The sequence below is a fragment of the Cupriavidus sp. 05L411 genome, from assembly GCF_056398045.1.
Genome location: NZ_JBFTOQ010000045.1, coordinates 1 through 56,177, shown reverse-complemented (window position 1 = coordinate 56,177; position 56,177 = coordinate 1). Strand labels below are relative to the sequence as shown.

The 56,177-nt window shown below is 61.6% G+C and carries 44 protein-coding genes and 4 pseudogenes; 24 read left to right on the top strand and 24 right to left on the bottom strand.

Translation table 11 applies throughout. From position 1 onward, the window contains the following. Window positions 1–670: 670 nt before the first annotated feature. On the bottom strand, window positions 671–874 hold the full coding sequence (locus AC1DQR_RS33075) for a CopG family transcriptional regulator (protein ID WP_477134536.1): 204 nt from the start codon (window positions 872–874) through the stop codon (window positions 671–673). A gap of 116 nt (window positions 875–990) precedes the next feature. On the opposite strand from AC1DQR_RS33075, the gene AC1DQR_RS33070 reads away from it, so the two are divergent. From AC1DQR_RS33070 to AC1DQR_RS33045, 6 genes and pseudogenes are all read left to right on the top strand, one after another. After that, window positions 991–1,362, top strand: a complete 372-nt coding sequence (locus AC1DQR_RS33070) for an HPr family phosphocarrier protein (protein ID WP_477134535.1) — start codon at window positions 991–993, stop codon at window positions 1,360–1,362. A gap of 34 nt (window positions 1,363–1,396) precedes the next feature. Beyond that, on the top strand, window positions 1,397–2,212 hold the full coding sequence (locus AC1DQR_RS33065; protein WP_477134538.1) for a fused MFS/spermidine synthase: 816 nt from the start codon (window positions 1,397–1,399) through the stop codon (window positions 2,210–2,212). Window positions 2,213–2,277: 65 nt separating this feature from the next. Next, window positions 2,278–3,423, top strand: coding sequence for a DUF1275 domain-containing transporter (locus AC1DQR_RS33060; RefSeq protein ID WP_477134534.1), 1,146 nt, complete (start codon window positions 2,278–2,280; stop codon window positions 3,421–3,423). Between the two features lie 149 nt (window positions 3,424–3,572). Further along, window positions 3,573–5,429, top strand: a complete 1,857-nt coding sequence (rpoD, locus tag AC1DQR_RS33055) for an RNA polymerase sigma factor RpoD (protein WP_477134533.1) — start codon at window positions 3,573–3,575, stop codon at window positions 5,427–5,429. Between the two features lie 379 nt (window positions 5,430–5,808). Then, window positions 5,809–6,231 (top strand): annotated as a pseudogene (locus AC1DQR_RS33050) (IS66 family transposase); the annotation flags it as partial. A gap of 260 nt (window positions 6,232–6,491) precedes the next feature. Beyond that, the gene (locus tag AC1DQR_RS33045) at window positions 6,492–7,166 is read left to right on the top strand and encodes a hypothetical protein (RefSeq protein WP_477134532.1); all 675 of its coding nucleotides are present in this window, start codon (window positions 6,492–6,494) and stop codon (window positions 7,164–7,166) included. A 5-nt stretch (window positions 7,167–7,171) separates the two neighbouring features. Here the strand turns inward: AC1DQR_RS33045 and AC1DQR_RS33040 are convergent, their stop codons facing one another. Both AC1DQR_RS33040 and AC1DQR_RS33035 read right to left on the bottom strand, forming a co-directional pair. Next, a complete protein-coding gene (locus tag AC1DQR_RS33040; RefSeq protein ID WP_477134531.1) occupies window positions 7,172–7,447 on the bottom strand; it encodes a hypothetical protein in 276 nt (91 codons plus the stop codon). Window positions 7,448–7,855: 408 nt separating this feature from the next. Then, window positions 7,856–7,942, bottom strand: a pseudogene (locus AC1DQR_RS33035) (ABC transporter ATP-binding protein); the annotation flags it as partial. Window positions 7,943–9,106: 1,164 nt separating this feature from the next. Here AC1DQR_RS33035 and AC1DQR_RS33030 point away from each other — a divergent pair. Continuing rightward, window positions 9,107–9,730, top strand: coding sequence for a hypothetical protein (locus tag AC1DQR_RS33030; protein WP_477134530.1), 624 nt, complete (start codon window positions 9,107–9,109; stop codon window positions 9,728–9,730). A gap of 48 nt (window positions 9,731–9,778) precedes the next feature. Here AC1DQR_RS33030 and AC1DQR_RS33025 read toward each other — a convergent pair whose 3' ends face one another. The 8 genes from AC1DQR_RS33025 to AC1DQR_RS32990 all read right to left on the bottom strand — a co-directional run bounded on the left by AC1DQR_RS33025 (window position 9,779) and on the right by AC1DQR_RS32990 (window position 16,423). Next, a complete protein-coding gene (locus AC1DQR_RS33025) occupies window positions 9,779–9,943 on the bottom strand; it encodes a hypothetical protein (protein ID WP_477134529.1) in 165 nt (54 codons plus the stop codon). A 290-nt stretch (window positions 9,944–10,233) separates the two neighbouring features. Next, complete coding sequence (locus tag AC1DQR_RS33020; protein ID WP_477134528.1) at window positions 10,234–10,983, bottom strand: hypothetical protein; 750 nt, start codon at window positions 10,981–10,983, stop codon at window positions 10,234–10,236. A gap of 56 nt (window positions 10,984–11,039) precedes the next feature. Next, window positions 11,040–11,168, bottom strand: a complete 129-nt coding sequence (locus AC1DQR_RS33015; protein ID WP_477134527.1) for a hypothetical protein — start codon at window positions 11,166–11,168, stop codon at window positions 11,040–11,042. Between the two features lie 307 nt (window positions 11,169–11,475). Beyond that, window positions 11,476–12,579, bottom strand: a complete 1,104-nt coding sequence (locus tag AC1DQR_RS33010; protein ID WP_477134526.1) for a glycosyltransferase family 2 protein — start codon at window positions 12,577–12,579, stop codon at window positions 11,476–11,478. Next, window positions 12,576–14,246, bottom strand: a complete 1,671-nt coding sequence (locus tag AC1DQR_RS33005) for a DUF6311 domain-containing protein (RefSeq protein ID WP_477134525.1) — start codon at window positions 14,244–14,246, stop codon at window positions 12,576–12,578. Before AC1DQR_RS33005 ends, AC1DQR_RS33010 begins: the two co-directional genes overlap by 4 nt. Continuing rightward, window positions 14,243–14,680, bottom strand: a complete 438-nt coding sequence (locus AC1DQR_RS33000) for a GtrA family protein (RefSeq protein WP_477134524.1) — start codon at window positions 14,678–14,680, stop codon at window positions 14,243–14,245. The genes AC1DQR_RS33005 and AC1DQR_RS33000 overlap by 4 nt, the downstream gene beginning before the upstream one ends. A gap of 72 nt (window positions 14,681–14,752) precedes the next feature. Beyond that, window positions 14,753–14,995, bottom strand: coding sequence for a hypothetical protein (locus AC1DQR_RS32995; protein WP_477134523.1), 243 nt, complete (start codon window positions 14,993–14,995; stop codon window positions 14,753–14,755). A 105-nt stretch (window positions 14,996–15,100) separates the two neighbouring features. Next, a complete protein-coding gene (locus AC1DQR_RS32990) occupies window positions 15,101–16,423 on the bottom strand; it encodes a glycosyltransferase family 4 protein (protein ID WP_477134522.1) in 1,323 nt (440 codons plus the stop codon). Between AC1DQR_RS32990 and AC1DQR_RS32985 the strand changes: the two genes are divergently transcribed. The 10 genes from AC1DQR_RS32985 to AC1DQR_RS32940 all read left to right on the top strand — a co-directional run bounded on the left by AC1DQR_RS32985 (window position 16,409) and on the right by AC1DQR_RS32940 (window position 31,171). Continuing rightward, window positions 16,409–17,566: a glycosyltransferase gene (locus AC1DQR_RS32985; protein WP_477134521.1), complete on the top strand. Its 1,158-nt coding sequence runs from the start codon at window positions 16,409–16,411 to the stop codon at window positions 17,564–17,566. The genes AC1DQR_RS32990 and AC1DQR_RS32985 overlap by 15 nt on opposite strands. 226 nt (window positions 17,567–17,792) lie before the next feature. After that, window positions 17,793–19,664, top strand: coding sequence for a type I secretion system permease/ATPase (locus AC1DQR_RS32980; RefSeq protein ID WP_477134520.1), 1,872 nt, complete (start codon window positions 17,793–17,795; stop codon window positions 19,662–19,664). Then, the gene (locus AC1DQR_RS32975) at window positions 19,661–21,028 is read left to right on the top strand and encodes an HlyD family type I secretion periplasmic adaptor subunit (RefSeq protein WP_477134519.1); all 1,368 of its coding nucleotides are present in this window, start codon (window positions 19,661–19,663) and stop codon (window positions 21,026–21,028) included. Before AC1DQR_RS32980 ends, AC1DQR_RS32975 begins: the two co-directional genes overlap by 4 nt. Continuing rightward, window positions 21,028–22,419, top strand: coding sequence for a TolC family outer membrane protein (locus AC1DQR_RS32970; RefSeq protein ID WP_477134518.1), 1,392 nt, complete (start codon window positions 21,028–21,030; stop codon window positions 22,417–22,419). Before AC1DQR_RS32975 ends, AC1DQR_RS32970 begins: the two co-directional genes overlap by 1 nt. Window positions 22,420–22,444: 25 nt before the next feature. Beyond that, on the top strand, window positions 22,445–23,941 hold the full coding sequence (locus AC1DQR_RS32965; RefSeq protein ID WP_477134517.1) for a mannose-1-phosphate guanylyltransferase/mannose-6-phosphate isomerase: 1,497 nt from the start codon (window positions 22,445–22,447) through the stop codon (window positions 23,939–23,941). 26 nt (window positions 23,942–23,967) lie between these two features. Further along, window positions 23,968–24,750, top strand: coding sequence for an ABC transporter permease (locus AC1DQR_RS32960; RefSeq protein WP_477134516.1), 783 nt, complete (start codon window positions 23,968–23,970; stop codon window positions 24,748–24,750). A 10-nt stretch (window positions 24,751–24,760) separates the two neighbouring features. After that, window positions 24,761–26,026 (top strand): ABC transporter ATP-binding protein, encoded by a 1,266-nt coding sequence (locus tag AC1DQR_RS32955; RefSeq protein ID WP_477134515.1) that lies wholly within the window; start codon window positions 24,761–24,763, stop codon window positions 26,024–26,026. Further along, window positions 26,016–27,626 carry a class I SAM-dependent methyltransferase gene (locus AC1DQR_RS32950; protein WP_477134514.1) on the top strand — a complete coding sequence of 537 codons (1,611 nt, stop codon included), beginning with the start codon at window positions 26,016–26,018 and terminating at the stop codon, window positions 27,624–27,626. Before AC1DQR_RS32955 ends, AC1DQR_RS32950 begins: the two co-directional genes overlap by 11 nt. After that, window positions 27,623–28,648 (top strand): glycosyltransferase family 4 protein, encoded by a 1,026-nt coding sequence (locus AC1DQR_RS32945; protein WP_477134513.1) that lies wholly within the window; start codon window positions 27,623–27,625, stop codon window positions 28,646–28,648. The genes AC1DQR_RS32950 and AC1DQR_RS32945 overlap by 4 nt, the downstream gene beginning before the upstream one ends. A gap of 60 nt (window positions 28,649–28,708) precedes the next feature. After that, window positions 28,709–31,171, top strand: coding sequence for a glycosyltransferase (locus AC1DQR_RS32940; RefSeq protein WP_477134512.1), 2,463 nt, complete (start codon window positions 28,709–28,711; stop codon window positions 31,169–31,171). Here the strand turns inward: AC1DQR_RS32940 and AC1DQR_RS32935 are convergent. Then, entirely contained in the window at window positions 31,135–31,854 is a 720-nt protein-coding gene (locus tag AC1DQR_RS32935) for a Crp/Fnr family transcriptional regulator (protein ID WP_477134511.1), read from the bottom strand. The two genes, AC1DQR_RS32940 and AC1DQR_RS32935, sit on opposite strands and share 37 nt — an antisense overlap. Before the next feature lie 191 nt (window positions 31,855–32,045). Here AC1DQR_RS32935 and AC1DQR_RS32930 point away from each other — a divergent pair, with 191 nt between their 5' ends. The 3 genes from AC1DQR_RS32930 to AC1DQR_RS32920 are packed head-to-tail and all read left to right on the top strand — an operon-like array spanning window position 32,046 to window position 36,893. After that, the gene (locus AC1DQR_RS32930) at window positions 32,046–33,578 is read left to right on the top strand and encodes a FecR family protein (protein ID WP_477134510.1); all 1,533 of its coding nucleotides are present in this window, start codon (window positions 32,046–32,048) and stop codon (window positions 33,576–33,578) included. Beyond that, entirely contained in the window at window positions 33,566–35,503 is a 1,938-nt protein-coding gene (locus AC1DQR_RS32925; protein WP_477134509.1) for a CHASE2 domain-containing protein, read from the top strand. The genes AC1DQR_RS32930 and AC1DQR_RS32925 overlap by 13 nt, the downstream gene beginning before the upstream one ends. Next, window positions 35,490–36,893, top strand: coding sequence for a hypothetical protein (locus AC1DQR_RS32920; protein ID WP_477134508.1), 1,404 nt, complete (start codon window positions 35,490–35,492; stop codon window positions 36,891–36,893). Before AC1DQR_RS32925 ends, AC1DQR_RS32920 begins: the two co-directional genes overlap by 14 nt. A gap of 1,772 nt (window positions 36,894–38,665) precedes the next feature. Here AC1DQR_RS32920 and AC1DQR_RS32915 read toward each other — a convergent pair. From AC1DQR_RS32915 to AC1DQR_RS32875, 9 genes and pseudogenes are all read right to left on the bottom strand, one after another. Then, window positions 38,666–38,986, bottom strand: coding sequence for an IS66 family transposase (locus AC1DQR_RS32915; protein ID WP_477134507.1), 321 nt, complete (start codon window positions 38,984–38,986; stop codon window positions 38,666–38,668). A 1,013-nt stretch (window positions 38,987–39,999) separates the two neighbouring features. Beyond that, window positions 40,000–41,239, bottom strand: a pseudogene (locus AC1DQR_RS32910) (IS1182 family transposase). Window positions 41,240–41,792: 553 nt separating this feature from the next. Continuing rightward, window positions 41,793–42,776, bottom strand: coding sequence for an acyltransferase family protein (locus AC1DQR_RS32905; RefSeq protein WP_477134506.1), 984 nt, complete (start codon window positions 42,774–42,776; stop codon window positions 41,793–41,795). Next, window positions 42,776–43,000, bottom strand: a complete 225-nt coding sequence (locus tag AC1DQR_RS32900) for a hypothetical protein (RefSeq protein ID WP_477134505.1) — start codon at window positions 42,998–43,000, stop codon at window positions 42,776–42,778. The genes AC1DQR_RS32905 and AC1DQR_RS32900 overlap by 1 nt, the downstream gene beginning before the upstream one ends. A 132-nt stretch (window positions 43,001–43,132) precedes the next feature. Further along, entirely contained in the window at window positions 43,133–43,456 is a 324-nt protein-coding gene (locus AC1DQR_RS32895) for a hypothetical protein (protein ID WP_477134504.1), read from the bottom strand. 170 nt (window positions 43,457–43,626) lie between these two features. Then, window positions 43,627–43,902, bottom strand: a complete 276-nt coding sequence (locus AC1DQR_RS32890) for a hypothetical protein (protein ID WP_477134503.1) — start codon at window positions 43,900–43,902, stop codon at window positions 43,627–43,629. A 399-nt stretch (window positions 43,903–44,301) separates the two neighbouring features. After that, a complete protein-coding gene (locus AC1DQR_RS32885) occupies window positions 44,302–44,607 on the bottom strand; it encodes a hypothetical protein (protein ID WP_477134502.1) in 306 nt (101 codons plus the stop codon). 805 nt (window positions 44,608–45,412) lie between these two features. Next, window positions 45,413–48,616, bottom strand: coding sequence for a DUF4214 domain-containing protein (locus AC1DQR_RS32880; RefSeq protein WP_477134501.1), 3,204 nt, complete (start codon window positions 48,614–48,616; stop codon window positions 45,413–45,415). 359 nt (window positions 48,617–48,975) lie between these two features. Then, window positions 48,976–49,611, bottom strand: coding sequence for a helix-turn-helix domain-containing protein (locus AC1DQR_RS32875; protein ID WP_477134500.1), 636 nt, complete (start codon window positions 49,609–49,611; stop codon window positions 48,976–48,978). Window positions 49,612–50,662: 1,051 nt separating this feature from the next. Here AC1DQR_RS32875 and AC1DQR_RS32870 point away from each other — a divergent pair. Further along, on the top strand, window positions 50,663–50,980 hold the full coding sequence (locus AC1DQR_RS32870; RefSeq protein ID WP_477134499.1) for a hypothetical protein: 318 nt from the start codon (window positions 50,663–50,665) through the stop codon (window positions 50,978–50,980). A 159-nt stretch (window positions 50,981–51,139) separates the two neighbouring features. Here AC1DQR_RS32870 and AC1DQR_RS32865 read toward each other — a convergent pair whose 3' ends face one another. After that, the gene (locus tag AC1DQR_RS32865) at window positions 51,140–51,523 is read right to left on the bottom strand and encodes a hypothetical protein (protein WP_477134498.1); all 384 of its coding nucleotides are present in this window, start codon (window positions 51,521–51,523) and stop codon (window positions 51,140–51,142) included. A gap of 398 nt (window positions 51,524–51,921) precedes the next feature. Here AC1DQR_RS32865 and AC1DQR_RS32860 point away from each other — a divergent pair, with 398 nt between their 5' ends. Continuing rightward, window positions 51,922–52,395, top strand: a complete 474-nt coding sequence (locus tag AC1DQR_RS32860) for an NfeD family protein (RefSeq protein ID WP_416046729.1) — start codon at window positions 51,922–51,924, stop codon at window positions 52,393–52,395. Between the two features lie 88 nt (window positions 52,396–52,483). On the opposite strand, the pseudogene AC1DQR_RS32855 reads toward AC1DQR_RS32860, so the two are convergent. Continuing rightward, a pseudogene (locus tag AC1DQR_RS32855) lies at window positions 52,484–52,905 on the bottom strand (IS6 family transposase); the annotation flags it as partial. Window positions 52,906–53,095: 190 nt separating this feature from the next. On the opposite strand from AC1DQR_RS32855, the gene AC1DQR_RS32850 reads away from it, so the two are divergent. Next, window positions 53,096–54,067, top strand: coding sequence for an AraC family transcriptional regulator (locus AC1DQR_RS32850; RefSeq protein WP_477134537.1), 972 nt, complete (start codon window positions 53,096–53,098; stop codon window positions 54,065–54,067). Window positions 54,068–54,076: 9 nt separating this feature from the next. On the opposite strand, the gene AC1DQR_RS32845 is transcribed toward AC1DQR_RS32850, so the two are convergent. Then, window positions 54,077–55,705, bottom strand: coding sequence for a 3-(methylthio)propionyl-CoA ligase (locus AC1DQR_RS32845; protein ID WP_416046728.1), 1,629 nt, complete (start codon window positions 55,703–55,705; stop codon window positions 54,077–54,079). Between the two features lie 323 nt (window positions 55,706–56,028). Here AC1DQR_RS32845 and AC1DQR_RS32840 point away from each other — a divergent pair. Then, window positions 56,029–56,177 (top strand): acyl-CoA dehydrogenase N-terminal domain-containing protein (locus AC1DQR_RS32840; RefSeq protein ID WP_477109571.1); only part of this gene is annotated, 149 nt, incomplete at its 3' end.

Here is a 56,177-nt window from a genome sequence, read left to right as displayed (position 1 = left end):
GGCATCGGCTCGCAAGCAACAGAAGTGGCGATCCGCGTAGGCGTGCTTAACCGCATGGCGGCTCTTGCACGCCCGAAGTCCGTCCGCATCGTCTGAATTTCGGATCACAGGAGCCTCTGTGTTTTTAAGTCCGATTTATGCAACAACGCTCGATGGAGGCCTAGCAGGCTGTTGAAAAGCACTCCGTCACGAAGGGCGCAGCGCAGCTAAACACGACTCGACATGCAAATGGCCACTGAATTCCTACCATGCCATGCAATTGGGTGCCCCAATTCCGGTGAAGGCCAGCGCTTTGGCAAGCCTTGCCGCAGTCGCGCGCAGCGGACAAGGGTCGCCTCTCGCATAAAGGGCGACATCTCTGAGCAGAGCGTCACACCGATAGATAGCCACCACACCTTCGGTTGGTAGCTACCGTCATCGAGCGCTTTTGCGCGCGGCGTGACTCGATAAGTGACAGCCGGCTTGTACGTGGATACCCCCCGATAGCTGCCAGACCCTGACTCCGGTCTCGGCATGCCGTAAAGCCAAGTATGAGCTTGAGGCCAGCACCACGCAGGAAGGCCCCGATTGGGGCGGTAGGCATCTCGGGATACCTCGCAGTGATCATTGTCAGCGGGATGCCGAGGCCGACCTGCGGAGTGAGGCTGGTAGTCCGCTATGCGGACATCGGTCACTCGCGGCCCTTCTTAGCCAGAACCGTAGCGCCAACCTGGGGCCGAGTGGCATAGGCCACCCCATGCTGCTCCAAATAGTCGCGGATCAACTGGCGCACCACCTGCGACGGCGTCTGATCCTGCGCCGCGCACAGGGTTTCAAAGGCCTTCTTCTTCACGGGGTCGATCAACACGGTGAAACGGGCGGTCTTGGATTCCATGCGGTTTAGAATAGTGTTGTATGATAATAGCGTTATCATTATATACAACTGCGCGGCCCGGTGCAGTCTGTGGTTGCAAGGCCCTAGAAGGCAAGCCAAGCCTAGCAATGTGCGCTATGCCAAACTTGTTGGCACTGTTCGGGCATACCCAGGCGAGCGTGGCCGGCTGCTGGCGGCAAGCCATACGGGTCGACGTCTGGACGTTGATTAGGGGTCACTTCTTATTTGAGGGCGATGTGCTAGACGCAAAAATTGAAATGACCAACCGCATGGGCTTGCAAGGTCGCGGCTCAGCGCGGCTAACCTTTACCGCTGCCCAGTTCGAGTCCGAGATTCTGCTTGTTAGCAATGACTGCACAGCGAACGCCAAGAATGTGATGGACGTGATGCGACTCTCGGCGCGGGCGGGAACGCAGGTGCGTATTCAGGCCACCGGCCCGGATGAACTTGCTGCCGTGAAAGTCATTGCCGCACTGCTGAGTGAGTGACGAATTGAATACCAAGCCCGATCGCCTCCCCAAGATGGACCCCACCCGCACGTCCTTTAAGGCCTACTTAAAGTTTCTCTCCGAAGCCCCCAACGATGGCACGCCGACCGTACTGGAAACCCCGCTTGCGCTTTCCCTGCATTTCGACGCGCTGGCGACTCAGAGCATCATGTCGCGACGGGAACCCGACAAGCTTGTTCTTGGCTACACACGGACAATGATGGCGTTTCTACTGTTGCAACCTGCACCCTCCAGGATTTCAATGATCGGCCTAGGCGGGGGATCATTGCTCAAGTATTGCTATCGACATCTTCCGAATGCGAAGGTGGTTGCCATCGAAATCGATCCGGCGGTGATTGCACTGCGCGATACGTTTTACATCCCGCCCGATGATGAACGGCTCGAGGTGGTTTGCGCGGATGGCGCCGAATATGTCAAGAGTCAGGAGGCGCGGCCGGAAGTCATATTGGTGGATGGTTTTCTCGCTCATGGCATGCCGACACAATTGGGTAGCGCTGACTTCTACGCAGCGTGCCACGCGCGGCTCGCCGACGACGGGGTGTTGGTTGCCAACTACCTCGATAGCGATGCCGATATCCCGTTCTATATGGAAGAAGTTCGTTCAGTGTTCGGTGACTCGTTTTCCATTTCCCTGTCTGAGGACAGTTGCAACTACACGCTTATCGCCTGGAAGAACGCGCGAGGACTTCCCTCGCTGGACGAATTGCTGATGCGCGCGCGCATTCTGGAGACTACGCATCCCCTGAATCTGCGATCCGCCGCACGTCGTCTGAAACATGGCAAACTGCTCGCGTCAGATCACATATTCTGGCAAAAGCTCGCGGGCTGACGAACTCACCGGCCGATGTCGGATAGACACGGTCCGAACCGAAGGTAACGTCCACCGATGCGACCATGCCGATCCCATACTTGCGCAGACTGACTGGAAGGGAGCGCAGTCCAGAAGCCAACCGGCAACTGGCGCATTATCTTGCCTTTGTGGCGGGCGCCACCAATGCCGGCGGATTCTTGGCGGTGCAGCAGTACACCTCCCATATGTCGGGCATCGTGTCCGCCATGGCCGACAATCTGGCGCTCGGCAGTGTCGGGCTCATTCTGGACGGCCTCGGTGCCTTGTTATCGTTTCTGGCCGGCGCGGCCTGCTCTGCGATTTTGATCAACTGGGGGCGGCGCGAGCATCTGCACGGCGAATATGCGATGCCGTTGATGCTGGAGGCGGTGTTGCTGGTGTGTTTCGGCTTGCTGGGCAGCAATCTCGAGCATCACGAATGGCTATTCGTGCCGGCGACGGTCATGGTGCTTTGCTTCATCATGGGGTTGCAGAACGCCATGATCACCAAGCTCTCGAAGGCCGAGATCCGGACCACGCACATCACCGGAATGGTCACCGACATCGGCATTGAACTGGGTAAGCTGTTCTACTGGAACCTGGCCAAGGCCGGGGCCGCCAAGCCCATTGTGCTGGCCGACCGAAGAAAACTGCGAGTGCTGGTTTCGCTGGTCGCGTTGTTCTTTACCGGCGGTGTAGTTGGGGCTGTGGGGTTCAGGTATATCGGGTTCAGCGTCACCCTCCCATTGGCCACATTGCTGCTTGCCCTTGGTGCGATACCCGTCATGGATGATGTACGAATCCATATGCTGCGCTCGGATTTCCTCCCGCAGCTGGCCGCTCGTGCGCACGCATGGGCAGGGGAGGTCAAGCGCGACGTCCACGCGGTGTGGTTGGCAGCGCGCGATCCTCGCACGCCCTGGTACGCGAAAGCGCTGGCCATGATGGTCGCCGCCTATGCCTTATCTCCGATTGACCTGATTCCGGATTTCATCCCAATCCTGGGCCATCTGGATGATGTGGTGCTGGTGCCCCTTGGCGTGTTGCTGGTGGTCCGGTTGATCCCGGTTGAGGTGATGGAACAGCATCGCGCCGCCGCCGCGCTCACTGTGGAGCGCCCCGTCGGCCGCGTTGCGGTCGTCGTGATAGTTGCCCTCTGGCTTGGCGCGGCCACAATGACGGTGGCCTGGCTGGCTCGCCTGCGTGTTTGACTTGAACGCTCGAAGTAGAAGTACCGTACCCACGGTTCGGCCAACTTAGTGCCAAATTGGGAACGGCGTGATGGCCTGGAGCCATCGACAACGTGCTCGGCGAGTGCCGCGAATGGATGCGCCTCCCGTGTCCGACTATTGTGTGTCAGATGAACGATAACCAACAAACGAACCTGCTTACGCTGATCGCGCTCGGCAAGGAACGCGGATTCCTGACCCACGGTGAAATCAGCGACCATCTTCCTGACGGCAAGGACCAGGTCGGCATTACCGACAGGATCCTAGCGATGTTGGCGGAGCTTGGCATTGAGGTCGTGGATAGAGCGCCTGCCGACACGATGCTGTTAAACGAGGACGCGCCGGTCTCAAGCTCCGATGAGGTCACAGTGGAGGAAGCTACCGCAGCCATCACGCAGAGCGATAGCCGATTCGGGCGTACCACCGATCCCGTGCAGATGTATCTGCGGGAAATTGGCGCCGTCCAGTTGCTGACGCGCGACAACGAGGTAGAGATCGCGACCCGCCATGAAGAGGCAATCATGGAAATGGTTGATGCAATGGCGAGATGCCCATCCGTCGTCTCCGAGCTCTTGGCTATGGCCGAGCAAGTCGAGCGCGACGAGTTGACCGTAGGCGATCTAGTTGATCATGTCGTCGATGCCCAAACCGTGCTGGCAGACGACCCGGGCACGGATACCGGGTTACAGCGCGACGCCAGCGTAGGCGAGGAGGATGCAGAGCCCGAGGATTGCGCCCAGAGTCCGAACACCGCCTCGGAGGCGACGTCAGCCGCCGCCTCGAAACGTGATGTACTTGAGCGACTCGCCATCGTGCGAGCACGATATTTCGAATTGACAGCATCCCATGGGCCTCATGAAGGTGGCACGCTCTGCGGTATGCAGGCGCTGGCAGCAATTCGATGTGTGCTCGCCAAGCTGCGTTTCAGCCCAATCGCGATTGAGCGGCTCATTCGAGTCCTCACCGCGCACCTTGAGGACGTTCGTCAAACGGAACGGCGACTTGCCGGGATCTTGATAGATCAATGCGGCATAACACGCGACGAGTTCGTGCGGCGCTTCAAGAGTCGCGAAACCCAGTTCGACTGGCCGGAAGCGCTTGGGGCGGATTGCCCGACCACCAACGGATTGCTGCCGCGGCAGATCCTGGAAATCCAAGCGCTGCAGCAGCAGCTGCTTGCCATAGAATCTCGCGCGGCAATTTCCCTTGAGGCTCTGAGGGAAGTCGGCCGGCTGGTGACGAGAGCGCAGGTCAAGGCTCGCCAAGCAAGAGCCGAGATGATCGAGGCTAACCTTCGCCTGGTTGTCTCTATCGCCAAGAAATACATCAATCGTGGCTTGCCACTGTTGGATCTCATTCAAGAGGGCAACATCGGGCTGATGCGGGCGGCGGATAAATTCGACCACCGCCGTGGCTATCGATTTTCGACCTACGCGACCTGGTGGATCCGCCAGGCGGTGACTCGCTCTATTGCTGACAAGGCACCCACCATCCGCATTCCGATGCACCTCGTGGAGGTCGTTGGAAAAATCAATAGAGCCTCGCGCGAGTGCTTCAATGAAACCGGATCAATGCCGACGCCGGATGTCTTGGCGGCCAAGATGGGAATGAGCGAGAAGAAGATCAAATCCATCTTGAATGTTGTCAAGCAGCCGGTTTCGCTTGATATGCCGGTTGGGGAGAGCGGGGATGCGTCGCTGGGAGATACATTGGCGGATGAGATCACCGCCTCACCTCTTGATGCAGCAGTGCAAGCGGGTCTGAAGCGGGATCTGGAAGCGGTGTTGGCATCGCTGAGCGCGCGGGAAGCGAAAGTTCTGCGAATGCGCTTCGGTATTGGCACGGCGACCGAGTACACGCTGGACGAGATTGGCCGGCAATTTGGCGTAACCCGTGAACGTATTCGCCAGTTGGAAGCTCAGGCGATGCGAAAACTACGAAAGGCAGAGCCTACTGTACGCCTGCGTGCCTATCGCGAAGTGTCGTGAATCCTTCGTCTCCGATAAGTTGGCGGGCGACGATGAGCAGACCGATCAGAGGTGCCGCTGCGGCGCAGTGGCGTGCGTGGGTAAGGTGAGAGCGAGGGTGATTGCGCTGGTTGCACCAAGCTGGGGGAGGCGTGGCTTTCCTACAAAGAGTTGCTCTCCGGCAGCGATCCGAATCTCGAGAATGCGAAGAAGGTCGCCCTAGCGAGCGAGGATGTTCTGATACTCGCGAACCAGGGAGCGGTGCAACTCGAGAAGCATTCCGGTACCACGGCCGGGTAAGCTTGTCGGCGTTTGCCGGGCGCAAGCGGATGCTCTCGCAGCGAATAGCTAGGTTCACTTTTTCCGCTCTCTTGGGGTATCACGTCCCCGCAAATGAAACTGGGCTGAGTGCGAGACGCTGGTCCAGGCGCTGGTGCCGGCCCACGTGCTCGACAAAGGTATCCCGACGGCCGGGCTGCTCGCGCAGGAGCTGGTGGCCAAGTACGCCGATCACTTGCCGCTGTACCGTCAAGAAAAGACCTTTGCACGCGCAGGCTTGGCCTTGCCGCGCTCGCCCTTGGGGCAATGGGTCGGCGTGTGCGGCGTACCGCTGCAGCGCTTGGTCGACGCATTGCGTGAAGCGTTGCTCAAGCACGGCGTGCTGCACGCTGACGAGGCCCCGGTGCAGATGCTCGATCCGGGCGAGAAGAGAACGCATCGTGCCTATCTGTGTGCGTACAGTCCCACAAGTTATGAGTCCGTGCGCGGTGTTGTCTACGACATCGTACCGAGCCGTGCGGGTGAACATGCGAGCTCCATCCTAATAGTTAATCTCGGAAAAATGCGGCTAGGCCCCTTACCGCCAGTAGGACGCGGGTCTGAATTGCCCCGCCTAGTGTCAGCCAGCGGAATGCGGGGGCATAATAGAAAAATGGATAAATAGGCACTTAATGCACGTACAATGCGGGGGCGCGCCGATCCGGCCAACGTCCAGTCGCTCTTCCGTTCGGGATGGAGCGATGTAAATGCAAAGTCGGCCGATTTATTCGAAGTTAAATTTATCGTAACCAGAGAAGAATAAAGTTGAAAAAGAAGCTGAATGGTTTGTTCACTACCGCATTGGTCCTGGTTGCATCCACCGTCTCGGTAGCGCGCCCGGTCTTCGCGGAAGAGATGACGCCTGTTAATGTGGCTAATATGTACATAAAGACCATCATCAATCATGACGAAAGCGGCGTAAACTCGCTCAATAATTATCTGAGGCCCGCCCGGAAGATCGCGGGACAGACGGGTGATTTCGCGTCGTTTTCTGATCTGGTAAAGGCTGACAAGGAATATCCAGATGACATGACCAAGGATATTCTGGAACTCTTCCCCGCCCAGTTACAGCCGACGCTGAAGTCTTCCGTGATGGAGTTGATGAAGAGCGTACTGAATGCTAAGAATCGGACCGAATGCAAGTCGTTGACCTCCAGGCAGGTCAAGGCCAGCGGTGGAACGCAGACGAGCCTCGTGAAGTTCGAATGTCAGGTGGTCAAGGTGCCGGAGCGCTGGCCCGCCGCGGTACAGCGGCTTGCGGGGAGCAAGTGCAGTGCACAGGAGTGCCAGAAGGAGATCCAGAACATCAGGAAATCTTATGAGTCGTCAGCGACTCAGACATGGCGTGGTGAATTCCCGCTCGCTCGCGAGAAAAACGGTGGCGCCTGGCGCAATGATTTCCCGCGCGAAGCACTCGATGAGATCTGGGACCTTATTTAACCCAATCACAGCGCCTCAGCGGCCAGCGCGCTTCGGATCTGTGCCGCGAGCTGCATCAGGTGCGGCTCGAGAAGACGCGCGGCGCTGCCGAAGCCAGCGATAATCACGTGATGCTTGGGACGCGCGACTGGGGCGATGTGATCGTGCTCGACAGCGGTGCCGGGAGCTGGACGCTGTTGGCGCTGGATCTGCGGCCCGGTACGCGGCTGAGCCTTGCTTCCTCGATTGCAGGCGCGGCGCCGATGGCGGCGCTGCCTGAAGTAGAGCGCTGCTACCTGCAATGGGTGCTCGAGCGCAAGGCCAGAAGCGAGTGGCCCTCACAGCGACGGGGGATCGCTGAGAAAATCTCCCAAATACATGAACTGGGCTTCTGCATGTCGCTTGGCGAATGGGTGCCGGAGATCGGGTCCATCGCCGTGCTGGCTTGCATCCAGGAACATCCGCCGTGGGTACTTGCCTGCATTGTCCGCACTTCGCGCATGACGCATGTCCGGGTGGAGCGGGAGTTGGTGGCGAACTCGCTCGGTGCACTGGCCTGTCAAGGCCGACTGTGTCGCGCCGACGATCACATAAGCTATGGCGGTTATTCCAAGCACAACTTTGTGAAGGATGATTTCGTGTTTGCGCGTGCCAGACGACCTGGACCTGAGCCGAAACAGCGACCGTGGGCACGGCGGGCGCAGTTGTCCATCCTTGATGTCATCCTTCTGCCGCAGGCGTTCGCAGGTGTCTTCCATGACGATACGACCGCTCTCCATCACGTAGCCATAGTCGGCATCGCGTGAGGCCTTGGCCGGTGGCGCCGCGGCCATCTGAAGATGATGGTCTTTGGTGGTTGGCTGGGGCGTCTCGCAGCCTTGACCCATGTCGGCGTCGACAGAAAGGTGGCGATCCAAACGCCAGCAGCGTGGTCGTCTGACCGATGCCGCCTTCCGTACTGCTTCGAGTGCCTTGTCCCGAATCCCGTTGATATCTTCCCGCCCCGCTGGAAACAGAATGGCTAAATCCGACGGCGACCTGTTGTGAGGTTCACGATTGTAGTCCCGAGACCATCCCTTTTTCCACTTTTCGTGTGCTCGATAACCTCAACGTCGTGATCAGCCGGACTGGGACACGGCACGGCCAGGGTCGCAATCGGTATCGAGACCTCATCGTCACGCCCCGTTCGCCGAATTGGTGGTCGCCATTCGCAGAATCAACGATCCTCAACACCTGCAGCATAAATAGGCTGTGTGCGTCGCAGACAGGACACTTCATTGATCGTGTCGCTGTCCCCGTCGCCTAACCTTGCCTCAATGATCAACCGCATGGTTTGCTCCCATCGTTGCGATACCGATCAGCGAACCCCACACGAAGCCGGCGCTGCGGCCAGATGCTCGAGCGGCCCAAGCAGGCCTACTATCGGTGGACACACATCCCGTGCGACAACTCCTATGGAAGAGCGACACTAGGCGAAACGCAGACTTCTACGCGTTGTCCATCTTCGCGGCAGCGCCAAATCCGGAGCGCAAAACTTCGCAATATCCCTTCCTCCGTGGGGAGGGCTCATTTGGATGAGGTAGCTCGGAGAAGCACATAAACACGCTCAGCGCGCAAAAAAACGCCAGATCTATCGGGGAGGATAGGTCTGGCGATCGGGAAGGTCAGCGGGGTCATTTGCTGACTAGATCGATTATATGGATGGGTGTTCCCGTCGCAGTGATGAACATCACAATTCAGCAAAGCCCGCCATGCCGAACCGAGAACGCGGGCGCTTGTCGACGCCAGGTGGTAGACCAGTACCATGTAGTAAACATACATGCCCCGTCTTTGTAGGGTTTTATGAATGATGTCTACCGAGATCCAGACTGACGCGTTGATGCTGTTGAGCGACGGTTTTGGATATCGGGGCCAACGGAGCGGGGCGCCTGTTTTCTCACTTGGAAGAAGGAATGGAATAGATGGAATTTGTGAAGATCGAAAGCGGCCAGCCGGTGGGCCGCCTGTATGATCGCCTGACGCTTGGACAACTGCTGCCAGCCGGCATCTCGTTTCCTTGGGTTATGCCGGCCGACTTGCTGGCGGAGTACGGCTTTGCCCCCGCGCAGGCTACGCCGCATCCCTTGGTGGGCGTCCTGGAGGCCGTTGAGCCGGACGGCTACGCGCTCGTAGACGGCGTTTATCGGCAGACCTGGGATGTAACGATGGGAAACGCACTAGGGGAGGCGAAGGCAGTCGCTGTTGCTGCCATCGAGGGGATCGCCAATCACAGGCGCGATATAGCAATGTTGGAATACAGCCCGGCGCAGAGGGAGGGCCGGAGCGTGAAGCGCGGCGAGGCGCTGGCCTATCAGATATCCAGTCGGGCAGACGATGCGCCCCACTTGCAACGGGAAGCGCAGGCGCGAGGTATGATGCTCAACGAACTCGTTGACAGGGTGCTGGGGAACGTCGCGGCGCAGTTGGCGCTTGAATCCGGTATCGCAGCCACGTGCGGTAAAAAGAGAGACGCGATCCTGGCCTGCACCACAGTACTGCAGGTCAAGGTCCTTTGCGACGAAATCGACGAGGGGTGGCCCGAGTAGCGTCGGCTTCGGCGCGGGCAGGCGCCGCATTGGCCTTGGCGCTCGGATTCACAAGCTGCGAATGTCGACCCGGGAGCATTCGCCCAGCGGCATCACGGCCTGCATCGGCGTCGGAGATTGTTTAAAAACTACCACAGCGGAGCCGCCCCGATGCCGCTCGATTCTCCAGCCTTCATCGTCTTTTTCAATGATCGTGCTCCACTCCGGCTTCATGCGTTGTTTCCGAAGCTAGAGGTCATCCTCTAAAGCGCGGAGGTTGCTACGGGTATCCCTAGCTTGTATCTCACAGATTTGGCTAACTGAACATGCCCCTCCCTGGGTTATGGGCACGGCGTTCGAGTGCGGCGACCGCGCGTCTCGTTTGCCGAGAGCGGAAAACGAGCCAGAACCCGGGGGATTCTGGCTGGAGCAGGGATGTCGATGGACGGACTCCATCAACAGCTCAGAGGTTACGCGCAGGATCCCGCGGGTTCCGTGACGACCGGCACGTTTCCCCTTTTTCCCTACGCGTGCACTGCCGCCAGCGTCTCAGCAAACAGTGCCGCCATCGAAGCCAGTGCCGCATAGCGGAAACGTTGGCTCAAGGCTTCCATGGCCTCGTTCGGAATATCTTGCACGACTTCCAGGGCTGCGATGAGTTTAATGACCACGGCTGCGGCCGCCATGTCAGGCGCCTCAGGGTTGGCGCAGGCCCGATCCAGTGCCTTGACCAGTTCGACCAGGTAATGCTGCTCATGTGTCAGAGTCATATTCAGATAATTTCGTCCGGTCGCGCCTTCGTTGTCCGGCTTGTAAAGGGTGCGCGGGGAACTCTGCGTGGCGCGGCCGCGGAACGCTGGCGCCGCAGGCAGCTCCACATCATGGCTTGCTGGCTGGGCAGGATGAGGGCCTACGCCTGTACGTAGCCAGTCGCTGTCGCATCGCAGCGTGCTTGCGATGTTTTCGATGTACTTGCTGGCGCGCGCTTTGCTGCGGGGGTTGAGCAGGTACTGGATGTTCTGCGGCTTGCAGTTGTTGCCGACGCGGCGGGCCAATTCACTCTGATGGCAGCGGGGATCCAGGCCCTGGCACTTCATAGCCCAGGCAAGGCGCCCGGCCAAGGTGCGCCACAATGGGGTGTCGCGCGATGACCCGGTGATCTCGTGATGAGGGTTCGCCTGCAGTACTCGGACCATATGCATGTGCTGCTGGAAGGCAGCACATGCGGCATCGATCGACTGGTCTCTGCGGGTGTACGCGAAATCGATTGGCATGGTTTTGTGTGCAGTATTGTGTCGCGGAACGACGAAGGGCAGGGCTCGGACAGCACTCAATCCGCCTGGCGCGTGATATCGAGGGAAATGCGCAGGCCCGGGAAGGAATCCTCGGCAGCGGAGATGGCATCCTGCTTGGTAGCAAACTTCTCTACCAGTGCAATGGCATAGCTCGCGGTTAGCATCTTTACCATCCATCCGTCGGGGTGGCGGAGCACCAGTACGACGGGTAGTTGCTGCGGTGTCGGATTTGTTGCGGTGAAAGGCAAGGCAGCACGCGGTTGGGTTGGAGTGAACGGAGTCAATCGGTGTCGAGTCTCCGGGACGAGCAGGCTTACGCTTGCGCCTGGCGTGCTGGCGCGACGCCGCACGGGGTTGGCAGATCCGTGTGGCCGTCCCGCTGGCGCAATGCGTCGGACGTACTCTAGCCTGGCGCCGAAGGCTGGGTAGTGACTGCGATCACAATCGCCCCCCCCCCCCCGCGCGTGGGAGCTAGCGCGCGTTCGCTGCCGCTTCGATGCTGCCTTGGGGCGGGTCTTCAATTATGGGCCAGGTTGTGGCGCAACCGGGGGTGTGCGTGTCGGCTTCCGCGGCTATTCCAGGGGTGTCCAGCGGTGCTTGTATCATGCTGTCGTCTCGCTCGATCCTGTCGCCGCGGTCCGTCTCGTTGCGCACGATATAGGAGGGACGTAGTTTCTGCGCATCGTAGAGCTTGGCCAGGTAGATGGCCAGTACGCCTACCGCCAGCAACACTAGGCTGCTGAACGCCGCCTGCGCGATGATTACCGTGGTGAAGCCGTCGAGCGATTTTCCAAGCAGGAAGCGCACTGCCGTCTGCATGATCAGCAGCAGGCTAAGCGCCACGCCGACAAGGCCGACCGCGGCAACCGCCTGCAGCGGGAAGGAGGAGAAGGCGATCAGGTTGCTGAACGAATAGCGGAACAGGCCAAGCACCGACCAGGATGAAGTGCCGGCGGCGCGCGGCGCGACATCGAAGGGAATGTCGACCTGATGGAAGCCGACCCAGGCGACTAGGCCCCGGAAGAAGCGGTCCCGCTCTGGGCAACGCAGCAGCGCATCCGCTACCTGGCGGTCCAGGAGCTTGTAATCGCTCGCGCCACGGAAGCCCAGGCCGGTGGCGTACTCGAACAACCGGTAGAAGACCCGCGAAGCGGCGGTGTAGGCCGGGTGTTCGTCGCCGCGATTTCGCTTGCGGGCGTTTACTACATCGGCGCCTTGACGCCATGCGGTGATCATCGCGGGTATCAGCGAGGGCGGATGTTGCAGGTCGGCGTCGATGAACAGCACGGCCTGCCCGCACGCATGCGCCAGCCCAGCTTCAAGGCCCGCTTCCTTGCCGAAATTGCGGGAAAACTGGATGCAACGGACAAACGGGTGACGGCGCGCCAGCTGGTGCGCCACGGCGGCAGTCCCGTCCGTGGAGCCATCATCCACAATCACGATCTCGAAGGCCGGAGTGGCGCCGGCCACTTGCTGCGCAATGCGCTCGACCGCGAGCTCCAGACTGTCGGCCTCGTTATACGCGGGAATGATGATGGAGAGATCGATCGGAGACAAAGGCTTCTTGTTGCTCATTCGCTATGCAGACTGCAGAAATGGAGTTGATGACGCGCCAGGCAACGATCGAGCCAGCGCCGCTTGTCGACATATGCGGCATCGTACGGCGGCCCGAGTACGACCAACGTTCCGCTACCCGGCTTGAGGCGACGCAGTGCCAGCGCTTGCCCATCGCAATCGATATACTGCCGGGCTCCGCTCAGGCTGTTGATCGCCTTGCCATTGCGTGCCGCGAGTAACTGGACTGCGAACCCACCGCCAAGGCTGGCAGGGTCGTCGGTGCAGCCAATGGGCGGCTGGATGGAGACGGCAGTGTGGGCCGCCACCAGCCGGCCGATGTCGGGATCCGAGGAGACAGGGTCGGCGGACTTTTCGGCGAGTGCGACATGACGGAGCTGACTTGTGTCCAGCCATTGCAACAGTGCCACGGCGAGTACGAGGGCTGCGGCAGTGCCGGCGCGGTACTGGCGCGAGATGCCATAGAGTACGAAAGCGCCGATGGCGTAGCCCACGGGCCAGAAGAAACGCCCGGAGGCGCGGAAGGTGCCGGTCACGCCGTCGAGGACTGCGGGCCAGCGATAGCTCAACACCTGATGTGCGCCGATGTAGACCTTGCCGGACAAGGCGTAGATGCTCAGGCCGCCCAATAGCACCAACAATGGCCACTGCCTGCGCACCGCCGCGCGCAGCAGGTTGCCTCCGTCCCGGAGGGACGCAGCGAACACCATCGCCAGGCCGGTGAGCAGGCCCAGGCCGAGATAGTTGAATCCCTCCATCTGCCCCTCGGTGCCGCGGGCGAAATGGCCGCCACCTCGCAGCAGGCCGCTTTTGCCCATGGCACCAAATGGCGCGAGCAGGTTCATCGAATAGGTATCGAACCCCCCGCTGGCGCGCAGCAGACCGCCGCCCAGGTAGCCACCGATGCCCATCGCCGCACCGGCCGCGGTCAGCGCGATGGCGGCCGCCAGCAGCGTTCTTCCGAGGGCACCGGGAAGCCGTACGTTTGCGGAGCGAGCCGCACCCAGAAGGAAGAATGGCAGCGTCATGGCGAGGAAATAGGGGTGGATCCACAGGGCGGCCACTAGCAGCGCGGGCCATTTCCAGTCCAGAGGTGACCGTGCCAGGGCTTCTGCCGGCCGCAGCGACAATGCCAGCGCGAGGATCAGGAGAAACTGCCCGCACAGTGCAAGGTGCCACATCCAGTAGCGGAATAGCCACGCGGGCATGACAAGGGCGACGACGACGCCCGAGATGATTTGTGCCAGCCGGCGCAAGCCGATCTGGTCCATGAGCAAGACCGTGGCGAAGGCCTGGCCAAGCAGGCAGATCCATAGCCAGGGAGTGGTGAGGCCGGCAGCGGTGCCGGTGAGTTTGAACCAGATTTTGCCAAACAGTGCCAGCAACGGGATGCTGTCCGTGAAAATTACGCTGCGCAGGCCATCGACGCCAGGTACAGCCATGGCGAAGAGCGGCAGGCGCCAACTGTCGCGATAGTAGTAATAGGCGCCGGCCTGCGCCTGGGCTTGATCTCCCTGCGGATAGGGCAATGCCGGATCGGTGCCCGCAAGCGTGCCTAGTGAAAGGATGGCGGGCGCGAGTACCACGGCCAGTATCAGCGCCAGTGCGAAATGCTGCCAGCGTGGCAGATCCTGCGTCAGGAAGGCCGTGACGATGGCGGRCCTCATTGCAGCGCGGCCCTCTTTTCTCGCTGTCGGAATATACGGCGCATGACGACGAAGTTGAAACCGATCATGACGGCCTCCGCGATGATTTTGGTCGGCACCATGCGGTAGCCGGTTAGCGCCGCTACCTGGCCGAGCACCAGCGGCGAGAGCACGATGCCTGCGATCGTCAGCGCGCCATATGCCCAGGCCTGCCCGCGCGGGCGACGAGGCCAGGCATGCTTGTCGGCGAACGAGAAACGCTTGTGAACCGCGAAGCCTACCGCTGCACCCGTCGCGCGGCTGATCCACTGCGCCATGGAAATGCTGCTCGAACCAAACCTGGTCAAGGCGAGAAAGACAGCCAGGTCAAGCAGGAAGAGCGCTGCACCAGCAAGCAGATAGCGGCGAAACATGACGATACCGCGGACCACCGCTGGCACGCGAGGGGCCGTCATGTGGTGGCTCTCGCCTGAAGGCATTGCAAGCGGCAGAACGAGTTCGGGCAACGCGCGGGCCAGGTCCGCGGATCAGCGGGACGCAACTGACAGGTGTGCGTGTAGCACAAGCACCGGCGGCGTGGCGCCGCGCAGGAATTGCTGAACGGCCTCGCGCTTGAGCCGCTGCAGGCTGGGGTCCATGTTGTTCTCTTCGCTGGCCCGCTCGGACCCGGCGCGCCCCACACGCTGCGCATAGGCGACGGCTTCGGCCGAAGCCGTACAGGGCACGCGGATGCCATCGACCACGATATCAAATTGAACGGCTCGGCGCATGACGGCTCCTCCTGCTTCTTCGAATGATCAGGGGGCAAGGATAGACAGGGAAGCGGCGCGTCTCTGTGATGGACGTCACATTTGCCGGCGCAACTCCAGGCGACACTATGCCGAAGGCTCGGGTACCAGTTCGCGGTAGACGGCCAGCGTTTCCCGCGCACAGCGCTTCCAGCTGAATTGCGCCGCGCGTTGTAGACCCTGCTCGGCTAGTTGCGCACGCCAGGTGTCATCCCCCGCGGCTCGCGCCATGGCCGTGGAAAAGCCGTCGATGTCGTCGGGCTCCAGCAGGACGCCGCCGTCTTCCACGACCTCGGATATGGCCGAGCGGTCGGAACAAATCGCCGGTACGCCGCATGCCATCGATTCGAGCGGCGGCAAGCCGAAGCCTTCGTAGATCGAAGGGTAGACCGTTGCCATCGCACCGCCCACAAGGAACGGGAGATCCTGATCGACCACGTAACCAAGCAGTCGTACTTCTCCTCTGGCGACGCCAGGGGCAAGCGCCCGCTCCAGCGGGCCGGTCAGCCAGCCCTTGCTGCCGACCAAAACCAGCGGGAAATGCTGCCGCAGTGCCGCGGGCAGTCGGGCATGCGCCAGCAATGCGGTACTCAGGCATTTTCTGGGTTCGAGCGTGCCCAGTGCCATGAAGTAGCGCCGGGGCAGCAGGCCATATCGGGGTAGCACCGTGTGCAGGGCATCATCGGCATAAGGGCGGAAGCGATCTGCTACGCCATTGTGGACCACGCGGATTTTCTCCGGGTTCACTTCGCACAGTGCCAACAGTTCGGCACGTACAAAGTGGGATACCACGAGGATGCGGTCCGCACGCCGCAGCGCTTCAGGGAAGTGCTTTTGCATCAGGGAAACGCGGCCGGCGGGGTGCGTATCGGGATAGCGAATCCAGGAGACGTCATGGACCGTAATGACAGTCGGCCGCTCACCATAGGCATAGGGCAGGAAGTTGGGCTCATGGTACAGCTCCGCGTCGGAGGGAAAGTCGCGGCGGAAGCGCCACGATTGCAGGGCGCGGCTCGCGCGCCGGGCCAGTGGGGCGCTTGCCAGCAGTCTGCGCGCGGCTCGCTTCCAGACGCCCTGAACGCCTGCCTGCTCCTGTCCGGCGTGGTGCGGCTTGGCGTCGGCATTCCAGTGTGTGTTGAGGAAGAAATGTGGGGTGACCTGCAGCGCCAGCAACTCGCGCGACAACTGCCAAGTGTACTGACCGATTCCGGTCAACGGCGTCATCAGAGAGCTGCCACCGAAAGCGACGTTGAGCGGTGATGACGCGTGACGTTCAGTTAGAGGCATAAGTGCATCAAACGTTTTGACAGAAGTGAAATAGCTGCGCGCAGAACGCAACCCGGAGGCCGGGATGCTGACGGAGCGCTCGATGAAAATCAACCTCGCTGCAAATTTATGAACATTCTCCATGTCTTCAAGGTGTATTACCCGGACTCCTACGGTGGAATCGAGCAGGTGATCCGGCAGTTGGCCCAGAGCCGGCGCGACGGCGTGAAGCATGGAGTGTTTGCGCTAAGTAAGCAAGGACTTGACGATCAACGCTGCATCGAAGTCGACGGCGTGCCGGTCACGCGGGCCCGTGTGCATTTTTCGCTAGCGTCGACGTCAGTCTCCCTCAACGCGCTTGGCGCCTTCCGTAGTGCCGCCGCGCAGGCAGACCTGGTCCACTATCACTTTCCGTGGCCGTTCGCTGACGTATTGCACTTTGCCTCTGGCATGAGCACGCCAGCGATTCTCACGTATCACTCCGACATCGTGCGGCAAAGGTTGTTGCTGCCCTTGTATGCGCCGCTGATGCACCGGTTCCTTGCGCGCATGCGTGTGATCGTGGCCACTTCCCCAAACTACCTGGAGACGAGCAATGTCCTGAAGCGGCACCGCGAGCGTGTGCAGACCATTCCGATTGGGCTGGATCCTACTCCATCCATGCCCGATGGTGAGCGCGTGGCCTTCTGGCGTGAGCAGTTGGGCAGCGGTTTCTTTCTCTTCATCGGCACCCTCCGCTACTACAAGGGCTTGCACATCCTGATGGAGGCCTCGCGCAACGCTGCGTTCCGCGTGGTCCTCGTCGGCGCGGGCCCGCTGGAGCGGACGCTCAGGAAGCAGGCGGGCGAGCTTGGCCTTGGCAATGTCACTTTTCTCGGAGCGCTGCCCGATGCCGACAAATTTGCCTTGTTGGAACTGTGCCGCGGCGTGGTGTTTCCCTCCCACCTTCGCTCCGAGGCGTTTGGCGTGACGCTGCTGGAAGGGGCCATGTTTGGCCGCCCGCTGGTGTCCTCGGAAATTGGCACCGGCAGCAGCTATGTGAACGTTGACGGGCTGACCGGCTATGTGGTCCCGCCGAGCGATCCGGATGCGCTGCGCGCTGCTCTGCATCGCCTGCACACCGATCCCGCACTTGCCGCCGCGCTGGGGCGCAATGCGCGTGCCCGCTTTGTGGATCGCTTCCAGGCCAGCATGATGCGCAGCCGTTACCAGCAGGTCTATGAGTCGGTGCTGGAAGGCGGGCCGGCGCTGGATGGTGCCCGTCACCTCGCGTTGCCTCGCGCCTGAGATCCGGATGCACCCGGCATGCTCGGCACTTCGCCCATTCGTTCATGCGGCATGGCGCACGGATAAGGAACTTTGACGCGTCTCACACTTGTTTGTGACAACGATCACATTTTGGTGTCGTCAACTCGGACAAAATCCGCACCTGCGGCGCGCTTGGTAACTTCAATGGCATGCCTGAGTGGCGGTGATCCGCTTTTTCCTCTTTATCTACCGGCCTCGGCATTCCATGAGAAAAAAGGCTTTACCTCGCAACGAGGTCGTACATGCATTGCTTGCCTATAAAGATGCGCTACGGAACATTGGCGTGTTCAGCGCGGTGATCAACCTGTTGATGCTGGTGCCGTCACTATATATGCTGCAAATCTACGACCGTGTGCTGCAAAGCCGCAGCGAGACCACGCTGTGGATGCTCAGTGGTATCACGCTGGGCCTCTACGCCTTCCTTTCCGTACTTGAGTACGTGCGCAGCCAGATTGCGATCCGTATCGGCAGCCAGGTTGACATGAAGCTGAACCGGCGCGTCTATACCGCCGCCTTCGAGACCAACCTGAGGCGCGGCGACTACATGGCGGGGCAGGCGCTGAGCGATCTCACCACGCTGCGCCAGTTCTTCGGCGGTTCGACGCTGTTTGCATTCTTCGACGCGCCGTGGTTCCCGATTTACCTGGCCGTGATCTTCATGTTTGATTTTCACCTGGGCTTGTTTGCGCTGGGGGGATCGCTGGTGCTGGTCGCGCTGGCGGTGATCAATGAGCGCACCTCGCGCGCGCCGCTGGGCGAAGCCAATGCCCTGTCGCTGCGCTCCGCGAATTCTGCCACGACTACATTGCGCAACGCGGAGGTGATCGAGGCCATGGGGATGCTCAAGCCGCTTCAGGCGCGCTGGTTTCGCATCCACGAGGCTTTCCTGCACAAGCAGAGCGAAGCTAGCGAGAAGGCGTCCGTGGTGGGTGCGTGGACCAAGTTCGCCCGTATCTCGCTGCAGTCTCTGGTGCTTGGCGTGGGCGCGCTGCTGGTGCTGGATAACCTTATTACGCCGGGCATGATGATCGCGGCCTCGATCCTGATGGGCAAGACGTTGAGCCCCGTCGAGGGCGTCATCGGAGGCTGGAAGCAATGGAATGCAGTGAAGGCTGCGTATGGCCGCTTGGTCGCGCTGCTCGACGCGAACCCGCCGCGCGAATCCACGCTCTCTCTGCCGAAGCCGGTGGGCCATTTGAGCGTGGCGCGACTGGTGGTGGGAGCGCCAGGCGCCAATGTGCCGGTGCTCAAGAACCTGTCCTTCGCGATGTCGGCCGGCGAGGTGCTCGGCATCGTCGGGCCCAGCGCGTCGGGCAAGTCGACGCTGGCGCGCGTGCTGGTGGGCGTGTGGCCGGCCCTGGCGGGCGAAGTGCGCCTCGATGGCGCAGACGTGTACCAGTGGAACAAGGACGAACTGGGTGCTTCGATCGGTTACCTGCCGCAAGACATCGAGCTGTTTGCCGGCACCGTGGCAGACAACATTGCACGCTTCGGCGAAGTGGATTCGGGGGCGGTGGTGGAAGCGGCCAAGTTGGCCGGTGTGCACGAACTGATCTTGCTGTTGCCCAAGGGATATGGCACGGAACTGGGGGAAGGAGGCGCTGGCTTGTCGGGTGGGCAGAAACAGCGCATCGGACTGGCCCGTGCACTCTACGGCTCGCCCTCGCTGATCGTGCTCGACGAACCCAACTCCAATCTCGACGAAGCCGGCGAGGCTGCGCTGGCGCGCGCGGTGGCCCTATGCCGTGAGCGCGGAGCCACGGTGGTCATGGTGACCCATCGCGGCAGCATCTTGGCCACTACCACGCGCCTGCTGGTTCTGCGCGACGGTACTGCCCAGGCCTTCGGGCCGACCCAGGAAGTGTTGCGTGCCATGCAGCGGGTGCAGCAGCAACAGGCGAGCGGCAAGCCGGTGCTCAAGCCCGTGCAGTCGGATGCCGGCAGCGCGGCGAACGAGGCGGACGGCGTGGACCAGGACGCGGCCGCAGTAGCGAACCAGCAAGGGCAGGTGGCACCCGTCGCCGCTGATGCCGTCTCAGGCCATGCCGCGGCCGGCAATATCGGAAAAACACAATGAGTAGCACAGAGATGCATTCCCAACCGATTCAGCCGGCATTGCCGGGCACCTCGGACAGATCGCCTCCATCGCCGGTCGCGCCACTTGATGCCAAGCGCTACGGCCTCATCGGCTGGCTGATGATCGGCATCGGCTTGGCCGGCTTCCTGCTGTGGGCCATACTGGCCCCGCTGGACAAGGGCGTGCCGGTGTCCGGCACCGTGATCGTCTCGGGTAATCGCAAGGCGGTGCAGCATCCCACTGGCGGCATCATTGACAGGATCCTGGTCAAGGAGGGCGACCGCGTGGAAGCCGGCCAGGTACTGATCAGCATGAACGGTACCCAGGCCAAGTCGCAGGCCGAGGTGGTGCGGGCCCAGTTGTACTCGGCGCGTGCTGTGGAGGCGCGCCTCATTGCGGAGCGGGACAACCTGCCGGCGATCGCGTTTGGTGACGTGCTCGACGCGGCAATGGCGGCGCCTGGCGTAGCCGATACCGTCGCGGTGCAGCGGCAACTGTTCGCGACACGCAACCTTTCCTTGCAAAAGGAGTTGGGCGCCATCAACGAGAGCATCAGCGGCTTGCAATCCCAGCTGGCCGGCCTTCGGGACGCACGCGTCAATAAGCAAGAGCAATTGGCGGCGCTGCGTGAACAATTGCAAAACATGCGCGAACTGGCACGCGAAGGCTATGTGCCGCGCAATCGGCTGCTCGATACGGAGCGGTTGTTCGCGCAGATTAATGGAGAGATCGCGTCGGATCTCGGCATCATTGGCCGCACCCAGAGCCAGATCACGGAACTCAAGCTGCGCGCCAGCCTCCGCCGCGAGGATAACCAGAAGGAAGTGCGCACGCTGTTGAGCGACACACAGCGTGACGTGCGGACGCTGCAGAGTCGTCTGGAAGCGCTTGACTTCGATCTTGCCAATACGCAGTTGCGGGCACCGGCGAGCGGCACGGTGATTGGCCTCTCCATATTTACCGAAGGCGGTGTGGTAGGCGCGGGCGCAAAGCTGATGGATATCGTGCCGGAGGGCGAGCCGCTCGAGATGGAGGCGGAGGTGCCGGTCCACCTGATCGACAAGGTCAAGCCCGGACTCCCGGTTGAGTTGATGTTCACCGCTTTCAACCAGAGCAGGACGCCGCGCATTCCGGCCACCGTATCGGTGGTGTCGGCCGACCGCCTCACCGATGAGAAGAACGGTACGCCGTTCTTCCGCATCAAGGCGCAGGTGACGCAGGAGGGTATGCGCATGCTGGCTGGGCACCAGGTACGGGCGGGCATGCCGGTCGAGGTCTTCGTCAGGACCGGCGAACGCACCATGATGAGCTACCTGCTCAAGCCAGTCGTCGACCGCGCCCGCACTGCGCTGACGGAGGAGTGATGCTGCTCGAATGCAAGAAGCGGGGCGTGCGCTGCCTCCTGGCGGCGGCCGTTGTGGGAGGTACCCTGGCCGCGGTGGCCCAGGCCGCGCCGTTGAGCCTGATGAGTGCCTACGAAATGGCGCTGAGCCAGGATCCGAAGTACCGCGTGGCTGTGGAAGAGGCGGTGGCGGGCGAGCAATATCGGGCGCTGGGCCGTTCCTATCTGCTGCCGCAAGTACAGCTGACCTATAACATGGCGCGCAATCACTCGGAGATCACGCGGACCAATCGGCAGATTGGCGAGCGCACCGATACCGAGCAATACCGCAGCTATTCCGCTGCCATGCAGCTGCGCCAGCCGCTCTTCAACTGGGACTACTGGTCGCGCTATCGCCAAGGCGAGGCGCAATCGCAGGCCAGCGCCGCCACCTTCGACAGTCGCACGCAGGAAGTGGCCTTGCGTGTCGCATCGGCATTCACCGAAGTATTGCAGGCCTACGACCAGATAGCCCTGGTTGAGGCACAGCAGGCAGCTCTGGCCGAGCAGTTGCGGTTGAACCAACGCTTCTTCGACAAGGGTGAGGGCACGCGCACCGACATCATCGAGACGCAGGCACGTTACGAATTGGTGACGGCCCAGGTGCTGGAAGCGAAGGATGAGCTGACGGTCGTGCGCAAACGCCTGGAAGGCATGATTGGCACTTCGCTGGATGCGTACGATGCGCCAATGTCGCTGCTATCCGAGCACTATCGCGCGGCCGGCCCGCAGCCCGCAGACCTGAACTATTGGATCGATGTTGCAACCTCCAACAATCGCGAACTTCAATCCAAATACTATGCTGTCGAGGTGGCAAGGCAAGACATAGAGCGCGCGCGCTCGGGCCACCTGCCCAAGGTGGACGTTGTGGCGAGCTTTGGTTCGAACAAATCAGAAACCGTCAACACCCTGGACACGAAGTATGAGACTGCTTACATCGGCTTGCAGATGGTCCTGCCCATCTACTCGGGCGGTGCAGTCAGCGCGCAGATGGCGCAATCGGAGGCCAACTACCGCAAGGCTGTGGCGGAATACGACGGACGCCGCATCGAGATCCTCGACGAGCTGCGCAAGCAGTTCGATCTCGGCACCAGCAGCGTGGCCAAGGTAGCGGCCTACGAACGGGCCGCGCAGTCGGCCACCGAACTGATCCGTTCCACGCGCAAGAGTATTGCCGGCGGCATGCGGGTCAACCTCGACCTGCTCAACGCCCAGCAGCAGCTCTATGTCGCTCAGCGCGATCTGGCGCAGGCGCGATACACGGCTATCGTGACGCGGCTGCGCCTGCTGTTCGTGTCTGGCGTGCTGACCGAACAGGACGTGCGCGAGACCAGCGCGTGGTTTTCGAGCGCACCCGTGGCGACGACCCGATAGACATTCAACCGAAGGGGGATCCAAGATGGATCACAGAGACCTACCGACCATCATACCGGTGGTGATTTCCGGGGGAGCCGGCACGCGCCTCTGGCCAGTGTCGCGCGAAGCCTTTCCGAAGCCGCTGATGGCGCTTGCCGACGGCGAGAGCCTGCTGCAGAAGACCTTCAACCGCATCGCTAGGGTGCCGGGCGTGCGCGAGGTGCTTACGGTGACCAACCGCGAGATCTACTTCCTTGCGCGGGACACCTTCCATGGTGCCGACGCGGCGAGTATTCCGTGCACCTTCTTGCTGGAGCCTGTAGGGCGCAACACCGCTGCTGCGATCGCGGCAGCGGCCAGCTGGGTGGAACAGAAGTACGGTGGCGAAGCCCTGATGCTGGTGCTCCCCGCCGATCACCTGATCGATCCGGTGGAGAGTTTCGTCACCGCCGTGATGTCGGCATGCTCGGCTGCGACGCAAGGCAAGCTGGTGACCTTCGGCATCCTGCCGACCGCGCCGGAGACCGGGTATGGCTATATCCAGGTGGAGCAGGCTGCCGGCGGCGCGGCGGAAGCGGCAGCCCCGGTGCAGGCGGTGCGGCGCTTTGTCGAAAAGCCTGCGCTGGAGTTGGCGCGCCAGTATGTGGACTGCGGTGAATACCTGTGGAACTCCGGCATGTTTTGCTTTAGCGCCGGAACCATGTTGGCAGAGCTGGCGACCTATGTGCCCGACATCCTGGCCACGGCGACCAGCAGCGTGCGCAATGGCATCCTGCTGGCATCGGGTGGTGAGCGTTCGCTCGAACTCCACGCGGAGGAATTCGCAACGATCCGGGAGCAGTCGGTCGATTTTGCCGTGATGGAGCGCTCCGACAAGGTTGTCGTGGTTCGTAACGACATGTGCTGGAGCGACGTCGGCTCGTGGTCCAGCGTCAGCCTGCTGACGCCGCAAGACAGCGACGGCAATCGCGTGCTGGGCGACGCGGTGCTGCACAACACGCGCCACTGCTATATCCGCAGCGACCGCGTGGTGGGCGCGGTCGGGCTAGACGACTTGATGATCATTGACACCGACGATGCCCTGCTGGTGGCACACCGGCTGCATGCAGAGGAGGTCGGACATATCGTCCAGGAATTGCGGCGCAAGGGGAACTCGGCCTATCGGCACCACCGGACCGTGCGCCGGCCGTGGGGCTCGTACTCCGTGCTGGTCGAAGGGGATCGATTCAAGGTTAAGCGCATCGTGGTGCAGCCGGGACAGGCGCTTTCGCTGCAAATGCACGTGCATCGCTACGAGCACTGGATTGTTGTGTCGGGCGAGGCGCTGGTCGAGAATGGCGGCAAGCAGGGCGTGCTGCGGGCCAATCAATCGACGTTCATCCCGGCAGGGCAGAAGCATCGCTTGCGCAACCAGGGGGAGACCGAACTGGTGCTGATCGAGGTGCAATGCGGCACCTACCTTGGCGAGGACGACATCGTGCGCTTTGAGGACAAGTATGGCCGCGCGGCAGACCCGCAGGCAGTTGGGGTGCCATTGTGAGCGTCGCGTTCGCTACGGGACAGGGCATGCGGGCCAGGAGGAAAGCGCTGGGCACCATCTTGCTATTCGCGCGGCAGGAACTGGTCGATCGCCAGCATGGCCATGTGCTGGGCGTTGCCTGGCTGATCATCCAGCCCCTGAGCTTTATCGTGCTGTTCAGCACCGTGTTCTCGCATCTGATGCGCTCGCGCCTGGGCAGCGACACCAGCCCATATGCCTACACGGTCTACCTGATTGGGGGCATGCTGGCGTGGAACCTGTTCGCCAATTCGCTGGCGCGCTTGTCGACGGTGTTTTCGTCCAAGGCGCACCTGATCCGCAAGGTGCCGGTCAGCCTGGGGCTGATGCCGCTGCACGTGGTGGTGGTTGAGCTGGCGATCTACCTGATTTCGATGGCGCTGTACGTCGCGTACCTGGTGCTGGTCGGCCAGCGATTCTCCCTGGCCTGGACCTGGCTGCCAGTCGTGATCGGCTTGCTGGCCATGCTGGCCTACGGCAGTGGCATCGTGCTCGGCATGCTCGACGTGTTCCTGCCCGACGTCAAGAATGTGGTGGCGATCTTGCTCCAGTTCGGTTTCTGGATGACGCCCATCGTCTATCTGCCCGAGATCCTGCCGCCGTGGGCGCGGCAGTTGCTCTGGCTCAACCCGTTGTACTGGGCCATCGATGCCGTGCACGACATCGTGCTTGGCGCGCGTGCGCCGGATCGGGCGGCGCTGCTCGGGCTGGCGGCACTGGCTGCCGTATTGGTATGGCTGGCGCGCTGGATGAAACGCCGCCTGGAACGCGAATTGAGGGACCTGCTCTGAGATGGGAACGATGCAAGAGGGTAATCCGCTGCTGGAGTTGGTGGAGGTAAAGAAATCCTTCCGGCTCTACGCCAGGCCGGCCGACCGGCTCAAGGAAGCCTTGCTGGGCCGCAAGCACCACCGCGACCACCTTGCGCTGGACCGGCTCAGCCTGGCAGTGTGCCAGGGCGAATCGGTCGGCGTGCTGGGCCGCAACGGCGCCGGCAAGTCGACCTTGCTAAAAATTATAGTCGGGGTATTGCTGCCAGATAGCGGCAGCATCCGCCAAGCCGGACGTATTACCGGACTGCTGGAGCTCGGCACCGGTTTCGACCCGAGTCTGTCGGGCCGCGACAATATCGACATCAATGGAAGGCTGCTGGGCATGGATGCGGCCGAGGTGCGCCGCAAGCTGGACGATATCATCGCATTCTCTGAGTTGGAGCAGTTTATCGACGCGCCGGTGCGCACCTACTCCTCCGGTATGGTGATGCGGCTGGGGTTCTCAATCGCCATCCATGCCGAGCCGGACTGCTTTGTGGTCGACGAGGCGCTGTCGGTCGGCGATGCGCGCTTCCAGCAGAAGTGCATGGCGCGGATCCGCAGCTATCGCGAAAGCGGTGGCGGCATCTTGTTCGTCTCGCACGACGTCAACGCCGTCAAGATGGTGTGCAACCGCGCAATCGTGATGGAGCAGGGCCGTGTGCTGTTCGACGGCGAACCGGAACAGGCCGTGAGCCATTACTACCGTCTGATCGCCGGCACCACGCCCGGGCTGCAACTGCAGGTGGAAAGCGAGGGTCGCGCCTACGGCCAGATGCAGATCCGCATTGCCGCGGCGACGCTGCATGACCAGGAAGGTTGCGCCACCGGCAAGTTCGTGTGTGGCCAGGACGCCGCGCTCGCCTTGCGGATCGAATCAGATATCGATGCCGAACTGACGGTGGGCTTTCTGATCCGAGATCGCTTCGGCCAGGACATCTTCGGCACTAATACGGCCCTGCTGTCGCGTACCGTGCGCTTTGAGGCCGGCACGCAATCGATGTGCCGCTTTGCGTTTCCCGTCAGGCTTGCGCCTGGCGCCTATACAGTGACGGTGGCGATCCATTCCGAACGCACGCACGTGCACAACTGCCAGCACTGGATCGATCACGCGCTGGAACTGGAAGTGTCCACGTTTGGGGACCAGGCGTTCACTGGACTGTGCGCACTGCCGGTTGACTTTGCGCATTGGTCAGTGGCGATGCCGGGCGGTGGCGGCCGCGCGCTTGAAAAGGAGATTCCACTTGCGTCTTGATCCATGTTCCGGCGATCTCGCCGCCGCCGGCGCGACGGACAAGGGGCCGCGGCCGGGCGTCAGCCATGGTCAGGAGGATGACCTCGCGAGCCATAACGGCGACGCGGCGCGCGCCGCGCTGGATGCGCTGGTTGCGCGCGTGCGCGCCGAGGCGGCCGAACTGTCCGAGTTCGGCGCCGCGTCGGACCCGCTTTCGGTTGATTTTCTGCGCCTGCCCGAGCCGGTGCTGCCGGAGCCGGACGCGCGCCGGGCCGGTGGCGTGGTGCACCGCGACCAGTTGCTGGCCATACCGTCTACCGATTTCATCGGCGAGGCTTACCGCCTGCTGCTGGGGCGGGAGGCGGATGAGCGCGGCCTTGCTGAATATGGCGAGCTGTTAAGCCTCGCCGGCAGCTGCCTGTGGGTAGCGGTGCAGTTGCGCTACTCGGTGGAAGGACGGCGGCGAGCGGTCCGCATGGTTGGCATGCGTGGCGCCATCGTACGCTACGTGGTGGCGCGCGCGGCTGGCAAGCTCGGCCTGCGCGAGGCAGGCCGGCGTTGGTTCTTGAGCTACGAGCAGCGCCTGCTGGAGCGGGCGGCGTTTACGCTTGGCGTGGCCGATGCGCTGCATCGCCAGCGCGATGGCGTGCTGCGGCTGTTGCGGGGCTGGCGCAAGCCGATCGAGGCTATCGCCGGCAGCGTGCCGGAGACCGTGCGCAGCCAGCGGGGTGCGGAGCAGCGCATTGCTGAGCTGGAGGAGAAAGTCGAGCGCCTGCTCAATGAACTGGCCAATGATCGCCTGACGCGGCGCAGCGAACAACGCGACGCGGCAGGGCATTCATGGCGCGCGGCGCCTGCCGACGGCGGCGAAGGCGACGCGCTCGCCAGGCGCGGTGACCTGCAAAGCCAGATCGAGTCCTACTACATGGCGTTCGAAGATGCCAACCGAGGCTCGCGCGCCGAGATCTTGCGCAAGCTGGTTCCCTATGAGAGCTGGATCGCGTCCGTCCGCGAGCAAGCGCTGGGTCCGGTGCTGGACGTGGGCTGCGGGCGTGGCGAATGGCTGGAGCTGCTCGGCGATCGCGGTGTGCCAGCCCGCGGGGTGGATCTCAATGGCGCCATGGTCGAGCTGTGCCGCGGGCATGGGTTGGAGGTCGAACGCGCGGACGCCGTGGCCGCACTGGCGCAGGTCGAGGATGGCACGCTGGGGGCGGTGACGGCTTTTCATATCGTCGAGCACTTGCCGTTCGAGGTGCTGTATGAGCTGATCGCCAACGCCGCGCGCGCATTGGCGCCTGGCGGGTCGATACTGATCGAGACGCCCAATCCGGAGAACCTGCTGGTCGGCAGCCACACCTTCTATCACGACTTTTCGCACCGAAACCCGGTGACGCCGACCTCCCTGACCTTCCTGCTGGCGTTCCACGGCCTGGAGCAGATGCAGGTGCTACGGCTGAACCCATATCCGGGTGCGGCCAAGGTGCCGGGGGACGATCCGCTCACCGAGCGCGTCAACGGCCATCTGTGCGGCCCGCAGGACTATGCGGTAATAGCGCGCCGGCCAGGCGTGGTGAGGGCGGGGAGTGCGCAGGCGGGAACAGCACCGAGCGGCCCGACATGAAGATCCTGTTGACAGCCAACCTAGTCCCCTTCATCCGCGGCGGCGCCGAGTACCACGTCGAGAATCTCGCGGCGGCGCTGCGTGCGGCCGGCCATGAGGTGGCGCTGTTGCGGCTGCCGTTTCGCTACGAGCCGGAAGCCGACATTGCGCGCGCCATGGATTACGCGGCCACGTTGGATATGAGGCGACCCAGCGGCGTCGAGATCGACCGAGTGATCAGCCTGCAGTTTCCTGGCTGGGGTATTGCCCATCCCGAACATCATGTCTGGGTCATGCATCAGCATCGCGCGGTATATGACCTGTTCGATGCTGCGCAGGCCTCACCCGCCCACGCCCGGTTCCGGGATCGCGTGGTCGCCTTTGATTGCACGCGCCTGGGCGTGGCCCGCCGGCTCTTCGCCAACTCCCAGCGCGTGGCCGAGAGGCTGTGGCAGTACAACGGCCTGCGCGCGCAACCGCTGTATCACCCGCCGGCGTTCGCCGAACGCTTCTATTGCGAGCGCGCGCTGCCCTTCGTGTTCATGCCCAGCCGCCTGGAGACCCTCAAGCGGCAGGCGCTGCTGATCGAAGCCGCGGCGTTGATGCGTTCGCCGATGGCGATCTTGCTGGCGGGTACCGGTGGCCAGCATGCTGCTTTGCAGCAACGCATTGAAACGCTGGGCGTGGGTCACCGGGTTCGCCTGCTGGGCGAGATCAGCGAGCGCGAGAAGCTCGGCTTCTACGCACGCGCCGCCGCAGTGTGTTTCCCGGCGCAGGACGAAGATTACGGCTACGTCACGCTGGAAGCGATGTTGTCGTCCAAGCCGGTGCTGACCTGCATGGACTCTGGCGGTCCACTGGAGTTCGTCCGCGACGGGGAGAACGGCTGGGTGGAGGCCCCGGAGCCTGCCACGCTGGCGCATCGGATCGATTGGATCGCCGGCCACAAGCGCCAGGCGGAGGAAATGGGCATGGCGGGTCGGCAGATGCTGCTGGCTCGTCGCATCGATTGGCATCAGGTGGTGGAGACACTGACGCACTGAGGCGCCGGCACGGCTGCCCTAGGGCGGGTCACCAAAAACCAGGCAGGAACCATACAGAACATGAGAGTCGCGATTGTGGCGCCGAGTCCGGTGCCGTTCATCATCGGCGGGGCAGAGAATCTATGGTGGGGCATGCTGCGCGAGCTCAACCGGCGCGCTGGCGTAGTGGCCGATCTGATCAAGCTGCCCAGCCCGGAGCGTAACCTGGTGGAACTTCTGAACAGCTACCGCAGGTTTGCTACCCTGGACCTCAGCCACTTCGATCTGGTAATCAGCACCAAATACCCGGCGTGGATGGTTCGTCATCCGAATCACATGGTCTACCTGCAGCACAAGCTGCGCGGACTCTATGACACGTATCCGGGCGAGTTGCCGACCCGGCTGGACCAAGACCTGGTCGGGCGGCTTGGCTTGCCGACGGCGGTAGAGTGCGCGCTGCTGTACGGGGAGGGGATCGAGTCGATCGAGGCCAGCCAGGTGGTCGACGCGCTGCTGCTGGCGCTCGCCCGCGATGATGCGCCGGAGGCGCTGAAGTGCTTCCCGAACCCGTTCGCGCGAGCAGTGGTGCACCTGCTTGACCGCATCGGCATGCAGCCGGGCCGCATCCGCCGCTACGCGGCGATCTCGCATACCGTGCGGCTGCGCGCCGACCATTTCCCCTGCGGCCGGGAGGTTGAAGTGTTCCACCATCCGACGGGCCTGGAGGGCCTTGGCGAGGACTTCGCCGATCGGGGTAGCGGCGCGATCTTTACCGCCAGCCGGCTGGTGGGACCCAAGCGCATCGCCATGATCATCGATGCCTACCGCGTCAGTGGCGTCACTCAGCCGCTCCGGATCGCGGGCGATGGTCCGGAGGAACAGGCGCTGCGCGCGCGTGCCGGGGACTGGCCGTCGATCGCGTTTCTGGGCCGTCTGACCGACCAGCAACTGGCGCAAGAGTACGCTCGCGCGTCCTTTGTGCCGTTCGTGCCAAGCCAGGAAGATTATGGCCTGATTACGCTGGAAGCAATGCTGTGCGGCAAACCGGTACTGACGGTGAGCGACAGCGGTGGCCCGACAGAGCTGATCGAGCATGGGATCAACGGCATGATCACCGCTCCTGACCCGATGTCGCTGGCGGCGGCGATGCGTTGCATGGCTGCAGAGCCCGCATGGACCCAGGAGATGGGGCAGCGCGCGCGCGCACGCGCCGCGTGCATCAACTGGCAGTCCTTTGGCGACTGGCTGCTGGATGGGCCGGACCGCCCGGACAAGCGGGCCAATGAAGTGACCATGGCGAATACCTCGTCCCCAGTGGCCGCCGTGCGGGCCCTGGCTGTGGGTGTGTCATCCCGCCCGCAGATCCTCGCCATCAACACGTTTGCCATTGAGCCAGTGGTAAGCGGTGGCAAGCTTCGCCTGTTCGGACTTTACCGGCACTTGGCACAGGACTTTGACGTGCGCTTCGTCAACCTGGCAGATACGGCGCTGCCGCGCCATGTCAAGCCGCTCGCTCCCGGGCTGGTGGAAGAGGTGGTGCCGGTGTCGGCGGCGCTGCGCGAACGCTCGCATGAGCTGGAGCACAAGCTCGGCGTCTCGGCCGGTGACCTGGCCGCCGCCATGTATCCGGAGAGTATGCCGCAATGGCTGGAGGCGATCCGCGAGCAGGCCCGCCAGGCTGACTTGGTGATTTGCGCCCATCCTTACGGATTCCCGGCATTCCAGCTGGCAGGCGAGGGAAAGCCGCACCTGTACGAGGCTCACAACGTCGAATACGAACTCAAGGCCGAGATGTACGGGCAACACGCTTGGGCCGCCAACGTGGTCCGGCATTTCGAGCGGCAGTGCGCGGAACTGGCACTTGGCATCACCACTTGCAGCGACGCCGACGCCCGACGCATGCGCGAGTTGTACCAGCTCGGCACCGTGCCGGTCGAGATCCTTCCCAACGGTATCGAAATTGGCGAGACGCCGTTCCTGCCTATGCGGGAGCGCTGCATTGTGGCGCGCAATCTTGGCAAGACACGGCGCCTTGGCCTGTTCATGGGAAGCGCGCACCGACCCAACGTCGATGCACTGCATGAAGTGTTGCGGGCTGCCTGGCTGGTACCCGAAATTGACTTTGCCATCATGGGGTCGATCTGCGGGGCGATCGATGCTGGCACGCTGCCACCCAATGTGACGGCGCTTGGCGTGGTGTCTGTCGAGGAAAAGGCGATATGGTTGTCGTTGGCTGATTATGGCCTTAATCCCATGAAGGGCGGCTCGGGCACAAACCTGAAGCTGGCCGAGTATACGGCCAACGGATTGCTAACGCTGAGTACCGAGTTCGGCGCGCGCGGCAGCGGCCTGTCAGCCTGGCAGGACTTCGTGCCGATCGAGGCTGCAGGCTTGGCTGGCGCGCTGCGAGCAGCCATGGCGCTGGATGGGGACCAGGCGCAAGCCCTTGCGGCTTCGGCACGCGCCAAGGCCGCCGCGAGGGCGGACTGGCGGGCCATCGGCAAACGCTACGCTGCCTTTGCATCGGCCTTCCTGCGGACCTGAATCTCGGCCTCGCCCTTGGCCAGCTTTTCGAGGATGAGAGGTTCGCGCACGATCAGCCTGCGCAGGTCCTTCTGCACGATGCCGGTGCTGACCAAGGCATGGATGGCGCGCGAGACCGTCTCCCGGCTGACGTTGGCCATGATGGCGATGCCCTGCTGGTTGGGCAGGTTCTCGATTGTCACCAGGTTGCCGGTCGGATTCTTGGCCGCATTCATCAGGATGGCGCATACGCGTGAGTAGGCGCGGTTCATGCCCAGCATCGAGCGATAGCTGGAGGCTTGCCGGATGGTGTTGCAGAGTTTCTGGAGCAAAGTTTCGATCACCGCCGGGTGATTGTAGAAAAGCCATTTGGCCTTTTGCCGGGGCAGGAAGCCGACCAGCGAGTCGGAGGTCGCCACGATCGAGGCGGAGCGCGGCAGCCCGTCGATGATCGACAGCTCGCCGAAGTAATCGCCCGGGTCGACAAAGTCCAGTCCCACTTCGCGTCCGTCTTCGGCCAGCGCGATCACCTGAACACGGCCGGCCAACAGCAGCATCAACGAATCTCCGGCGGTGCCGTGATGGACCACGAATTCGCGTTTTCGGAACCGCTGTACCCGGATTTCAGCCTGCACTTCCTTGAGCGTTTCATCGTCTAGCCCGGCCAGTATCTTCTGGCGTCTCAGCAATTCAAGCGGTTTCATTACCGAAATTCTCGACATGGTGTTATTCAGCTTTCAATTTAATTACAAACTAACACGCCTGTCGTCAACGATTTTGTGATCGCTATCACAAAGATCGGGTCATCGTTGCGCCATGATCAAACGATGCAGGAAAGACCCGGATTCCGCCTCATTCCAATGCAGCATTTGCGAGGGCGTTGTCGCAACGGCGCATGTGGGAGCAGACGATCCATTCAGAGCGGCGTTTCGAAGCGCTGGGTCCTTGCGTGCCCCTTTGCCGGCAACGCTGCCAATGGCAGGCTGCCCGGTGCCTGTTGGCACGTGGCTGCGGCATCGGCTTGCACGGCATGCACTGGTGGGAACAACGGGGAATTGTGATGAAGTCGATGGCTCGCGGTCTGTTGATATGCCTCCTCCTGTGGGTGGCCGTGATAGCCCGCGCGGATGCGGGTCCCGCCGTGCTGGGTGAGGCTTCCGTGGTGGTGGGTGTGGCGCTGGTTGAGGAGGCAGGCGCAAAACGGCCTCTCGAACGCGGCACGAGCTTGCGCGAGGGAGTGACACTCGAGACCGGCGCCAATGGCTTCATCTATGTCAACACGCTGGACGGTGGCTTTATCAGCCTTCGGCCTAACTCAAGCCTGACGGTTGAGTCCTACGCCTACAACGGCAATGCACCCGCAGAGTCCCACATCAAGTTGCGGCTGAACCGGGGGGTGGTCCGCGCGATCTCCGGCAAGGGCGCCCAGGCCGCGCGCGAGCGCTTCCGTATGAATACGCCGGTGGCAGCCATCGGTATCCGCGGCACTGACTTCTCGGTTTTTACCAGCGAGGCGACCACGCGCGTGAGCGTGCGCAGCGGCGGTATCGTGATGTCGCCCTTCGTCGGCGGCTGCTCGCTCAGCGGCAGCGGCCCGTGCGAGGGTAGCGCCGGGCGCGAATTGTCCAGCCAGCGGCGGGGCGATATCCTGCAGATCAACCACGGCGATGCGCAGCCTACGCTGCTGGGGCCGCAGTTCCAGCACCTGGCGCCGGATGTGGTGTCGCCGCCCGGCAAAGATGAAGTCGCGGGCGGCGGCGCGCAGGCTCGTGCGGCGGAGCCGGCTGTACCGGCGGCCGCCATGGCCAACGAGATCGCTTTCGACGGCGCGGTTAGGGACGTGCCGCCGCGCCAGCCGAAGCCGCCTGTCGTGGAACCGCCTGTAGTGGTCAGGCCGCCACCGCCGCCGGAGCCGCCGGAACCGCAGAAGATCTTCTGGGGCCGATACCAGAAGCTTGCCGACCTACCGCCCAATACCAGCACGGAAGCCCTGCTGGATGGGGTGCGAAAGATGGTTGCCTTTGGCGCCTACGGCCCCTTTGCGATAACGCGCGACAACCGGGACGGCATGGTCATGCCGAAAACTGATTCCTTCCGATTCCAGCTAAAGGGCTCGGAGGCCTATGTAGTCAGTGACGGCGGCAGCAAGGCAATTGCCGCGGCCATCAGCGACCCCTCGCTGGTCATCGACTTCGCCAAGCGTCGATTCGACACCAGCCTCATCATCACGACCGACAAGCTTAGCCATCGGATGAATGCACACGGCTCGGTCCTGCCGGATGGCAGCATGCGTAGCGATCAGATCGGCAGCAATGCCAACGTACGCGGCGCGCTGGCCGGCAAGGACGCAACGCAAGCCGGCTATGCCTTCAGCAGCGATGCCGGCGCTGGGCAAACCGCACTCGGAGTCACGCTTTGGGGTCGGTAGACGGACTCGTGCGGCCCGACAACCTGAGGCTTGGCCTGGCCCTGCTCGTAGTGGGAACGGTGGCGGCGCTGGGCAGCGGAATCTGGGTGCCGGGCTGGTACACGCAGCTCGACCGTATGCTGACTGATAGCCGATGGCTGTTGCGGGACCCGGCCGCGCCGTCTTCCCGGGTCGTCGTGGTCGACATCGACGAGGCCAGCCTGGAAGCCGTGGGGCCTTGGCCTTGGCCGCGCCAATTCCTCGTGCAATTGGCGGAAGAACTGTTCGTGCGGCATGGCGCGCGCGCGGTGGCGCTCGACATTGTGTTTCCCGAAGCCCAGGACGCCGGCGGCGATGCCGCGTTGCTGCGTGTGGCGCTGCAGCACCGGCTGGTGTTCTCGCAAGCGTTTGACTTCGCCGCTGCGCTGGGCACGGTCCACGCGGGGCATCTCGGCGGCGCAGTGGCGGCAAGCGGGAGCCGCGACGCCTTCCCGCAGGCGACTGGCTACATCGGCAACTTCTTCAAGCCGGGCCCGCGCGACTGCGTCGGTCATATCACGCCGCGCTTGGATGAAGATGGCGTGGTCCGGCGCATCGCCCCTCTGATCGTATATCAGGGCGAGCGCTATCCTATGCTGGCGATGGCCCTGTTGCTGTGCGAGAAACCGGGCCTGCCACCTGCCTTGGTGTGGCCCGCGATGGCGCCACTGATAGCCGAGACCGATGGGGGCTTCCTGCCTATCTCATGGCGCCATGCCGGCAACGGTTTCGCGGTTGTGAGCGCCGCGGATGTGCTCGCGCGCCAGGTACTGACACCGACCATCGCTGGCCGCTACGTGTTGGTGGGCTCGTCGGCGCTGGGCGCATCGGACCGGATTACCTCGCCGCGCGATCCTTGGCTGCCGGGGGTGATGGTTCATGCCGAACTGCTCGAAGGGCTGCTTGACGAAGCGGCTACGCCCAGGCGGCGTTTTGACCTGTCCTGGTTGGGCTGGGGCTGGTCGCTCGCCAGCGTACTGGTGCTGGGCTACCTGTTCCGACGCGGTAACGTGGCGGCCGCCTGTGGCACGCTGGCGCTGCTGACCGTGTTGTGGCTGGTGCTGGCTGTCATGTTACCGGCACGCGGAACGGGCCTGGTTCCGGCGTTGCCGTGCGTGGTCTACTTGCTGTTTCTCGGATTGCAGGTGCCGATGGAGTGGGGCATGGCGCGCTCAGAGGCGCGTCGCTTTGACCGGCGCTTCCGGCGCTATCTGCCGCCGGCCGTGTTGGAGGCGCTATTGCGGCAGCGCGATTTCGACGCTATGCGGCCGGTCCGCCGCATCCTGACCGTGCTGTTTGCGGATATCGAGGGGTACACGACGCTGGCCGAGGTCATGCCGCCGGAGCAGCTGGTCGGCCTTACCGAGATTGTGCTGGGGCATCTGACTGCGCAAGTTCACCGCACGGGGGGCACCGTCGACAAGTACATGGGAGATGCCGTGATGGCCTTCTGGAACGCACCGCTCGATCAGCCTGACCATGCCGACCGTGGGCTGGACTGCGCGCTGGCGATGCTGGCGGGCATGGCGGGACTGAACGAGCGGCTGCGTGCCGCCTATCCAGCGCTGGCCTCGATCCGCATCTGCGTTGGCATCCACAGCGGCGAGGCGGTCGTGGGCGAGATCGGCTCGCAGACCCGCAAGAGCTATACGGCGATCGGCGATACGGTCAATATTGCCGCGCGTCTGCAGGACCTGTGCAAATCGGTCGATACAGATCTGCTCGTGGGCAGGGGGACGGCAAGCTTGTCGCATCGGCACTGCCTACGCGTGCTCGGCCGCGTGACGCTGCGCGGTCGCATTCAACCCGAGGCGGTGTACGTCATAGCTGGGGCGGCCTTGCGCAGCCAGACCGGCGCCGCGCCAGACCGGCCCCTTGACATGGCGGAGCAGATTGTCGACAACTAGCCTACGCAACGCGGCTTGGCTGGCATTGCTCCTGTTTATCGTCCTGATTCTCGGCAAGGCCATGGCGCAGCCCGTGGCTGCGCCGCCCCAACCGGCTGGCACATCGCATCCGCGCCAGCCCGCGCTGCCCGAGATCGAGCGCGATGGCCTGCAACTGCGCCAGTCGCCGCTGTCGACCGAGAGCAGGCTGCCGGGCCTAGGGGACTCGGCAGCCAACCTTGCCGGCGGTGAGCACGACGCGATCTACCAGCGCATCTACAATGCGATCGAAGCAGGCCACACCGATGAAGCGCACGGCCTGCTGGCAGCGCTCGACGCCAGCGCATTGCAGCATGCCGGTGCTGTTCTCGATGTTGCCATCCTGCTATGTGAGCTGGGTGAGCGTGACGAGGCGGCCGCGCTGTTCGCGCGCCTGCAGGGCAATATTGCACTGCCGCCCGGCATTCGCCTGCTGATCGATACTTACCTGCGGTCCGGGTGCGTCCGCGCGGGCAGCCGCCCGCGCTTGCAACTGGGTGCCTATGTGGGCTATACCAACAACGCCAATTTTGGTCCACGTGATGCCACCGTGCGATTCGCCGCTGGCGCGCCGATCCCCGCTCTGCAGTTGGCTCCGTCGGCACTGGCCCAGTCCGATCGATTCGTGGGGCTGGATGCCAACTTCTCGGTTCCCGTGGCGGGCATAGAGGGGCTTAGCCTATCTGGCTCCGGCGCAGCCCGCCAGTACGCGCAGCGGCGTGACTACGACCAGGTTGGCAGCGGACTGGGCATCTACTACGGCAAGCCAACGCAGGCTGGGCTGGTTGAAGCGCAACTTGGGCTGGGCTTTACCTGGCTGGGTCAGCGCGCCTACCAATACGGAGCCAGTGCGCAACTGGGCTACTGGCTGCCCGAACAGCACTGGCACTGGATGTCATACAGGCTCGGCATCGATACCAGCGTCGCGCTCGACCGCTACCCCGTCAGCCGTGATTTTGATGCGCGCAGGCACGATCTGCGGCTCAAGGGCAAGCTCGACCTGAGCCCATCGGTCTACCTGTTCGGGGCAATCAGCGCGGTCGGCGATATTGCGCGCAACGACCGCGCCGGCGGCAATCGGGTGGGCTACGGCGCGGTGGCTAGCATGACGTGGCAACTCCACCCCCGGCATGTCATGGTAGCGCTGGTGCAGCGCCAAGATTTGCGCGATCGCGAAGCTTACTCACCGCTTTTTTTTGGGACCACACGGCGCCGACAGGATCTCCGGCAATTCACGCTGCGCTACACCTACCAGTACTCGCGCGCGGTGTCGTTCTATTCCCAACTGGTCTACCAGCGCGCTGAGGATTCCATCCCGATTTTTCGTTATAGCGCTGGCAGCTTGGCCGGTGGGATACTATTCGACTTCTGAATGCAGTAATCGCGCTGACCGATCAAGGGTGTGATGGTGGTCACAATGTATACGGCCGGCGCGGCATAGCATCGTCAGGTGACGAACAACGTGCTCCAAATTTCACATGGATTGGGACAAACTGAGTAGCGGCGGGCTTGGCGAGTTCCATCGTCACGGGGAAAGACCTTCCCGCAATGGTTGGCGACGCTTGCTGAAGTTCGGGGTGCTGGCTTTTTTCCTAGCGGGGGCAATTGGCGCGTGGCATTGGATTGGTTGAAATCTGCCACTGGCGGGCAGGTAGCTGGCGACGGAAGCCAGCGGAACTGCGGCCAGCGACCTGAGCTTGTTCGGCCAGCTGCTTATGGCCACGGGCTGTGGCACGGCCAACATCGTCGGCAAGCGCCTAGGCCGACGACCTGATGGCCTTGATCGCCTGAATCCCCTGTTTGCCTGGCTACCTACTGCTGGTTTCACTGGCGCTCGAAGGCTCACAGGCGGTATGGCTCAGTCATCAGCACATATCGGGCATGGGCTTGGGCGCAGTGCTGTACATGGCGTACTTCGGCACGTTTCTGGCCTTGTCCTTTGGAGTAGATCGCTCTATCTCTAGAATGTGTTAAGTGCTTTGAGGAATGAGGCGGCATTAACATTGCACAGACAGCGAAATACAAACCAGCGGGAGCGGACTGCGCTCGTCGTGATCCGGGTAATGGACCAAACCATCACCAAGGAGGTGTCGATCCATGTCCCGTCTGAAACCTGTTCTATGCCTGGTGGCTTTCGGGTGCTGCATGACGCCCTGGCGCGGGGCGAGTTCCCGACCTCGCCGGACTTGCTGATGCGCTCGCCGCTCCAGCTCAAGACGTTGCCGCCACTGTCTCCGACAGCTACTGTGACTGCCACGAGGTCGCTGGGCGGCTAAGTTCATTGCAGGAGTGGGAGGGGAGGGAGGTGCAGTCGACTGTCGCAGCAGGAGGGGTACGAGTTGCATCAGGGGCTCAGCCTAAAAAAAGGCCATGCCCGGAGCGGGCTTGCCGTGCAAATAGCTTTGGGTACTCCGCTAGTGGGGTCAGTCGCTAACAGCTCGATTCTCGAGCCTTAACAGTCCCGGCCGCAGTGATGGGACACAGTAAGCGACTCTTCACCTCTCGCAAGGCGGAATATTGTTTGGAACACTCTGTGGCGCGAGTTGTGGTCCCGGGTCGCCCTCAACGCTACTGGAAGTGGCGAGGGCGCAGCGGGTTTTGGGGGAGGAGGAAGGATCGTTGGCGCCATGCGCTAGAAAGGGAACGCCCCAGTGCGATTGGCTATGCATCTGGGGCGTTGGGACGACTGACCCCTCCAGAGCCGTCCGAGTCAGCGAGCCGCCGACAAATTCAGATTAGGCGACGATACCGATATATTCTGTGATCGGCATCACAGATTTGTCATGTCGGCTGCGCACTCGCAGCCATCAGCGGGAAAAGCGCAAGGATTAGGCGTTGGCACAATTCTGGGGTGTTCTGTCGCAGACCTTGTGGTTCCAATCACTGCAGCTAGCGTCGTCGTGTGGCCACCCTCTCCGAAGGAGAGGGTTAGGCGCAGCACACGCGGTAGACGGGAGCTTGGCGGGAAAGGGGTGTCCGGCGCAACGGTTGCCCAGACTACACAGATTTTTCTGGTGGATGATCGTTAGAAAAAGGCGCCAGAACCCGGGGGGTTCTGGCTGAGCGGGAATCGCCGACGGAAGGGACCATCGGCCAAAAGATGTTAGTCCCCCGCCTTCGCAGATTCTGTGATGGCTGACACATTTACCAAATTTGCAGTCGGCAGCTATCTTGGGCAAGGCGAGCGATCAGTGTCCGTCGTCGGTGGTGTGCCGCGCTTGGCGTGCTGGCCATACCAGGTCCGCCTGCGGTCGAGGCGCTATGCAGCCATTGCTGCGTGCGTCTGACCCGCATGCTCGTCTCATCATAGTGCACAACCGGCTTGCTCAGAATCGCCTGGCCGATCTGCTCGAGCGCCGGTGGCTGAGCACTGGCGGTCTCGTTGATGTAGTTTTGAATGGTGCCCGTGCTTACCGACAGCCCGAACAGATTTCGCAAGGCCTGCGCTGCCCGGTCGATCGGCACGTGCTGTACTGCGTCAAATAGACCGCTGCCGCATTGACTCGCGGGCGATACTGCGCCGCTTGGCTTACCCCCGCCGGAAACTGACCCGTATGGGTCTTGCCGCAGCGGCATTGCGCGATTTGCACACGATGCTCGGTTACCTCAAAGCGAATGGCTGGTAGATTGATGACCTGGCGGCCCTGCGGCAGCACCGTGACCTGATCTGCCGCGATGCACTTGCCACAGGCTCTGCACCGCTAGGCCCCCCGGATGAGTGTGAGTGTGTAGGTCGGTCGCGACGGTTGCCGACCTGACCGCCGATATCAAGGCTGGCTGGCCGATTTGATTCGACCTGTAGAAGATGTTCGTGCGGCATGCTCGACGCTAACCGGATGGTCGGGAAACATAGCTTCGGCAGCTTTCCTAGCCTGGGAAGCACTTAGATATTGATCGGAGAAGACGATCGCGTGGTGACCAATACGCCGTTCAACGGCCCATCCATCCCCCAATTTCACTACCACTGTCGAACTTAGTTTCGCTATCTGCTGCACTTTCAATCCCCATTGGATTGGAGTCTTCGCTCCAAATTGGTGCAAATTCTAGAGAGTTACCATCGATTGGAGATCCCCCCATCCGAAAAAAAAAGGGGGGCAGATTGTAGAAAATTGAAAATGGAAACGCATTGCGACAGCCGCCTTTGTGCACTGCACCCAAAAATTGGGAACCTCTTCAATCTTTGGGGGCAGTTCATCTGGGCGACTTTCTTACACCCACCGCACGCGAGGATGCCGAACCGGCGCCGCGCGCCCCTCGGGCAAAGGCTGCCGGGTAGCCCGGCAGGACAGCTAGTGGCCAACAGCCAGCGTCGGTCAGCCACCAGCCATTACCGGCCGAGGCTGTGTAGAAGCGCTCCGTGCAGCAAGTCGGGGCTTTCTCTTGCGCCATTGAGCTCATCTAGTCGCTGCTTGGGTGCCAATTGGAGTTTAAATTGACTTTGAAGCCGCCACGCGAGCATTAAACGATCGTCGAAGTGCTCACGCCCCCGCCAGCATCATCGCCTTCATTGTTCTGGCAATGCCAAGCACGCTGATCACGCGCATGAGATTGTATGCGAGCACGTGCAGGCTCATCTCAGTGCTCACGTGTTCTAACGTCTTCGTCAGGAAGTGCGCGCATTCGGCACCTGGGACAGGCGCTGCTCCAGTACACATGTAGCTTCAGGTTATGCTCGAATGTCGTGAACCTATGGATCGCTCTCTCACCCGCCAGGCATTGGTATTGGTCGTCCTTCGCCACGTAGATGAAGGCTGCCTTGCTAAACCGTCCATCGGCCTTGGCGCTCGACGTCATAGGCTTCGGTACGAAGGGCGTGACGCCGGCGTCTTCGCACGCGCTGATCTCCAGTCCATTGAAGTACCCACGATCGGCAAAGGCCTGCAATTTGGTCCGGCCCATCGCCTCACGCGCAGCCTTCGCCATCTTGCTCAGTCGTGCACGGTCGCTGCCGATGTTTGTGACCTCGTGCGCGACGATCAGGTGGTGCTTGGCATCAACGGCTGTCTGCACGTTGTACCCAACAATTCCCATTCCTTTGGCTTGCGAGATCATTGAGCGCGCATCGGGATCCGTGAGTGATAGCTGTTCATCGGGCTCGCTCTTCAACTTCTCCCTCGTGCGATCCAACTCCCGCATTTGCAGGCGCAGCTTCTTGATCTTTTCCTGCAGCCTCACTGTCTTTGCCTCGATTTCAGCGGGCTGGGTTCGATCGGCGGTCTCTAGTGCGTCGAGATAGCGCTGGATGCTCTGCTCAATCTGCTGCTGGCGCTTGTCGATCTTACCTGGCGTGAAGTTGCGGTCCCGACTGTTGACTGCCTTGAACTTGCTGCTATCGACGGCCACGACTGCCTGTGAGAACAGCTTCAAGTCTCGGCACAGTGCGATGAAGCGCTGGCAGACGTTGCTGATCCCCACTCCGTTGTCATGACGGAAGTCCGCAGTGGTTTTGAAATCCGGTACAAGCCGTCCGGTCAGCCACATCAATTCGACGTTGCGCTGTGACTCGCGCTCCAGGCGGCAGCTCGACTGGATGCGGTTGAGGTAGCCATAGATACAAATCTTCAGCAAGACCGACGGGTGATATGCCGGCCGACCGGTGGCCGCAGGAGCGGCCCCCTTAAAACCAAGCCTATGCAGATCAAGCTCATCAACAAAGGCATCGATAACGCGCACGGGATTGTCTTCACCGATATAGTCATCAAGACACTCTGGTAGCAGAGTAACCTAGTGCCGGTCTTCGCCTTCGATGAATCGCTTCATGGGCCGCCTCGCGCTGACAAGTTGCTTCAGTTTAGGCGATGTACTGGCGTCTTCACACAGCCTCGGCCAGGAGGAGTCGTCCGCGCCCGTCACCGCTTGGAGGCTTCAATGCCGGCTATTCCTCAATGAACGGCCGCTCTACTCCCGATTTAGAGTTACAAAAGCCACTTATGCGGGACCGGAGTACCATTGACCACTAGCCGATCAGGTTTGCCGACACTGCACATTGCTCCGGCTTCGTGACCCCTCCATCTGTCGAGCTCCTCTCGTAGATGTTCTGGCGAGTAGACGACCCGCTCCAGTCGAGATACACACACGAAATAATTTTCGCGGTCGCGAAATTCGCGCACGCTGCCTTTGGTGAAGTCAGAGCGGTACTGTATAGATTGCTCGTCGCGATGACACCTTCAGCGTTCCACTGTGCGATTGCGGGTGCGGCTACGATAGCAAGGCCAGCAGCACAGAGGAAACTCGAAATCGCCCCTCTTGCCTTATTTATCATTTGGACTCCTTAGTTGACCGATTGCCTAAACAGTTGCCGACAGTCGCACCCGCAAGAAAGCGTCAGCGCGATCAGATAATTCCCGAGGCGCTGCGTGGGCTGCTCGATCAGGTGAAATAGTACATATGCGGCAACTACGGAGAAGGTGCTTAGGGTTACGAACTTACCAATTCCTCCCTCCAGCCGGTAAAGCTCCGAAAGGACGGGGATGCGGGCAACGAACTGATGCAGCGGCTCGTGGACAATGTAGAGGCTGAATGAAATTCGGCCAAGGAATGCGAACGCTCCGCCTGGCCCCCGAACAAGAGCCTTCGCCTTGCCGAGCAGCTCGTCGAAATCGCTGCATAGATAGACACTAAAAAGCGCTGCTGCAGCGAGTCCCTTTCGAGTCAGGCCGTGCCCCATGGCATATCCAGAGAGGAAATGGGACAAAAAATAAGCGATGAGAACTAGGTGTGCACCGATCCGAATCTTCTCACTCATTGCGAGCCACGACGTGCGAAAATTTTCGTAAAGATAAGCGAGTGCGACTCCAAAGAGGAATTCGAGAAACAACGGGTTGCTCAACTCACTGATTACCTGTGAAGGGATCGGAGAGTGGGCGGAGAGCGTTGCCGCTGTATAAGCATCAATGCAGAGCGAAGTATGGCACATCGCTTGGATACCGAATGCGCAGGCGAAGAGCACGGCCGCGGTTGCGAGCCCGCGGTGGGACTTCGAAACAAGCATGCCGATGGCGAACATCACATAAAACCAGAGCTCGTAGCTGAGCGTCCAGCCGGGCGACAGTAGGTTGTAGCCAAAGAATGGCGCATCGGTATTGGATAGCGGAATGAAGAGCAGGCTGAGAAGATAGTCGTGTCGATCTTCAGTGCCATTCCCGATGAAAACGATAGTAATGAACAGCCACGCGAGTGGGATCACCCGAAAGGCGCGCCTGATCAGGAACGGTAGGAGGAGCTGATTCTCCTTTCTCTGTGTCGTCGCGTACATCACGAAGCCAGATAGGATAAAAAAACGTCCACCCCTATCCGGCCATTTTCAAATATCGTATTCCCGATATTCGGAATTATGTCGTTCAGAAGCTCGCGGTAGTGGTAAAACATCACCAGCAACGCGCTGATGCCGCGTGGGCAGTCCAGCGACTCGATATGCCCCGAACCCAAATGGGCGCCGAGTACCTTCGTTTCGGTCTTCGACGACTGAATGGCGAGCATGCTTCTCCCGTTCCTATTTTGAGGCGAAATGGTTTTACGCAAAAATAATGCATGCTGCGCCACGACGTTGTGACGGTTGTCACACGGGCAGGGGCTCGGGGTAGCTCGCGGGTTGACCGCTGTACTCTATGATCAGTCATAGAGCGGACCAAGTAGTGGAAGGCGGATTGAGCGGGGGGGCATGCTGTGGGCGAGCTGGAAACTCAGCGAAGCGCCCTGGTAGTTGAACGCCAAGCGGTCGATTGTCCACGGGAGCGCCATGATCGCTGCTGTGTCGATGCCGTTCAGGGTGAGGGTCGCGCCGGCGGCCTGGGCGGCGGCCTTCACCTCGGCGTTCCAAGTGTCGGCCGTGAGCAGTGGATCGTCGATGGTGAGGTGGGGGCAGTGGATGGTCAAACGCGCGGCCCCGTGGGTCTGGCTATATAGATAGACGGTATCGGGGGCGCAGGCGAACATGTCTCTCTCACTGACACTGTGTGGATATCCAGTATAAGAGTGCCCCTAAGTCAGGCGCAGATAGTTGAGTTAACTGTATGGATATACAGTTATGGTATGGCTCGTACGAATGCCCAAACGTAATTGATCCGACGCCCGTACGTGGTCATTTTCGTCAAGTTCCAACAAATTCAGGCTGTCGGCCGCACCTTGCTGACCCGCCGCCGGTCGTAGATCTTGGCCACCATCTTGCCGCCGGCGTGGCCGGTGGCATCCGTAATCCGGTCGTCGCCTTCCTCCTTCCGATCGGTCACCGCGCTGGGCCGCATGTCCGCGAGCGTGAAGCGGCTGAACGTGACACCCCGCTCTTCTGCAACTGTCCCGCAGTAGCCCATCAGGCGCTTCCAGATCGTGTTCCGGCCGCTGCGGCTGTTCGCCACGGTCAGCAAGGGCGATGATCTGCTCATCTGTCAGCGCCTTGGCGCTCGGTTGCGGGGCGGCGTAGAGAGGTTGGGCGCCTTCCTTTGCATTCTCGACTTCAATCCACGGGCCGAAACGCGAGTCTTCACGAAGTAGCCGACCGGCTCGCTGCCGGCCTCATTGAGGGGGCGGACTGGGTGGTATGAATCGCAGCATCCCACTCACGGCGCGATTCATCCATGCTACGCACCCGGTCAGTGGACAATGGCTCACCCACATGCTGCGCGAGGTTGAATGCGATGTTGGAGAGTTTCGCGCCGGCGATGCGCACCGCCCCGCTGACAGGTGCCGGGGGAGCGGCGAACTCGACGTTCGGAGGGAGTGCCTTGCCCGCGGGCGAGGGCAGCATCAAGTCATCGGCAAAATCTACCCCCTGCGATTTGTCCTCAAACCGCAACCGGACCACGCGGCCGTGGAGGTCGACCGTATTCGGCATCGGGTAGCAACACCTTTTCAGGCAATGCGATCGGTTGCGGCGCGGCCTGGGCGGGGATGTCACGCACGCAAGCCAAGAAGTTCTTCTCGGCCGCCACGGTATGCCCGGGCTTGAAATGGCCCATTGCAATTTCCAGAATGCGCGCATCTGTGAGTCCCTGTGCCGCCGGCTGCTCGGCGCGCACATGCGCGGGCCGACCGCCTTTCCCAGCCGTGCCGCTCAGCACGTCGAAGATGCTGGCGGGCGCGGCGCCCAACTACGGCAGCTATCATAAGGTCGCCGAGCGACTGAGATCGCTGCAGGAGTGGGCGAGAGGGCAGCAGTCCTTGGTGGCAGGTGGCGGGTAGCTGGCGCACCGGAGTGCTCAGCAAAAACAGCCAAGCCCGGAGTGGGCTTGGCATGCAAACAGCTTCTTGCCTACGTTCGCGGGGGCAGTTGCTAGCGGCTCGATTCTAAGTCTAGGTGGTGTCGCTTGTAATGATGACGGTCACAGGTGGTGACTTAGTGTCTGAGCAAAACGCAAAAGCACCCCGACGGGAGGACTGTCTAGAAGGCGGCACCAAGACCAGCAAAGCGAGTTGGGGGTAGTCATAGCAAAAAAAGCCAGAACCGGGGGATTCTGGCGGGTGAAAACCGATGGCGGGGACCATCAGCAACTGGATATTAGTCGTCGGACACTTCAAATTCCGTGATCAGTGGCACATCTTCCGATATAGCGATTCGTGGAGCGCTCAGGGTCGGCATTGGCAACGGCGCTTGCTATGCGTACAAACGTACCGGCTTGGATCTGATGGGTCAGGGGCCGGTAGCAAGGATCCAAATGCAGAGTAGTGGGCCATTCAGCGGAATGAGAGCCAGGTAGGCGTATGGTTTGCCGACATGGATGGCCAAAAATACCTAGCAAAGAGGGTAGAAGCCACAGGGCTTCGAAGAGCAGGAATCCAGGAAATGAGATCGCCATTGCCGTGCTTCCTTTGCCGCTCCTCTATGAGGGGAATGCTCAGGAAAAGGACCGACACAAGGCCGGCCCTTACTACTATCTACAGTTCAATACTCCTGCATCAGACCCACGAGAAGTCCGAAGCTGCGATGCTACCGAGCTTGTTGGCAGCGCCGAGCAGGGCGATTTCGTGATCCGCAAGATTGAAGGCATTATTGCCGTTGGCGTCCAGCGGGCTGAACGACTGGCCTTCGTTGCGGAACAACAGTTGCACGTCGGAACCGCTCGAGTTGTAGTTGAACGTGCCGTCGGTATTGTAGGTACCCACGCGCGCAACGATCTCCGGGAAGATATCGAGCGGATTCCCAGTGTAGATGGTGCCAGGATTCGAGCCGTTCACGATCTGGATCGAGAAATGCCCATTCACGAAACCAGGGTTGCTCACGTCGATCTCGATCTTGTCTTCGCCGAAGGTGAAGTCGGTGATGTAGTCTTGCTTCAGGTCCACGCGCGTCGACTTGCCTGCCTCGCCGAAGTGGTTCGAGTCGAAGTTGAAGTAGAACTTGTCCGCGCCTGCGCCACCGGTCAGCCAGTCCGAGCCCAGACCACCTGCGATGAAGTCGTCTCCGTCGCCGCCGTCGATCTTGTCGTTGCCGGCGCCACCGTACAGGTAGTCATTGCCAGCACCACCGAAGATTTGGTCGTTGCCGTCACCGCCTACGAACCAGTCGCTACCGCTGCCGCCCTTCAGCACGCTCGCGCCGTTGGACGTGTAGACGGTATCGCCCTGGTTCGAGCCGAGGAAGGTGAAGCCCTTGGCACCGGCGTACTCGGCGATGATCTTGACGCCCGAACCCTTCAGGCCAGACGCATCGATCGTCGAGATGGTTTCGTCAGCGAACGCGAAGCCCGTAACGCTGCCGGCGCCGGAGAGGATCAGTTTGCTATCGGCGCCAGCTTGAGCGTTCAGATCGAGACGGACGAGGTGATCGTAATTATTGAAGACATCGTTACCGCCGTAGCCCAGGCCGTACCCGTGCGCGGTGCCGCCGGCGTTGCCGTCCACCGATGCTTGCGCATCAACCTTGACGTTCAGCAGATTGACTGATGCTGCCTCCAGCCAGTTGCCGCCGTAGGTGCTGGTCGCGCTATCTGCAAGCAGGGACTGGTTGCCAGAGGAACCGTTCAAATGTACGTGTGCCGAGTTGGCTGCGGTTACGTCAATGCTCGTGACGGTTGCGCTCTTGTCATTCCAGTCTGCGGCATCGATGCCCCAGGAGGTCACGGTAGAGGCGATGCCCGCGCCGATCTTGACCGTTTCCAGATCGCCCGCAGCCTTCCAATTGCCCACTTGGCCGATTGTGATGTCGCTGGCCGTCGACGACTGCACCACCAGATGCTGCAGGTTGGCGGCGCGCGCCATCAGGCTGTGGTATTCATCGCCCAGACGGATGTCGCCCACGTTGGTCGACTTGATCGTCAGGCGCTCGACGGTGTTGCCGTCGATGATGGCGCTGCTTTGGCCGTTGTTGGCCAGCACGGTCAGGTCGCCAGCCGAGTTGTTAGTGATCGACAGGTCCTTGGTATAACGACCGGAGAAGGACTCGTCGACTTGCAGGCCGCTGGCGATCGTGACGCTTTCGGTGCCGTTGTGGTTCAGCGTCACCTTGTCGGCGTTGATGACGCGGATGCCGGCGGGGTTGCCAGCGTTGCCGATCGCGGCGGTCTTGCCTTCGATGTTGATGTCGAGGGTGGTCAAGCCTTCGCCGTTGTAGTCCACTTCAACGCCTTGTGCCAGATCGCCCTTGATGTTCAGGGTCTTCAGGTCGTTCTTGAAGTCGTTGAAATCGGCGCGGCCGCTGGACTTCTGCAGGTCGATGGTGGCCAGATCCGTAATGTTGGTACCATACAATTGCACCGAGTTCACAAAGGTGGCATCTAGGGTTTCGACGCGGCTGATCGTCGGCGCGCGGTTCGATTCGCCAACGGTGCTGTTGGCATTGAACGAAGCGATGATCTTGTCGGCGCCAGCACCACCGTCGATCACATCGCCAGTGCGCAGGGTGTCGCCGACGTTCAGCACGTCATTGCCCGAACCCAGTTTGACATTCACGTCCTGGTCGGACTCGGAGATGTTCAGGTGCAGGTTGGCAGCAACCGTCGAAGCGTCGATGGTGGTCAGCGTGGAATCCAGCGCACCGACGATACCAAAGCTCAGGCCGGCCTGGCCGCCGGTGATGTTCAGCGTCTTGGTGCCGTCGCCGATCAGGTCGGTCAGATTCGACTCGAAGCCAGCCTTGTCGTCGTTGATCTTCAGGTTGATCGTTTCGACGTCGAAGTTCGGGTCGGTATTGATTTCAACGGTGGCGTTGACTTCCTTGACCGACACGTTGGCGGCTTTGCCCTTGATGTTCTGGCCATCGAAGTTCAGCGTAATTTTGTCGTCGGCGTTGATGGCGTCGACCAAGTCATACTGGGTGTTGGCGCCTTGCAAGTCCAGAAGGCTCACGTCACCCTTGATCTTCTCGATCTGAACTTGCTTCAGGTCGGTCCAGTCCTTGGTGGTGATGGACACGTCACCGGTCGGCTTGATGGTGACCTTGCTGGCGCCGGTGATGGTGGTGCCGGAATACAGGTCTGCCTTCGAAGCTAGGCTCAGTTCAACCGAACCCGGGCCGGTGATCTTGTCGCCTTGGGTCAGGGTCTCGGTACCGCCGCGCACGACGTCGCCGGCGGCCAGCGCCACGGTGTCGATGGCGGTGGTCAGCACGCTGCCCACAGGCATCGGATCGGGGCCGGCCACGATGTGGTCGATCTTCGTCTGCGGGTCGCCGCCCTGGCCGGGCTGGGTCACGGGGTGCAGCCAGTCGCGCGCTTGCTGAGCAGCCCAGTCGCCGCTGTACTTCAGGATCTCTGCTGTGGTGTCCAGTGCATCGGTGAAGCCGTTGGCCGCAACCAGCTTGGCTTCGACTGCCGTCTTATCGGTACCGATGGCGCCGTTCAGGATGTCCAGGGCGATGCTGGCCAAGGTTGCCTTTGGCGGCTGTGCCGACAGTAGGCCCGTGTAGAAGAGCAAGCCTGAGGTGTCAGCTTCACGATTGAACAGTTGTTGGTAAATTGCGTTGACCTTGGCCTCAAAGGACTGGTTTCCATATAGCGCGTTCGACTCAGCGGAGTTGCCGAAGGCGTCAATAATGGCGTTCAGGTTGCCGGCGGCGCCGTCCAACTTGGTGGCCCAGAATTCCAGGCCGACGGGATCTGCCGGACGTCCGTAGTAGGCGATGTAGACCTTTTGTACCTGATCGTAGTATTGCGATGCTGCCATGGTGTAACTCCTAGGAGGTAAAAACAAACGATCTGGAATTCGATCTGCAACTGCCTCCAGGCAAGTTGAAGTCCAGATCTCGTTTCAGGCTGTGGCACTAGCACGTGCTATTCGCGGTGCAGTCCGCGACACGCGAATTGCGTGTGGATGGGAGTATCTGGATTTGGAATGCCTTTCGCAGTGAGCGCGGTCACAACTTGGCGCGACAGCATTCGAGATGCGGATTGTGTTGGATCCGAGGGACATGGACGCACCGAACCAGGGGGGCGGTGTGATTTGTGACGGCACTCACAAAAATCGTGCGTCATGACGGAGGGCGGACGGGACTGCTGCGAGTTGGTTTTGTTTCTGACGCTGCGTTAGGGTATCAGGTACTCTACGGGAATTGCTAAGGCCTTGGCGACGCGCCGAATTGTGGAGAGTCGAATATGGGGCTTACATTCAATCTTACCGATCGCTGCTTCCTTCACTCCCATTCGCTCCGCCACTTGCCGTCGTGTGAGATTGAGTTGCAGTCGCCAGGCACGGATGAGAGAGATATTCCTTTCCTCCGCCTGCGCATAGACATGCTGTCTCATCTTAGCTAGTTCGGCTTTGTCGTCTCGCCTGGGAGCTGTGTGCGCATCTGAAACTGAGACTCCCTCCATCAACACCGAGATGGGAACGTCTAAAGCTGCTGCGATGCTTTGCCAGACCTGGGCGCTTCCTTCCCGCCCGCCGGACTCGATCATCGTGAAGTAGTTTCGAGCTACGCCGACCCTATCCGCTAGCTCTTTCTGGAGCAGTCCGCGGTATCGTCTCCATGCCTTGAGTCTTGAATTTCCCGACAGCAGAGCCAAGAGAACAAAGTGTGGCGTCCCGGCTTCGGTTGCCGCGCTACCGGCGCGCCCGACAGGAAGCAATCGTTCGCTGTACTCCCTGAGGATTTCCCAGTCGTCGGCCGGGACAAGGGCAAAGCGCTGCCCGTCACGTTCGGTGTATTCAACTTTGTTCATGCTGAGCCGTGGAGTGGTTGCAATCAGCGAGCGTCGATCTACCGTTTAGGCCAGGGTATTGTGGACCTATGTGCGATTCCTTACGCCGAGGGTACAGAGTCTCGCGAATTGGTGCTGTGACAAGAATCACGTTCGGAGTGTGCCGGGGCAGAATCAACGGCAGCAGGCTGTGCTAGAGATTGCGCGCCGGGGAACCTTCAACGGTCCGGCGCCGGGGTGCTGATCTTGCTGTAGGACGCCCAATCCGATCTGGGCAGTACCATCCAGGTGTTGGCTTGTCTGTGCTGGGTGCGCAAGCTGCTCGACGCCGTTGATGCGACCAAGTAAGCTTCCGGCGCTCGATAGTGCGCTGGTGACACCGTGCGTGGTGGCAGATGCGCTGGCGCAGGGTGACTATGACAGTGCGGCCAGATTTTGGGGGGGGCGACTAGCTTTTGGCCGTGCGCAAGAAATGGAACGCCCCAGTGCCATCACTGCGCAACTGGGGCGTTGGGACGTTTGACCTCTCTTGGGCCGTCCAGGTCAGCGAGCCGCCGACAACTTCAATTTAAGCGACGATAGGCGGGCTTGCTGTGTCCTCCATCACAATTTCTAGCGTCAGCGGGGATCGTAGAGAGCGCAGGCAAAAAAAGACGCCGAACTTTGTTGGAGCTCGGCGTTGCGGGAATTGCTAGAAGGGTCAATTTGCTAGCGAGGTCAATTATATGGATCGACGGTCTCTGATGCAGTGACGCCCATCACAGATCTGCAGTGCACAGATCAGGATGGCATGAGCGATCCGAGGCCAGCATGGGGCAAATCGGTGGGCATGCTTGGCGCCGCCGGGAATCCAGGCCCTGCCAGCGCAGGCCAGGCAACTGAAGATCCCATCGGAATGCTCACCGACGTGCTCGGCCGGGCTGGTCAGCGTGCGAAACGCTGACCAGCCAGCATCGCCAGCCAAGCCTGTGAGCGGGCCTTTGACTCGCTGAATGCAGCGGCGCGGCGAGCTAGCTACCCTAAGTCGCGGACGTAAAATCCAGCATCTCAGTCGATATGCCTAGGAAAGTTCATGCTGCGAGCTGTTGCCGAGAAACTGCGCACGTTGCACGGTTGGATGGTGAAGCCTATGGTGGCTGCCAACTCTGTGAAACGAGGCCTTATCTTCCGAGTGTTACGCAGTCGGCTGATCTGGCTTGTTGCCCTGCTGACTGCCGTCCCGCAGTTGTCGGCTGCAATAGGCTACACATGGAAAGCCACGCACCCAACCGAAGAACGCACCCTCTGGCTACTATGGGCTCTTGTCGTCCTAGGTTGGATCTACTTCATCCTGGTCCTGTTTGTCGGTTGGAGGGATCTGCATGAGCGGTTGGGTGGAAAGTCTCGTTGACATAGGTGCTACCGCTGGAACCGAAGCACCGGTGCCGCGCCCGGCCGCTTGACATTCACCCAGTCCCGCGATCGAGTACCGTCCCAGTACAGGCTGCCCACACGCTTCCCGGCGACGCCTTCCAGCTTCGGCGTATTGTCGCTAAGCCACTTCCGGTCCTCACTGCTGGACAGGTACAGCAGGCTTTCCTTCGGATTGGTCAGCGGCTTTTTGAGCGCTACCTTGCACTCCTCTTGTCCGCTCAATGGTCCTGCGTTCCTTCACCACACCCTCGGCAATCGTGACCAATTCGTAGCGCTCAAGCAGGAACCCTTCTTCCAGATGCCAATGCCTGCGCCTCGTGATCATGGGAATCGTGAGGTCGCCAGAGAACCAGGTCGCCTTCAAAGGTGCTGCTGCATCAGGAATGATGGTGTCGAGCGGCACCTCCCTGGGATCGTGACAGGGCGAAATGCTGAGCTTGACCAAATACAAAGCATCGTCCCGGATCTCCCAGGTTCCCTGATAGCCGCGCCAGCTAGCGGTACATAGGTTGGTACCCACCTGAGTAGGCCGCTCGCGACCTCTGGTCGATCGAGTAGTGGAGCGAGTGGCTCAGCGAGCAGCGCGGTCGGCTCGCCGTCGATTATCACGACCTCTGCCATCTGCAGAGTGGCCCAGGCCATACCGGACATAGCCATCGGCGTTACAGCGAGGATTCGCTTCATCCGCATACCGTTGTTGATCATTGTGATGGCGCAACCATGGCACGGTGCCCGGCCGCCATTGGGTTCCGTGCGGGACCTCTACTCGGCAGCCTTCGCCTGCGGCTCGGCATCCACGAGTTCGGGCGGGTAGGGCTGCATGAGTCTCCACTTCCTTGTTTCACATCAAACGCGGCCTTGGCCGCCGCGACTACTATAAAAACAGAAAAAACAAAACACCCAATGGTAGGGGGTGCTATGGATGTCACCGTGTGGGCGGCCATCGGGCTGCTGTCGTTCCTGTTGGAGATTATTACTCTCTCTGGGTTCTTCATTTGCGTTACTGTGGCGGCAATAGTTGGGGGCGTTGCCGCCGTCCTTGATGCGGGGCCGATGTGGTCCATTGTGGCAGCTGCTGCCTTCTTCCTGCTTGCGCGCTGGCTCTCTTCTGTTCTTGGATCAGATGCGGCACTGCTCCGCTACGAGGAAGCTACCCACAATGTTGCCAGTGACGATGGCGATATGGTTCACATAGCTCATTGGAACCAGTACGGCGAAACGCTCGTTGAATATCAAAATCGAGCGTGGCCCGTAAGCCTTGTGCTCGGCCATCATCACCGGGCGGGAGATTACCGGGTGGTCGAGGTGAAAGAGAGTCACTTGCTTGTCACCCCGCTCGGTAAGCGCTACTGGCCGAAGAGGCGTTGGCGTCGGTCCCGGTCGGCAGGCTAGGCGGTCGCGTGCAACGCAATGTGGATGCGCAGCGGCTTTGTCGTCATAAGGCGGCTGAAGCGAGCTGGATTGATGTGGTGAGGACTGCTTATGTCGCCAACGAGTAGAACTGGTCGGGCTGCGGACGGATTGGTGCCGCGAGCGTACTTCATCTGTCCTTTCACGATCATATGCATTACCTCGATGCTGCCCAGTAGAATCCGCGCGCAGCGAAACACTTTGAAACAGAGCATGGGTCGGGTGCGGAGCTTGATCGCCTGATGGTCCTGTTCCACGATGTTGCTCAAATACTTGGCTTGGCGAATCCTGATGTGCCTTTCGCGCTGTGCGTTGATCGCGTGCAGCCCGGCCAGATTGGCGTCGCTTTTGTCGATGGTCACCGGGGGCGCCATTCTGGTCGATGGCCTTCTCGAAGTAGCGCCGGGCCGCCGCCGTATTCCGTTTGGCTCGGAACAGAAAATCGACCGCGTCGCCCGCGTTGTCCACGGCCCGGTACAAGTACTTCCACTGGATTTGTCGAGATAGCAGGCTCTGTCGCAGTTAGGGAGCGAGGCAAGCAGCGCCCTCATCGCCGGAAAGCCAAAAAAAGTGACGAGCCAGTCCAGCTTATGACAAAATAATTGCCCCCTGGTCACACCGGAAATGACGTTGCGGTCCGGACGTCGACGCACCCTTGAGTCATATTTCTGGCACGGTTCCCATTTCGCTGGTCAACGGCTTCCTGTCGGGCGCCGATCCCGCCGCCATTGAGCGGCTGGCGGAGCGTTCCGGCATCCCCCACGGCTTGCTGCGCCGCCCTGGCTCCCGCGTGACCGAGGAGCAGTTCTCCACGCTCTACCGCCTGCTCGCGACCGAACTGGACGACGAAATGCCGGGCATTTTCAGCCGCCCCTTGCGCAACGGCACGCTGAAATACCTGTGCCTGAGCCTGCTCGACGCCCCGCGGCTGGAAGTCGCGCTGCACCGGTTCGGCCAGTTCTTCCACCTGATCCTGGATGATTTCCGCCTGGATTCGGGCCGCGACGGCGAAGGCGGCTGGGTTGCCATGGAGGCGGATCCGGCGGGCCCCAGCGTGACCGAACTCGGCCGCGAACTTATCATGAAGCTCGTGCACGGCATTGCCTCATGGCTGGTTGGGAAGCGGATCCCGCTGATCGCGGCGGAGTTCGATTTTGCGCGTCCCGCGCACGCAACGGACTACCTCTTTCTCTTTCCGGGGCCGGTTCAGTTCGGTAGCGCGCAGACACGTATGCGTTTCGAGGCGGCTTACCTTGATATGCCAGTGCGGCAACGCAAGCCCGACCTGCAGAGATTCCTGGCGCGCGCCCCGGAAGACTGGATCTTCGTCTCCTTTGCCGACCAGATGGTTTGCCACCGGGTCAGGCAATTCCTTGCCGATTGCCTTCCCGCCATGCCGACGCTGGAAGTGGTTGCCCAGGACCTGCACTATTCCGTGCGCACGCTTTGCCGCCGGCTTGCGGACGAAGGCACGACGTTCCAAGCGATCAAGGACGACGTCCGGCGCGATATCGCGATCCAGCGGCTCACGCGTTCGCCCGATGCCATCGCGGCAATCGCTTATGACGTCGGCTTTGACAACCCGACCGCGTTCCACCGCGCCTTCCGGCACTGGACCGGCAGCACGCCCAAGGCGTACCGCGGCATGGCCTGAGCGGCCCGGCTAGGCGGCACCGCTGTAATGGGTGCCGAAACGCTGCCTGAGCACCAGCTTATGCAGCTTGCCGGTCGCGGTCAGCGGCAGTTCCGGCACGAACATCACATCGTCCGGGATCCACCACTTGGCCACCTTGCCTTCATAGAAGGCCAGTAGTTGTTGCGCATCGAGTGTGCTGCCGGCGCGCCTTACCGCGACCAGCAGGGGGCGTTCGTCCCACTTGGGATGGGCACAGGCGATACAGGCCGCCAGTTCGATCTCCGGATGCGCAACGGCGATGCCTTCCAGTTCGATCGAGGAAATCCATTCGCCGCCGGACTTGATCACATCCTTGCTGCGATCCGTGATCTGCATATAGCCGTCGGCGTCGATCGTAGCGACATCGCCGGTGGCGAACCAGCCATCATTCTCTAGGCAGGTTTCCTCCATGCCGAAGTAGCGCTCCACGACCCAATGGCCGCGCACCATCAGGTCGCCCGCCGAGCGTCCGTCCCATGGCAACTCGGCACCATCGGCGTCGACGACCTTCATCTCGACACCCGGCACGACTCTGCCTTGCTTGGCCTCGAGCTGCGCGCGCTCCTGCTCCGGCTTTTGCGCGAAGCCCTGCGAGGGCGAAAACACAGTGCCAACCGGCGACAGCTCGGTCATGCCCCAGGCGTGTACTGACTTGATGCCCAGTTCGCCCAGCGCCTTGGCCAGTTGCGGCGGGCATGCCGCGCCGCCCACAATGACACGCTCCAGGCTCTTGCAGCGCTCGCCCGTGCGGCGCATATGGTCGGCCAGGCCGAGCCAGACCGTGGGCACGCCGGCCGACACCGTCACGCCTTCCTGGTCGAACAACGCCGACAGGGACGCGCCGTCGAGCGCCGGGCCCGGCAGCACCAGCTTCGCCCCGACCAGCGCCGCGGAGAACGGCAGCCCCCAGGCATTGACGTGGAACATCGGCACGACAGGCACCACGGAGTCCGACGCACGCAGGCAAAGCGCGTCCGGCAGCGCCGAGGCATAGGCCATCAGGCAAAGCGAACGGTGCGAGTACAAGACGCCCTTCGGGTTGCCGGTGGTGCCGGAGGTGTAGCAAAGCACTGCCGCCAGCTGCTCATCCAGGCGGGGCCAGTCGAAATGGCCGGGCTGCCCGCCGATCAGGGCCTCGTAGCTTTCGAGCGGCAGCGCCGGTGCTTGCGGCAGGCTGGTGGCGTCGCACAGCATGACCCATGACTCGACATGAGGACATTGCGGCGCGATCTGCTCGACCAGGCCCAGGAAGGAGGCATCGAAGCAGACCACGCGGTCGCGGGCATGATTGATGATGTATGCGATCTGTTCGGGGAACAGGCGGGGGTTGATGGTATGACAAACCGCGCCAATGCCGGTCACGCCATAGTACAGCTCCATATGGCGATAGCCGTTCCACGCCAGCGTGCCGACGCGGTCTCCCGCCACGATGCCGCGGCCCGTCAGCGCATTGGCCAGTTGCATGGCGCGGACATGGCAGTCCCCGTAGGTATAGCGGTGAATGTCGCCCTCGACGCGCCGGGATACGATTTCCACCGTGCCGGAGTGCCGCGCCGCCTGCTCCAGCAGCGCAGACAATTGCAAAGGCGCGTACATCATCTGACCGAACAGGTCCATAGTCTTGTCTCCTGACAGGCGGTTTGTCGTTATGCCGGTTGCATTCATCGGTCATGGCGACGCCGGCTGCGAGGCATTCTAGAGGTGCCCGCCACCTCCGGCACTGACAGGAATGGCCGAACTAGTGACAAATCCGGCCAATCGAACTGGGGTGCATGGCAGGCGACCCGCGCGACGCAAAGCGGCAGGTTTTGTCAATGAATGGGCAGGTTTGGTTATTCCCGCATGACGCGGCGGGCGCTACGATCCGGTACCCAGACCATGCAGTGCCGGCATCCGGCCAGATGCACCGCGCCCTGTCCCCAAAATGGAGTCCCCAAAAAATGACCTACCGTGCCCCGCTCAAGGACATGTTGTTCGTGATGAACGAACTGGCTGATCTTGACGCAGTCAGCAAGCTGCCTGGCTTCGAGGACGCCACGCCGGAGACGGCGCAGGCGGTGCTCGACGAGGCAGCCAAATTCAACGAACA

Excerpts from the sequence above, each read along its gene's own strand:
- AC1DQR_RS33075 (WP_477134536.1), bottom strand. The coding sequence starts at position 874 with ATGGAATCCAAGACCGCCCGTTTCACCGTGTTGATCGACCCCGTGAAG.
- AC1DQR_RS33070 (WP_477134535.1), top strand. The coding sequence starts at position 991 with ATGCCAAACTTGTTGGCACTGTTCGGGCATACCCAGGCGAGCGTGGCC.
- AC1DQR_RS33065 (WP_477134538.1), top strand. The coding sequence starts at position 1,397 with ATGGACCCCACCCGCACGTCCTTTAAGGCCTACTTAAAGTTTCTCTCC.
- AC1DQR_RS33060 (WP_477134534.1), top strand. The coding sequence starts at position 2,278 with ATGCCGATCCCATACTTGCGCAGACTGACTGGAAGGGAGCGCAGTCCA.
- rpoD (WP_477134533.1), top strand. The coding sequence starts at position 3,573 with ATGAACGATAACCAACAAACGAACCTGCTTACGCTGATCGCGCTCGGC.
- AC1DQR_RS33030 (WP_477134530.1), top strand. The coding sequence starts at position 9,107 with ATGGAATTTGTGAAGATCGAAAGCGGCCAGCCGGTGGGCCGCCTGTAT.
- AC1DQR_RS33025 (WP_477134529.1), bottom strand. The coding sequence starts at position 9,943 with ATGAAGCCGGAGTGGAGCACGATCATTGAAAAAGACGATGAAGGCTGG.
- AC1DQR_RS33020 (WP_477134528.1), bottom strand. The coding sequence starts at position 10,983 with ATGCCAATCGATTTCGCGTACACCCGCAGAGACCAGTCGATCGATGCC.
- AC1DQR_RS33015 (WP_477134527.1), bottom strand. The coding sequence starts at position 11,168 with ATGCTAACCGCGAGCTATGCCATTGCACTGGTAGAGAAGTTTGCTACC.
- AC1DQR_RS33010 (WP_477134526.1), bottom strand. The coding sequence starts at position 12,579 with ATGAGCAACAAGAAGCCTTTGTCTCCGATCGATCTCTCCATCATCATT.
- AC1DQR_RS33000 (WP_477134524.1), bottom strand. The coding sequence starts at position 14,680 with ATGACGGCCCCTCGCGTGCCAGCGGTGGTCCGCGGTATCGTCATGTTT.
- AC1DQR_RS32995 (WP_477134523.1), bottom strand. The coding sequence starts at position 14,995 with ATGCGCCGAGCCGTTCAATTTGATATCGTGGTCGATGGCATCCGCGTG.
- AC1DQR_RS32985 (WP_477134521.1), top strand. The coding sequence starts at position 16,409 with ATGAACATTCTCCATGTCTTCAAGGTGTATTACCCGGACTCCTACGGT.
- AC1DQR_RS32990 (WP_477134522.1), bottom strand. The coding sequence starts at position 16,423 with ATGGAGAATGTTCATAAATTTGCAGCGAGGTTGATTTTCATCGAGCGC.
- AC1DQR_RS32980 (WP_477134520.1), top strand. The coding sequence starts at position 17,793 with ATGAGAAAAAAGGCTTTACCTCGCAACGAGGTCGTACATGCATTGCTT.
- AC1DQR_RS32975 (WP_477134519.1), top strand. The coding sequence starts at position 19,661 with ATGAGTAGCACAGAGATGCATTCCCAACCGATTCAGCCGGCATTGCCG.
- AC1DQR_RS32970 (WP_477134518.1), top strand. The coding sequence starts at position 21,028 with ATGCTGCTCGAATGCAAGAAGCGGGGCGTGCGCTGCCTCCTGGCGGCG.
- AC1DQR_RS32965 (WP_477134517.1), top strand. The coding sequence starts at position 22,445 with ATGGATCACAGAGACCTACCGACCATCATACCGGTGGTGATTTCCGGG.
- AC1DQR_RS32960 (WP_477134516.1), top strand. The coding sequence starts at position 23,968 with ATGCGGGCCAGGAGGAAAGCGCTGGGCACCATCTTGCTATTCGCGCGG.
- AC1DQR_RS32955 (WP_477134515.1), top strand. The coding sequence starts at position 24,761 with ATGCAAGAGGGTAATCCGCTGCTGGAGTTGGTGGAGGTAAAGAAATCC.
- AC1DQR_RS32945 (WP_477134513.1), top strand. The coding sequence starts at position 27,623 with ATGAAGATCCTGTTGACAGCCAACCTAGTCCCCTTCATCCGCGGCGGC.
- AC1DQR_RS32940 (WP_477134512.1), top strand. The coding sequence starts at position 28,709 with ATGAGAGTCGCGATTGTGGCGCCGAGTCCGGTGCCGTTCATCATCGGC.
- AC1DQR_RS32935 (WP_477134511.1), bottom strand. The coding sequence starts at position 31,854 with ATGAAACCGCTTGAATTGCTGAGACGCCAGAAGATACTGGCCGGGCTA.
- AC1DQR_RS32930 (WP_477134510.1), top strand. The coding sequence starts at position 32,046 with ATGTGGGAGCAGACGATCCATTCAGAGCGGCGTTTCGAAGCGCTGGGT.
- AC1DQR_RS32905 (WP_477134506.1), bottom strand. The coding sequence starts at position 42,776 with ATGTACGCGACGACACAGAGAAAGGAGAATCAGCTCCTCCTACCGTTC.
- AC1DQR_RS32900 (WP_477134505.1), bottom strand. The coding sequence starts at position 43,000 with ATGCTCGCCATTCAGTCGTCGAAGACCGAAACGAAGGTACTCGGCGCC.
- AC1DQR_RS32895 (WP_477134504.1), bottom strand. The coding sequence starts at position 43,456 with ATGTTCGCCTGCGCCCCCGATACCGTCTATCTATATAGCCAGACCCAC.
- AC1DQR_RS32890 (WP_477134503.1), bottom strand. The coding sequence starts at position 43,902 with ATGAGCAGATCATCGCCCTTGCTGACCGTGGCGAACAGCCGCAGCGGC.
- AC1DQR_RS32880 (WP_477134501.1), bottom strand. The coding sequence starts at position 48,616 with ATGGCAGCATCGCAATACTACGATCAGGTACAAAAGGTCTACATCGCC.
- AC1DQR_RS32875 (WP_477134500.1), bottom strand. The coding sequence starts at position 49,611 with ATGAACAAAGTTGAATACACCGAACGTGACGGGCAGCGCTTTGCCCTT.
- AC1DQR_RS32870 (WP_477134499.1), top strand. The coding sequence starts at position 50,663 with ATGCTGCGAGCTGTTGCCGAGAAACTGCGCACGTTGCACGGTTGGATG.
- AC1DQR_RS32860 (WP_416046729.1), top strand. The coding sequence starts at position 51,922 with ATGGATGTCACCGTGTGGGCGGCCATCGGGCTGCTGTCGTTCCTGTTG.
- AC1DQR_RS32845 (WP_416046728.1), bottom strand. The coding sequence starts at position 55,705 with ATGGACCTGTTCGGTCAGATGATGTACGCGCCTTTGCAATTGTCTGCG.